Annotated in this window: 53 protein-coding genes and 2 pseudogenes (2 of these 55 running past the window's edge); 29 read left to right on the forward strand and 26 right to left on the reverse strand. The window is 68.8% G+C overall.

Annotated elements, in window-relative coordinates:
* Positions 1-603: the 5' portion of an NAD(P)-dependent oxidoreductase gene (locus FHR56_RS12995; protein WP_160945503.1), read on the reverse strand. Its footprint begins 381 nt before the window's first position; 603 of the gene's 984 nt are visible here — the first part of the coding sequence; the start codon lies at positions 601-603; its stop codon lies off the left edge, out of view.
* Positions 604-692: 89 nt separating this feature from the next.
* Between FHR56_RS12995 and FHR56_RS20650 the strand changes: the two are divergent.
* Positions 693-881, forward strand: a pseudogene (locus tag FHR56_RS20650) (response regulator); the annotation flags it as partial.
* A gap of 31 nt (positions 882-912) precedes the next feature.
* On the opposite strand, the gene FHR56_RS13000 reads toward FHR56_RS20650, so the two are convergent.
* Complete coding sequence (locus FHR56_RS13000; RefSeq protein WP_160945502.1) at positions 913-1314, reverse strand: helix-turn-helix domain-containing protein; 402 nt, start codon at positions 1312-1314, stop codon at positions 913-915.
* 97 nt (positions 1315-1411) lie between these two features.
* On the opposite strand from FHR56_RS13000, the gene FHR56_RS13005 reads away from it, so the two are divergent.
* On the forward strand, positions 1412-2521 hold the full coding sequence (locus FHR56_RS13005; RefSeq protein WP_160945501.1) for an alkene reductase: 1110 nt from the start codon (positions 1412-1414) through the stop codon (positions 2519-2521).
* Between the two features lie 199 nt (positions 2522-2720).
* Here FHR56_RS13005 and FHR56_RS13010 read toward each other — a convergent pair whose 3' ends face one another.
* The 6 genes from FHR56_RS13010 to FHR56_RS13035 all read right to left on the reverse strand — a co-directional run bounded on the left by FHR56_RS13010 (position 2721) and on the right by FHR56_RS13035 (position 6801).
* Positions 2721-3407, reverse strand: coding sequence for a YafY family protein (locus FHR56_RS13010; protein WP_202406800.1), 687 nt, complete (start codon positions 3405-3407; stop codon positions 2721-2723).
* Between the two features lie 20 nt (positions 3408-3427).
* Positions 3428-4360: an NAD(P)-dependent alcohol dehydrogenase gene (locus FHR56_RS13015; RefSeq protein WP_160945499.1), complete on the reverse strand. Its 933-nt coding sequence runs from the start codon at positions 4358-4360 to the stop codon at positions 3428-3430.
* Between the two features lie 293 nt (positions 4361-4653).
* Positions 4654-5067 (reverse strand): putative quinol monooxygenase, encoded by a 414-nt coding sequence (locus FHR56_RS13020; RefSeq protein ID WP_202406799.1) that lies wholly within the window; start codon positions 5065-5067, stop codon positions 4654-4656.
* Between the two features lie 12 nt (positions 5068-5079).
* Complete coding sequence (locus FHR56_RS13025; RefSeq protein WP_202406798.1) at positions 5080-5385, reverse strand: DUF1330 domain-containing protein; 306 nt, start codon at positions 5383-5385, stop codon at positions 5080-5082.
* A gap of 136 nt (positions 5386-5521) precedes the next feature.
* Entirely contained in the window at positions 5522-5905 is a 384-nt protein-coding gene (locus FHR56_RS13030; RefSeq protein WP_160945497.1) for a putative quinol monooxygenase, read from the reverse strand.
* 11 nt (positions 5906-5916) lie between these two features.
* Positions 5917-6801 (reverse strand): LysR family transcriptional regulator, encoded by an 885-nt coding sequence (locus FHR56_RS13035; RefSeq protein ID WP_343160735.1) that lies wholly within the window; start codon positions 6799-6801, stop codon positions 5917-5919.
* Positions 6802-7006: 205 nt separating this feature from the next.
* Between FHR56_RS13035 and FHR56_RS13040 the strand changes: the two genes are divergently transcribed.
* From FHR56_RS13040 to FHR56_RS13055, 4 genes are all read left to right on the forward strand, one after another.
* Positions 7007-7576: a flavodoxin family protein gene (locus FHR56_RS13040; protein ID WP_160945739.1), complete on the forward strand. Its 570-nt coding sequence runs from the start codon at positions 7007-7009 to the stop codon at positions 7574-7576.
* Positions 7577-7605: 29 nt separating this feature from the next.
* The gene (locus FHR56_RS13045; RefSeq protein WP_237473016.1) at positions 7606-7911 is read left to right on the forward strand and encodes a superoxide dismutase; all 306 of its coding nucleotides are present in this window, start codon (positions 7606-7608) and stop codon (positions 7909-7911) included.
* Positions 7912-8015: 104 nt separating this feature from the next.
* Positions 8016-9080, forward strand: a complete 1065-nt coding sequence (locus tag FHR56_RS13050) for an NAD(P)-dependent alcohol dehydrogenase (RefSeq protein WP_160945495.1) — start codon at positions 8016-8018, stop codon at positions 9078-9080.
* A complete protein-coding gene (locus FHR56_RS13055; protein WP_160945494.1) occupies positions 9077-9766 on the forward strand; it encodes a type 1 glutamine amidotransferase domain-containing protein in 690 nt (229 codons plus the stop codon). Before FHR56_RS13050 ends, FHR56_RS13055 begins: the two co-directional genes overlap by 4 nt.
* An 89-nt stretch (positions 9767-9855) precedes the next feature.
* Here FHR56_RS13055 and FHR56_RS13060 read toward each other — a convergent pair whose 3' ends face one another.
* Positions 9856-9996 (reverse strand): hypothetical protein, encoded by a 141-nt coding sequence (locus FHR56_RS13060; protein ID WP_202406796.1) that lies wholly within the window; start codon positions 9994-9996, stop codon positions 9856-9858.
* A gap of 107 nt (positions 9997-10103) precedes the next feature.
* On the opposite strand from FHR56_RS13060, the gene FHR56_RS20660 reads away from it, so the two are divergent.
* The 4 genes from FHR56_RS20660 (at position 10104) to FHR56_RS13080 (ending at position 13245) form a co-directional block, all read left to right on the forward strand.
* Positions 10104-10322 carry a DUF2255 family protein gene (locus FHR56_RS20660; protein ID WP_345776739.1) on the forward strand — a complete coding sequence of 73 codons (219 nt, stop codon included), beginning with the start codon at positions 10104-10106 and terminating at the stop codon, positions 10320-10322.
* On the forward strand, positions 10319-11302 hold the full coding sequence (locus FHR56_RS13070) for an aldo/keto reductase (RefSeq protein WP_160945492.1): 984 nt from the start codon (positions 10319-10321) through the stop codon (positions 11300-11302). The genes FHR56_RS20660 and FHR56_RS13070 overlap by 4 nt, the downstream gene beginning before the upstream one ends.
* A gap of 81 nt (positions 11303-11383) precedes the next feature.
* On the forward strand, positions 11384-12178 hold the full coding sequence (locus FHR56_RS13075) for a carboxymuconolactone decarboxylase family protein (RefSeq protein WP_160945491.1): 795 nt from the start codon (positions 11384-11386) through the stop codon (positions 12176-12178).
* 86 nt (positions 12179-12264) lie between these two features.
* Positions 12265-13245, forward strand: a complete 981-nt coding sequence (locus FHR56_RS13080; RefSeq protein ID WP_160945490.1) for an amidohydrolase family protein — start codon at positions 12265-12267, stop codon at positions 13243-13245.
* A gap of 244 nt (positions 13246-13489) precedes the next feature.
* Here FHR56_RS13080 and glgX read toward each other — a convergent pair whose 3' ends face one another.
* The 7 genes from glgX to glgA form a co-directional block, all read right to left on the reverse strand.
* Entirely contained in the window at positions 13490-15658 is a 2169-nt protein-coding gene (gene glgX / locus FHR56_RS13085) for a glycogen debranching protein GlgX (RefSeq protein ID WP_160945489.1), read from the reverse strand.
* Positions 15659-15667: 9 nt separating this feature from the next.
* Entirely contained in the window at positions 15668-15880 is a 213-nt protein-coding gene (locus FHR56_RS13090; RefSeq protein ID WP_160945488.1) for a DUF2934 domain-containing protein, read from the reverse strand.
* A 14-nt stretch (positions 15881-15894) separates the two neighbouring features.
* Positions 15895-18510 carry a malto-oligosyltrehalose synthase gene (gene treY / locus FHR56_RS13095; RefSeq protein WP_184502677.1) on the reverse strand — a complete coding sequence of 872 codons (2616 nt, stop codon included), beginning with the start codon at positions 18508-18510 and terminating at the stop codon, positions 15895-15897.
* Positions 18507-20474 (reverse strand): 4-alpha-glucanotransferase, encoded by a 1968-nt coding sequence (gene malQ, locus FHR56_RS13100; RefSeq protein WP_160945487.1) that lies wholly within the window; start codon positions 20472-20474, stop codon positions 18507-18509. The genes treY and malQ overlap by 4 nt, the downstream gene beginning before the upstream one ends.
* A 151-nt stretch (positions 20475-20625) precedes the next feature.
* Positions 20626-22413 (reverse strand): malto-oligosyltrehalose trehalohydrolase, encoded by a 1788-nt coding sequence (gene treZ / locus FHR56_RS13105; RefSeq protein WP_184502641.1) that lies wholly within the window; start codon positions 22411-22413, stop codon positions 20626-20628.
* Between the two features lie 2 nt (positions 22414-22415).
* Positions 22416-24641: a 1,4-alpha-glucan branching enzyme gene (locus FHR56_RS13110; protein ID WP_343160737.1), complete on the reverse strand. Its 2226-nt coding sequence runs from the start codon at positions 24639-24641 to the stop codon at positions 22416-22418.
* Between the two features lie 17 nt (positions 24642-24658).
* Positions 24659-26290 carry a glycogen synthase GlgA gene (glgA, locus tag FHR56_RS13115; protein ID WP_160945484.1) on the reverse strand — a complete coding sequence of 544 codons (1632 nt, stop codon included), beginning with the start codon at positions 26288-26290 and terminating at the stop codon, positions 24659-24661.
* Between the two features lie 175 nt (positions 26291-26465).
* Here glgA and FHR56_RS20665 point away from each other — a divergent pair, with 175 nt between their 5' ends.
* Positions 26466-26915 carry a hypothetical protein gene (locus tag FHR56_RS20665; RefSeq protein ID WP_237473015.1) on the forward strand — a complete coding sequence of 150 codons (450 nt, stop codon included), beginning with the start codon at positions 26466-26468 and terminating at the stop codon, positions 26913-26915.
* A gap of 62 nt (positions 26916-26977) precedes the next feature.
* Here the strand turns inward: FHR56_RS20665 and FHR56_RS13125 are convergent, their stop codons facing one another.
* Positions 26978-27352, reverse strand: coding sequence for a response regulator (locus FHR56_RS13125; protein WP_160945483.1), 375 nt, complete (start codon positions 27350-27352; stop codon positions 26978-26980).
* A 114-nt stretch (positions 27353-27466) separates the two neighbouring features.
* Here FHR56_RS13125 and FHR56_RS13130 point away from each other — a divergent pair, with 114 nt between their 5' ends.
* Complete coding sequence (locus FHR56_RS13130) at positions 27467-28762, forward strand: ATP-binding protein (protein ID WP_160945482.1); 1296 nt, start codon at positions 27467-27469, stop codon at positions 28760-28762.
* A 6-nt stretch (positions 28763-28768) separates the two neighbouring features.
* Here FHR56_RS13130 and FHR56_RS13135 read toward each other — a convergent pair whose 3' ends face one another.
* The gene (locus FHR56_RS13135) at positions 28769-29287 is read right to left on the reverse strand and encodes an isochorismatase family cysteine hydrolase (RefSeq protein WP_237473014.1); all 519 of its coding nucleotides are present in this window, start codon (positions 29285-29287) and stop codon (positions 28769-28771) included.
* Between the two features lie 417 nt (positions 29288-29704).
* On the opposite strand from FHR56_RS13135, the gene mdoH reads away from it, so the two are divergent.
* From mdoH to hemC, 4 genes are all read left to right on the forward strand, one after another.
* Entirely contained in the window at positions 29705-31654 is a 1950-nt protein-coding gene (mdoH, locus tag FHR56_RS13140; protein WP_160945481.1) for a glucans biosynthesis glucosyltransferase MdoH, read from the forward strand.
* A gap of 39 nt (positions 31655-31693) precedes the next feature.
* Positions 31694-32359 (forward strand): alpha/beta hydrolase, encoded by a 666-nt coding sequence (locus tag FHR56_RS13145; protein ID WP_160945480.1) that lies wholly within the window; start codon positions 31694-31696, stop codon positions 32357-32359.
* Positions 32360-32462: 103 nt separating this feature from the next.
* Positions 32463-33194 carry a LytTR family DNA-binding domain-containing protein gene (locus FHR56_RS13150; protein WP_160945479.1) on the forward strand — a complete coding sequence of 244 codons (732 nt, stop codon included), beginning with the start codon at positions 32463-32465 and terminating at the stop codon, positions 33192-33194.
* Positions 33195-33252: 58 nt separating this feature from the next.
* Entirely contained in the window at positions 33253-34176 is a 924-nt protein-coding gene (hemC, locus tag FHR56_RS13155; protein ID WP_160945478.1) for a hydroxymethylbilane synthase, read from the forward strand.
* Positions 34177-34407: 231 nt separating this feature from the next.
* Here hemC and FHR56_RS13160 read toward each other — a convergent pair whose 3' ends face one another.
* A complete protein-coding gene (locus FHR56_RS13160) occupies positions 34408-35202 on the reverse strand; it encodes a DUF481 domain-containing protein (RefSeq protein ID WP_160945477.1) in 795 nt (264 codons plus the stop codon).
* 182 nt (positions 35203-35384) lie between these two features.
* Between FHR56_RS13160 and FHR56_RS13165 the strand changes: the two genes are divergently transcribed.
* Positions 35385-36356, forward strand: coding sequence for a YafY family protein (locus tag FHR56_RS13165; RefSeq protein WP_010341069.1), 972 nt, complete (start codon positions 35385-35387; stop codon positions 36354-36356).
* Positions 36357-36585: 229 nt separating this feature from the next.
* Here FHR56_RS13165 and FHR56_RS13170 read toward each other — a convergent pair whose 3' ends face one another.
* Both FHR56_RS13170 and FHR56_RS13175 read right to left on the reverse strand, forming a co-directional pair.
* Positions 36586-37002: a helix-turn-helix domain-containing protein gene (locus FHR56_RS13170; protein WP_160945476.1), complete on the reverse strand. Its 417-nt coding sequence runs from the start codon at positions 37000-37002 to the stop codon at positions 36586-36588.
* Between the two features lie 234 nt (positions 37003-37236).
* Positions 37237-37782 (reverse strand): lipocalin family protein, encoded by a 546-nt coding sequence (locus tag FHR56_RS13175; protein WP_237473033.1) that lies wholly within the window; start codon positions 37780-37782, stop codon positions 37237-37239.
* Between the two features lie 168 nt (positions 37783-37950).
* Here FHR56_RS13175 and FHR56_RS13180 point away from each other — a divergent pair, with 168 nt between their 5' ends.
* Positions 37951-38250 carry a hypothetical protein gene (locus FHR56_RS13180; RefSeq protein WP_160945474.1) on the forward strand — a complete coding sequence of 100 codons (300 nt, stop codon included), beginning with the start codon at positions 37951-37953 and terminating at the stop codon, positions 38248-38250.
* A 67-nt stretch (positions 38251-38317) separates the two neighbouring features.
* The gene (locus FHR56_RS13185; RefSeq protein ID WP_160945473.1) at positions 38318-40423 is read left to right on the forward strand and encodes a prolyl oligopeptidase family serine peptidase; all 2106 of its coding nucleotides are present in this window, start codon (positions 38318-38320) and stop codon (positions 40421-40423) included.
* A gap of 159 nt (positions 40424-40582) precedes the next feature.
* Here the strand turns inward: FHR56_RS13185 and FHR56_RS13190 are convergent, their stop codons facing one another.
* Both FHR56_RS13190 and FHR56_RS13195 read right to left on the reverse strand, forming a co-directional pair.
* Complete coding sequence (locus FHR56_RS13190) at positions 40583-40999, reverse strand: GNAT family N-acetyltransferase (protein WP_237473013.1); 417 nt, start codon at positions 40997-40999, stop codon at positions 40583-40585.
* A gap of 107 nt (positions 41000-41106) precedes the next feature.
* Complete coding sequence (locus tag FHR56_RS13195) at positions 41107-42318, reverse strand: pyridoxal phosphate-dependent aminotransferase (protein WP_160945472.1); 1212 nt, start codon at positions 42316-42318, stop codon at positions 41107-41109.
* A 439-nt stretch (positions 42319-42757) separates the two neighbouring features.
* Between FHR56_RS13195 and FHR56_RS13200 the strand changes: the two genes are divergently transcribed.
* From FHR56_RS13200 to hslU, 9 genes and pseudogenes are all read left to right on the forward strand, one after another.
* A complete protein-coding gene (locus FHR56_RS13200; protein WP_184502642.1) occupies positions 42758-44848 on the forward strand; it encodes a S9 family peptidase in 2091 nt (696 codons plus the stop codon).
* 504 nt (positions 44849-45352) lie between these two features.
* Positions 45353-45733 carry a YbaN family protein gene (locus FHR56_RS13205; RefSeq protein WP_160945470.1) on the forward strand — a complete coding sequence of 127 codons (381 nt, stop codon included), beginning with the start codon at positions 45353-45355 and terminating at the stop codon, positions 45731-45733.
* Between the two features lie 61 nt (positions 45734-45794).
* Positions 45795-46046 carry a lipoprotein gene (locus tag FHR56_RS13210; protein ID WP_160945469.1) on the forward strand — a complete coding sequence of 84 codons (252 nt, stop codon included), beginning with the start codon at positions 45795-45797 and terminating at the stop codon, positions 46044-46046.
* Positions 46039-46896 carry a diaminopimelate epimerase gene (gene dapF / locus FHR56_RS13215; RefSeq protein WP_160945468.1) on the forward strand — a complete coding sequence of 286 codons (858 nt, stop codon included), beginning with the start codon at positions 46039-46041 and terminating at the stop codon, positions 46894-46896. Before FHR56_RS13210 ends, dapF begins: the two co-directional genes overlap by 8 nt.
* Positions 46893-47558 carry a DUF484 family protein gene (locus tag FHR56_RS13220; protein WP_152180725.1) on the forward strand — a complete coding sequence of 222 codons (666 nt, stop codon included), beginning with the start codon at positions 46893-46895 and terminating at the stop codon, positions 47556-47558. The genes dapF and FHR56_RS13220 overlap by 4 nt, the downstream gene beginning before the upstream one ends.
* Before the next feature lie 146 nt (positions 47559-47704).
* A pseudogene (gene xerC / locus FHR56_RS13225) lies at positions 47705-48565 on the forward strand (tyrosine recombinase XerC); the annotation flags it as partial.
* Between the two features lie 109 nt (positions 48566-48674).
* Positions 48675-48905, forward strand: a complete 231-nt coding sequence (locus FHR56_RS13230) for a DUF3079 domain-containing protein (RefSeq protein ID WP_160945467.1) — start codon at positions 48675-48677, stop codon at positions 48903-48905.
* Positions 48906-48953: 48 nt separating this feature from the next.
* Positions 48954-49505: an ATP-dependent protease subunit HslV gene (hslV, locus tag FHR56_RS13235; RefSeq protein ID WP_010341232.1), complete on the forward strand. Its 552-nt coding sequence runs from the start codon at positions 48954-48956 to the stop codon at positions 49503-49505.
* 99 nt (positions 49506-49604) lie between these two features.
* Positions 49605-50972, forward strand: a complete 1368-nt coding sequence (gene hslU, locus FHR56_RS13240) for an ATP-dependent protease ATPase subunit HslU (RefSeq protein WP_026144567.1) — start codon at positions 49605-49607, stop codon at positions 50970-50972.
* Positions 50973-51351: 379 nt separating this feature from the next.
* Here the strand turns inward: hslU and FHR56_RS13245 are convergent, their stop codons facing one another.
* The 3 genes from FHR56_RS13245 to FHR56_RS13255 all read right to left on the reverse strand — a co-directional run bounded on the left by FHR56_RS13245 (position 51352) and on the right by FHR56_RS13255 (position 54683).
* Positions 51352-52716: a DUF2252 family protein gene (locus FHR56_RS13245; protein ID WP_160945466.1), complete on the reverse strand. Its 1365-nt coding sequence runs from the start codon at positions 52714-52716 to the stop codon at positions 51352-51354.
* An 81-nt stretch (positions 52717-52797) separates the two neighbouring features.
* Entirely contained in the window at positions 52798-53985 is a 1188-nt protein-coding gene (locus FHR56_RS13250; protein WP_160945465.1) for a heparan-alpha-glucosaminide N-acetyltransferase domain-containing protein, read from the reverse strand.
* Between the two features lie 242 nt (positions 53986-54227).
* Positions 54228-54683 carry a nucleoside deaminase gene (locus FHR56_RS13255; RefSeq protein ID WP_010341927.1) on the reverse strand — a complete coding sequence of 152 codons (456 nt, stop codon included), beginning with the start codon at positions 54681-54683 and terminating at the stop codon, positions 54228-54230.
* Positions 54684-54796: 113 nt separating this feature from the next.
* Between FHR56_RS13255 and ubiE the strand changes: the two genes are divergently transcribed.
* Positions 54797-55437, forward strand: partial view of a bifunctional demethylmenaquinone methyltransferase/2-methoxy-6-polyprenyl-1,4-benzoquinol methylase UbiE gene (gene ubiE / locus FHR56_RS13260; protein ID WP_160945464.1) — the 5' portion only. 121 nt of this gene lie beyond the right edge of the window; 641 of the gene's 762 nt are visible here — the first part of the coding sequence; its start codon is at positions 54797-54799; the stop codon falls past the right edge of the window.

The following is a 55437-nucleotide window of genomic DNA, read 5'->3' on the forward strand; positions in this document are numbered from 1 at the left end:
CTGCTCGGCGGCGGCGTGCTGGCCGCTCTGCAGCAGCGTCTGCACCGGCCCCTCCAGCACCTGCTCGAACCAGCGCCGGCGCTGCGCCAGCTGCGGCAGGCGCGCGCGGATGTCGGCGCGGTGGCGTGCGAACAGTTGCGCCAGTTGGGCATAGGAATGGTCCAGTTCGGTTTCCCAGCGCTCGCGCAGGCGCCGCGCCAGCATCGGTGCCGCGCCGCTGGAGGAGATCGCGATCAGCAGCGGGTCGCGGTCGATGATCGCCGGCACCTGGAACGTCGACAGCGCGGCGTCGTCGACCACGTTGACCCACTTGCGCCGCGCGCCGGCCTGTTCGGCCAACTGCCGATTGAAGGCGTCGTCGTCGGTGGCCGCCACCACCAGCCAGGCCTCGTCCAGCCACTGCGGATCGAACGCGCCATCGACCCGCTGCAGCCGGCCCTGCGCCAGCCACTGCGCCACCGTGGCGTTGAGCGCATGCGCGTACACCTGCACCTGCGCGCCGGCATGCAGCAGCGCCTCGATCTTGCGCATCGCCACCTCGCCGCCGCCGACCACCAGCACGCGGCGCCCGCCCAGATCGGCGAACAAGGGATACAGCGGCATGCGGACTCCTACGGGGTGGGGACGGCGCGCGACGGACGCGTGTCGCATGGCGCCAGGCGGCTCGGCCAACTTCCGTCAGCCAGGCCCGCATGCGGCGCGTCCTGCAGGCCAACGATACCGAAAAGCCGGTCGGGCAGCTGCGCCAGGCGCTGCTCGATGCAGGCGACGAGGTGTTGGACGAGGTCGCGGCGACGCGGGCGCTGCTCGAGGCGGTATCCACTCAGCAGTCGGATGTGGTCATCTTCGCCGCCGCTTCGCCCTGGCGCGACGCACTCGAAATCTCGCGTGAGACCGTGTTGCAACCGCGGCCTATGGCGCCCTTTTTGCCTCTTCGTCCGTGGCGTCGAGGCCTGTTTCATGAGCGCGGCGCGACGCTTCTACTTCGTCCTGATGGGCATGCGACCAATGGATGAGGGACATGACCGGTTGCATCAGCGTCTGACCAAGCGGCGTCAGTGCGTACTCCACACGCGGTGGAATCGTCGGATACATCGTGCGTGAGACAAGCCCGTCCTTTTCCAGGCTCTTGAGGGTCAGCGTCAGCATGCGCTGGGATACCTGGCCGATCGTCCGCTTGAGCGTATTGAAGCGCATCGGCTCCGAAGCGAGGTGGGCCACGATCAGGATGCTCCATTTGTCCCCGACCCGACTCAGCAGTTCACGCGTGAAGTTGGTGCAGTTTGGTGCGCCGTCGATGTGACTTGGTTTCACAGATGTGCCTTCTTGCGGCTACTAACCCAGTACATAAACTAGCTCCGGTCACTTAAAAGCACCACGCCTCGTCAACCTCCACTCAAGAAGATTCGTGATGAAAGATAATCCGGCTGCGCTGTTCACTCCATACCGTCTCGGCCCAGTAGAGCTCAAGAACCGTATGGTGATGGCGCCGATGACCCGCAGTCGTGCGGTGAACGAGAACCTCTCTCACTCCCTGGCACCGATCTATTACGCCCAGCGAGCCAGTGCTGGGCTCATCATCTCGGAAGCGGCTCAAGTCAGTCGCCAGGGGGTCGGCTACATCCGGACTCCAGGACTCCATTCTGCGGAGCAGGTGTCGGCGTGGCGTCGTGTCACCGATGCGGTTCACGCTGCTGGCGGGGTCATCTTTGCTCAGCTCTGGCATGTCGGACGCGTCTCGCATCCCGAGTTTCATGGCGGAGCGTTGCCGGTGGCGCCGTCTGCGTTGAATGCCGACGCGGAAGTATTCATTTCCACCGGACGAGCCGCCACGCCGGTGCCGCGTGCACTCGACGGCGACGAGATTGCCGATGTCGTCTCCCAGTTCCGTAACGCCGCCCGGAACGCCGATGCCGCCGGGTTTGACGGCGTCGAGATCCATGGCAGCTCGGGCTATCTCCTCGACCAGTTCCTGCGCGATGGATCGAATGTGCGGACCGATCGCTATGGCGGCTCCATCGCAAATCGCGCCCGTTTTCCGCTGGAGGTGGCGGCCGCGGTCAGCGACGTTCTGGGCGGTGACCGTGTGGGCTATCGCGTCGGCCCAGCCATGTCGCTCCATGGCATGAGCGATTCGACGCCGGTTCAAACCTTTGCTTATCTCGCTGCCGGTCTACAGGACCTCGGGCTAGCGTACCTGCACGTGACCGAAGGCGTTGCCGGGCCGGATGCGCCGCCGCCAGGCGTCGAACGTATAGCCCCATATCTGCGCAAGGTATTTTCAGGCACTTTTGTACTAAATGGGGGCTATGACGCCCACACGGGAGCGGCTGCCATCGCACGTGGTGACGCAGACCTGATCGCTTATGGAGTTCCCTTCCTGGCAAACCCGGACCTTCCCGAGCGCTATCGCCGTGATGCTCCTTTGAATGATCCGGATTATTCTAGCTTCTACGAGCCAGGCGAGGACGATGCAGTGGGGTATATCGACTACCCTGTGCTTGAGCCGAATTCAATTTGACTCTCCCTGCCAAGGCGAGAGCGGGGCGAGCCCCGTCTGGATCGTGCAACTGCTCGACATTACCCGCTGCCGCGCACTGGAAGAAGGAAGTGGTGAAGCAACTTGAGCGTACGCTTGAGTCTTTTCCGCTTTCCGCTGGAGCAGAGGTGCAGGCAGGCGACATCCAAGGCTGTCGCAGGGTCAGTGCGGCAGTCCGGCGTCAGCAGACGGTCCCGCGGCTGTTGCATGGAAGCACATCCTTCCGGCGCCATTCTTTGACGAGCTGTCGCCGATTGCCAGGATAGACCTGTTCCAGGACCTCGGCGCTTGCGATGTCGTCCATGCCGATCACACGGAACTGGCTGTCCAGCTCGCACCAGGCCGCAATGGAGCGATCGCCGCCGATCAAGCCCAGCATGATCGGCCAGACCAACTGTTCGCCCTTCGGGGCATGTTCGATCGACAATGTGATGCACAACTTGCGCTGCTCGCGAAGCGCCCGGCGGATCTCGCTCAGGTTCAGGGACATTGGGAATTTCGACGGGGGGGCGACGTAGACAGTATCGTCATCGAGAACAGGGCGCTTGTCGGGTGGAAGCACGGCATTGATCTTGGCCAGCGCGTTCGTCACGGCCGCCGTGAGCTTGTCGTCCGTCTGGGCAGTGATCCATTGAGCGCCGATGGCCAGTGCCTGGATTTCTTCCTGGGTGAACGACAGCGGCGGCAGGAGCGACCCCGGGCGCAGCATGTAGCCTATGCCAGGCTCTCCCGCGATGTCTGCTCCCATTTCCTGCAGGGTGGCGACGTCGCGGCGGATGGTGCGCAGGGACACGCCCAGCTCGCTCGCAAGCGCGAGGCCGGACACCGTCCTGCGGTGCCGGCGAAGCGTTTGCATCAGGTCGAACAATCGATGGCTTCTGGCCATGCTCATTCCATCGCCACGAGGCCCTTACCACCGAGCTTGCGGCCTTGCTCAAGTTCGGTGATCAGTCGGATGGCGTCGTTCAACGCAACGGTTTCTCCAATCGGCAACTTTAACTTGTTCTCTTTCGCCGCGTTTGCGAGCGTTTCCAGGATATCGGTGCGTGGCGAGCACACGATAGGCTTGAGCCGCCGGTCGAAGACCGACCGCACGAATTTGCCTATGCCGGGGTTCAGGTCCAGGAAAACACCGCCTGGGCGCAGCATGGCCATGCCCATCGCCAACGTCATGCTGGCGGCGGTATCGTAGACCACGTCGAAGCGCGTGGTGAGCTTGGACAGGTCTGTCGCGCGGTAGTCGTAGACATTCTGCACGCCAAGCGATCGGACGCGCTCCATGTCCATGGCGCTGCAACTTCCGGTGACGGTAGCCCCGAACATCCGCGCGATCTGCACGGCGGCCTCGCCGACCGCGCCGGCGCAGCCGTTGATGAACACGTGCTGTCCGGCGCGCAGATTGGCCTTGTCGATCAGACCATTCCAGGCGGTGACGCCGGGGGTGCCTAGGCAGGCGGCCTCCTCAAAGGAAATCCCGCCAGGCTTCATCGCCAAGAACGTCTCCCTGGTGATCAGGCCCTGGCCTATCGCGCCGCATTCCTTGAAGCGTGCAAGACCGAAGACGGCATCGCCTGCCTTGAAACGCGTAACATCGGTGCCGACGGCGATGATCACGCCTGAAAAGTCCATACCCATCGCGCGGGGGAACATCTTGCCGGTGACGATCTTCATTTGTCCGTTGCGCAGTTTCCAGTCGATCGGGTTGATCGCGGCGAACTTGACATGCACTGCCACTTCGCCTTTGTTGGGCGTGGGCAGTTGAAAGTCTTCAAGGCGCATCACGTCCGGGCCGCCGTAGCGGTGGTATTGAATGCGTTTCATGATTACTTCGTCCGTGTCGCAAGCAAGCTGTGCGGCCGGTAACCCGGACAGTGCTGACGATGGCTCTGGGGCGGACGGGTCGATTGGTTCGAGCGAAGCATGGTGCGGTTCCTTTTCAAGGACAGGCGGGGGGGCGAGTGCGTCAAGGACGCCGTCGCTTGCGAGGCATCGTACGGAGCGTTGGTGCCAGTTTCTGTCACCATGCTTGCTGCCGCCGTCCCGCACGGGTCTCCGGGAGTCCGGCCACATATCGCAGGCTGAATTTCCCGGGCGCGCCTTGGCCGCGCGCTGATTCAGTCACCGGGCCAGAAGAAGGCTTTGGCCCCCAGAACCGCCGGTTGGGTTTCCGTCACCCGCCGCGAAATCACTTTTCCCTGGGTTGCCGCAAGAAAGATCTTGAAATGCGCGGATTCCACGTGCGCCTGATAGGCAGCTTGGTCGCGATAGACCTCCACGACGTACAGCTTGGTCGGGTCGTCCTTGTCGACGGCGCAATGCATCGAGAGCACACCGGGTTCGTCGCGCACCGATGCCGCGATATTTTCGCGGCCTGCCTCCAGAATCGAGTGCACGTCGTCGGCTGCAAGCACAAACTCGATGATGCGCATGATTGGGGCATGACGTTCAATGGCCATGGCGTCCTGGCTCGAGCTGATTGCGATCAGAAAAGTCGTTGCAAGCCAACGGATCCTGTTTCCTGGCGTCATGACATGGCTGTCCTACTGTGCATCGCCTTCGACGATGTAGGCATTGGTATGGCCAGACCGTTGCCGGAACGGCCGGATCCTGGCGTACTCCGGCGAGTTGTACCAGGCCTGGGCTTGCTCGAGACTGTCGAACTTGATGATCACCAGGCGGTGGCCCGGCGGGTCGCCCTCAAGGCGGTTCACGCTGGCGGTACGCACGATGTAGCGCCCGCTGTAGGGTTTGAAGGTCGCATCCACCCCAGCCCGATACGGCGCGATGCCCTCCGGATCGGTGAGTTCGAATTCGGCGATGTAGTAGGCCGGAGGCTTGCGGTGCATCGCAACCGGTGCCGATGGTGTCTGCGCTTGCGCCGCTGGCGCGGAAAATGCAAGTGTCGCCGTCGCGATGACGAGGATCCGGAGTGTCTGTTTAGGCTTCATTTCGGGGTGTCCAGTGTGGGGGAATCCGATACCGCTATCGCCCTTTGGCGCTGAGTTGGACGGGCACGGTTTCGATCAGCTTGCGCGACACGATCATCGGCTGGGTCAATGCCACGTATTTCTTGAAGTGCACGGACGCGATGTGCGCTCGGTAAGCCTGTTCGTTGGCGTAGATCTCGAAGAAGCGCAGGTTGTTGGGCTTGTCCTTTTCGGCGACGGAATAGATCGCCAACACGCCGGGTTCGACGCGGATGGATTCCTCCATTTCTTCCTTGACTGCCGCTGTGTAGGCCTCAAGTTGCGAGGGGTCTATCACTAGTTCGGCGATGCGCACGACAGTAGTGTCCGCTGGCTGCGCGTGCAGTGTGCCAGCGGCGGCGCTGCACAGCAGCGTGGCAGCGATCATCCAGGTTTTCATATGCTTTTCCTTCAGTTTTCTAGGCATTTCGGCAGTTCGGCGACCAGCAGATCGATTGCCAGGCGCGAGCGCAGCGGCAGGTATTGGGCGGCTGGCCAGACGGCATAGCCGTCGATGGCGGCGGTGGGTCTATGTCCCCAGATTTCCACGAGTTCGCCGCGCCGTAGCCGTTCCCGAATCAGCCAGTAAGGCAGCCAGGCAATGCCCATCCCTGCGACGGCAGAGTCGGCAATGAATTCCAGATCGTCAAAACGCAGGCGGGAGGTGGGCAGAACGCTCACCAACGCGTCGTCGGCGTCGGGAAGCTGCCACGCCAAGGCGTGCTCGTTGCGCCAATACGGCAGCAGATCGTACTCCGCGAGTTCGTCCAGCGTGCGCGGCTCGCGCCTGGCCGAGAGATACGCAGGGGAGGCGCAGAGAACCTTGCGTTGGCTGACCAGGCGGCGGGCCCGCAGGGTGGCGCGGTTGTCTGGCGCCCCATTGCGTACGGCCAGATCGAAGCCTTCGGCAATCAGATCGACCTGGCGGTCGCTGAAGTTCAATTCCAATTCGAGCCTGGAATGCTGTTGCGCATAGCTCCGCAGGATGGGCGCGATGCAATAGCGGCCGAACAGCACCGGCATCGTCACGCGCAGCTTGCCGACCACCTCGCGCCTGCCGTTCTCCAGCATGGTCTCGCCCGCGCGCAATTCTTCGATGGCGCGCAGGCAGCGCTCGTAATATTGCTGCCCGTCCTCGGTGAGATTCTGGGTTCGGGTCGTTCGTTGAAACAGCTGCACCCCCAGCCTTTCCTCCAGGCGCGCGATCGCCTTGCCAACGGCCGAGCGTGTCAATGACAGCCGTTCGCCGGCCTTTGCAAAACCGCCGGCCTCGACCACATCGACGAATAGTTGCACGCCATCGAACCTGTCACGCACGGGATCGCCTCCGAGTTAATTGTAGAATTTTTGGATACACATAAGGTAAATATATTCTCTTATGTCAATTTAAACTCTACTTTATAGTCTGGCGCAGGCCAAGTGATGGCAGCAGCGCGCAGCAACTTTTCACTCGCGCGCTTGGCGATCCAAGGCCATGTGCCGCCGGAAGGAGAAGGTGAAAGTGCTTGTTTCGATTGTCTATGACAGCGGCCATGGTCACACCGCACGCGTTGCCGAGGCCGTGGCACGAGGTGTTCTCGAATCGGGCGCTGCCGATGCGGTGCTGATGTCGGTAGGCGAGGGCGCGGTGGACTGGAAATTGCTCGAGGACAGCGAGGCGATCGTCTTCGGTTCGCCGACGTACAACGGCATGATCACCGCAAGGCTCAAGCAATTCTTCGAGGATTCCACCAAGGTGGCCTGGACGCCACAGACGTGGCGCAACAAGATCGCGGCAGGATTCACCAACTCCGGTGCACAGCATGGCGACAAGCTAAATGCGCTGGTCTCGATGGCGCTGTTCGCCGCCCAGCACGGGATGATCTGGGTCGGCCTGGACCTGATGCCCGGCAACAGCAGCAGCACCGGCAGTACGCAGGACCTCAATCGCCTCGGCAGCTGGCTCGGCGTGATGACGCAGGCGAACACGGACGAAGCGCCGGAGGCTGCGCCACCGAGCAGTGATCTCCTGACGGCACAGTATTTCGGCCGCCGCGTTGCCGAGACGGCCCGGCGTCTTCAACCCGTTTGATCTTCTGCATTACTTCAACGACCAAGGACATGACCATGAAACTCCTTTGCCTCGACGTGCCGCAGCCAGGCGCAACGATGGACAAATACGCGCCACACATGGCCGATGAAGCCCGCCATGCCTGGCAGATGTACAAGGGGGGAATCATTCGGGACATCTACTTCCGGCAGGACCGTCCCGGCGTGGCGATCATCGCCGAGGCCGAATCGGTCGCGGCCGCACACGCGGCATTGGCCGAATTTCCGCTTGCCAAGGCCGGGCTACTCGGTTGGGAAGTGATCCCGCTCGGGCCCTTCACCAACTGGGAAACGCTGTTCGCTGTCGTTGACGCCTGAGGCGGACCGCGCCCCTAGATCGCCGGCGTATCCGCTGCGTCCGCATGAGCGGCGCGGCTTGCTGCAGAAAGCCGATATGCCAGCACGAACCAAGGAATCCCATCATGAACGTAGTGGGCTTTGCCGCTCGGTCAGCCTCCGGCCCGCTGGAGCGTTTCGCTTTCGAGCGGCGCGTTCCGCGCGCCGACGATGTCGTCATCGACATCCTGTACTGCGGCGTCTGTCACACCGACCTGCACCTAGCACAGAACCACGGCGGCTTCACCATGTATCCGATCGTTCCCGGACACGAGATCATCGGTCGGGTGCGTGAGGTCGGCACGGGCGTCGCGCGCGTTAAGGTCGACGACATGGTCGGCGTCGGCTGCATGGTCGATTCCTGCCGGCACTGCCAACCGTGCCTGAAGGGCTGGGAGCAAGACTGCGTCGAAGGCGCCACGTTCACCTACAACAGCGTCGACCGGCACGATGGGAGCACCACCTATGGTGGCTATTCCGAATCCATCGTCGTGAGCGAAGCGTTCGTCCTGTCGCTGCCCGATGGACTCGATCCAGCGGGCGCAGCGCCGCTGCTGTGCGCCGGCATTACCACCTGGTCGCCGCTGCAGCGCTGGAATGTCGGCAAGGGCAGCAAGGTTGCGGTGATCGGCCTGGGCGGGCTGGGTCACATGGCGCTTAAGCTGGCCAAGGCGCTCGGTGCCGACGTGAGCCTGTTCACCCGTTCGCCTGGCAAGGAAAAGGATGCGTTCCGCTTGGGAGCGGACCATGTCGTGCTGTCGCGCGATGCGGCGCAGATGAAGGCCGTCGCCGGCCAGTTCGACGTGATTATCGACACCGTGCCCTACGACCACGACGTCAATCCCTACATGCCGACGCTCGCGCTCGAAGGCGTGCTTGTGCTGGTCGGCTACCTGGGGCCGCTCGGCACGCCGGTGAATGCGGGTGAAGTCGTGCGCGGACGCAGGGCTCTTTCCGGCTCCTTCATCGGCGGTGTGCCCGAAACTCAGCAGATGCTCGATTTCTGCGGACGCCACGGCATCGTATCGGATGTCGAGATCATTCCCATCCAGGGCATCGACGATGCCTATGCGCGCTTGGTGAAAAGCGATGTGAAGTATCGCTTCGTCATCGACATGGCCTCGCTCAAGTCCGAAGGAACAGCCTCGTGACCAACAGCATCAAACCGATCCTGTGCGTGGTGACCAGCCACCCGATCCGTGGCGACAGCGGCGAGCCGACCGGATTCGCGCTGGTCGAGTTGACTCATCCACTGGAAGTCTTCGAGAAGGCCGGTATTCCGGTCGAGATCGCCTCGATCCGGGGCGGCCATCCGCCGATCGATTTCTTCGACCTGTCCGATCCGGTCAACGCCCATTACTGGAAGGACAAGCAGTTCCGCGATGCGCTGGCGCATTCGCTGGTGCTGGACAAGCTCGACCCATCGCGCTACTCGGCGGTGTTCTTCGCTGGTGGCCACGGCACCATGTGGGACTTCGCCGACAGCGACGCGGTGCAGAGGGTCGTTCGCGAGATCTGGGAATCAAGTGGCATCGTGTCGGCGGTCTGCCACGGCCCGGCGGCGCTGGTGAACGCGACACTCTCGGACGGGAGCTATCTGGTTGACGGCAAGAAGCTCGCGGCCTTTACCGACGAGGAAGAGGCCGAAGTCAAGTACACCCACGTGGTGCCTTATTTGCTGGCCACCGCGCTCAAGCAGCGCGGCGGGTTGCATCAACCGGCCCCCAACTGGTCGGAGAACGTGGTGATCGATGGCCGCCTGGTGACCGGACAGAATCCCGTATCGGCCCACGGCGTGGGCGAGGCGGTCGTCGCGCAGTTGAAGGCGAACGCCTGACGGAGCATGCCTTGTTGTCGGTTGCAGTCCAGCCACGGCGTTTCAACAGCGCGGCCCCGTTGTTACGGGGCCGCCTGCATCGGTTTGGATCAGGTGGGAGGGTTCATGCGCTCGAACATCGCTTCGCCCAATTGGCGGGTGCGTGCGGAGGTGCCGACCAGCACCTCGTCCTTGCCTTCGGCGAGCTGCGCGAGCGTTTCGGCAGCGAAGTCTTCTGGAGTGACCATCATGCGATTGGCTGCACCGTCGCTGCGGGTTCCGCGGCGACCGGGCTACCATCCGGCCAGCGCTCTTTCGACGCGCTGTTTTTATCAAGGCAGGCGCTGGATCACAAGCGATTCCACTCCGCCAGAAGGCGGGACGCATCATCGCCGCCGGCATGACCCGCGAGGTCGCGTTCGCACCGGTCGAAGGCTCGTTCAACGACCGCGTCGACGCCGCATATCCGCCCGAGTATGGCGAGAGCCAGTACCTCGCGCCGATGATCGGCGTCCGGGCGCGCGCGGCCACCGTCCGCATCACACCACGAGCAACCACGAGGGAGACGAAACGATGATCAGACGCAAACTCGGCCAGGGGCTGGAGGTCTCGGCGCTGTCGCTCGGCGCCATGGGATACGGCAAGGCCCGCGACCTGCCCGACCGCGCCGACATGATCGCTCTCATCCGCACGGCGGTCGATCGCGGCATGGATTTCTTCGACACCGCCGAAGTCTATGGACCCTGGACCAACGAGGAAATGGTCGGCGAGGCGCTTGCGCCCGTGCGCGACAAGGTCACGCTTGCCACCAAGTTCGGCTGGGACATCGACCAGGAAACCGGCGAGCATCGGGGCGGAGTCAACAGCAAGCCTGCACAGATCCGGCGATCCATCGAGGGCAGTCTCAAGCGGCTGCGTACCGACCATATCGATCTCTACTACCAGCACCGGGTCGATCCCGAGGTGCCGATGGAGGAGGTCGCCGGTACAGTCAAGGATCTGATCGCGGAGGGCAAGGTCCGTTGGTTCGGCATGTCCGAAGCCAGTCCCGAGTCGATCCGCCGTGCGCACGTAGTGCAGCCGCTGGCGGCGCTGCAGAGCGAATATTCCCTGTGGACGCGCGAGCCCGAGGCCGAGGTCCTTCCGACCATCGAGGCGCTGGGCATCGGGCTGGTGCCGTACAGTCCGCTGGGCAAGGGCTTTCTGACCGGCAAGATCGACGCCAGCACGACGTTCGATGGTTCCGATATTCGCGCGCAGACGCCGCGCTTCGCCGAAGATGCCAGGATCGCCAACCAGAAGCTTGTCGATCTCATCCGCAGAATCGGTGAGAAGCACGGCGCAACGCCGGCCCAGGTGGCGCTGGCCTGGCTACTTGCGCAAAAGCCCTGGATCGTACCGTTGTTCGGCACGCGCAGGCTCGAACGCTTCGATGAAAACATCGGCGCACTGCAGGTGAAGCTCGACCAGGCCGATCTCGACGAGATCCAAGAGACCAAGATCGTCATCGAGGGCGCGCGTTATCCAGAAGCCATCATGCGGTTCTCGGGACGGTAACCCGCAGCGAGCTAAACGCCTTGGCTTCGAATCCAGGCCGCATGGCATCCGCGCCAGCGAACAGCCGAATGAGGAGATCGAATGAAGCACATCGTGATCGCGGCCGCCATCACGCTCGCCCTGGGCGAGCCTGTCTTTGCAAAAGAGAAAAGAGGAACCATCAGCATGCCGGAAAGCATATCGTTCCTGTCCGCGAAGGACATCGAATCCGTCTCCCCCGCCCTGGCTCGTTACGCCCGCGAAGACGTGCTCGCCGACCTGTGGCGACGCCCGCAACTGTCGGCACGCGACCGCAGCATCGTCACGCTTGCCATCCTCATCGCGCGCAACCAGCCCGCCGAGTTCAAGCATCAGGTGGGCGTGGCGCTCGACAACGGCGTCACCGCGGCCGAAGTCTCGGAAATCATTACGCATCTCGCTTTCTATGCGGGTTGGCCGAATGCCATGTCAGCTATCGCGGTCACCCGGGAGGTGTTCGCCGGCCGCGACATCGCCGCCAACCAACTGCCGCCGGCATCGCCGCCGTTGTTGCCGCTCAACGAGGAAGCAGAGCGCCAGCGCGCCGCGACGGTCGAGGCGAATGTCGGTTCGATCTCGCCCGGTTTGGTGAAGTTCACGGCCGATCCGCTGTTTCTGGACCTTTGGCAGCGCCCCGGGCTCACGCCACGCGATCGCAGCCTGGTCACGGTCAGTTCGCTGATCGCGTCCGGCCAGAGCGCCCAAGTCAGCTATCACCTGGGCCGCGCCATGGATAACGGCCTGACCGCAGAGGAGGCCGGCGAAGTGATCGCCCATGCTGCGTTCTATGCGGGCTGGCCGAACGCTTTCTCCGCGGTGCCCGTGGTGGGCGAGGTGCTGCGCGGACGCGCCAGGTAGCAGTGGCGCCTTGCGAGGCGGAGAACTGCGGCGCGCGTCCCACCTGCCAAGCGAGCATGCATCAACTAGGGCACCGGAGTTCAACCATGAAGATCGTGGCAATCGAAGAACACGTGCTTCCGGCCGACATCAAGCAAGCCTGGGAGACCATCCCCGGTGCGGACGATGGAACCCTGGCGCTCAATCCTTCCTTCATCGACGAGCGCCTTGCCGATCTGGCCGACAAACGGCTGGCCCTGATGGATGAAACCGGCGTGGATGTGCAGGTACTGTCGCTGACGACGCCGGGCCTGAACAATCTCGCCGAGCCTGGCGTCGAGCTGGCTTGCCGTGTCAACGAACTGATGGCGGCGACGATGCGCAGCAATCCCACGCGCTTCCAGTTCCTGGCCGCGTTGCCGTTCGCCCACGCCGATGCGGCCGCGAGCGAGCTACGCCGGTCCGTGGTGGAGCTAGGCGCCAAGGGCGGCATCCTGTACGGCCGTGTCGGCAACCGGCGTCTCGACGACGCACTGTTCGAACCGACCTACGCGTGCGCAGCCGATCTCGATGTCCCGTTGCTGATCCATCCGCAGATTCCGCAGGCGGCAGTGTGCGCTTCCTACTACAGCGGATTCACTCCTGCGATCGATCTGGCCCTGTCGACCTTCGGGCTCGGCTGGCACTACGAGGCAGGCATGGAGTTCGTGCGGATGGTGCTGGGCGGCGTCTTCGACCGCCATCCCAAGCTACAGGTCATTCTCGGGCATTGGGGGGAGGTAGTGATCTTCTACCTGGAGCGCCTGGTCATGCTGGACAGGGTGGCCAAGCTGCGCAAACCGTTCATGGCCTACGTGAAGGAGAATCTTTATCTGACCGCCAGTGGCATGTTCAGTGCGGACTACCTGCAGCGGGCGATGGACGCGGTCGGGCCGGACCGCATTCTGTTCTCGACCGACTACCCCTATCAGTATCGGCCTGGTGGCGATGCGCGACGCTTCGTCGCAGCACTTCCTCAGGATGAGGAGACTAAGCATAAGTTCGCGTACGCCAATTGGGAGCGACTGACCAGCCCCAGGGTTGGGTGACGCTGGAATCGCAGCGCGCGCGCCGCTTCACTTGGTGACAGAGCTCGACGATCGATACGGTGGCGACAAGGGGCTCCAACGCCGCTGCCACTCGTGACCTTCGCGAGTCGCACCGGAAAATCCGTCCAGTGGCTTAACCCTTGCAGGCTTCAGTCGCGGCTGAAGCCGCTCCTACATGAGCAGGCCTGTCTGTGCGGACAGCGGCCCAGTACTCGATCTGCGCCGCTGTCTGCCGCTGTTCGCGTTACGCCGCCGGTGGCGGCGCCGCGTTCTGGTGCTGGGCGGCGGCGGCCTTGCCGTCGCGCTCCGCTGCCAGCAGGGTCAGCGAGCGGCAGATGCCGTGCCATTGCGAGCCGCCGGGCAGGCCGCGTTCGTGGTCGCGTTCGGCGGTGTCGATCAGCACGCGCCAGTGCTCGCCCTCGACCATCGGCAAGGTGAAGGTCACGTCCTCGGTGGAGCCGTTGACGATCATCAGCAAGGTCACGTTCGACGCCGCCTGGCGCAGGCCGCTGGACGGGGCGCGGCCGTCCAGGCGCATCATCAGGGCGCGGGCGTGCGGGTCGTGCCAGGAGGCTTCGGTCATTTCCTCGCCGTCCGGGGCCAGCCAGGTCACGTCCTTGATGCCCAATTCCTCGTCGTAGGCGCCGTCGAAGAAGCGCGCGCGGTGCAGCAGCGGGTAGTGCGCGCGCAGGTGGGTCAGGCGCGACACGAAGGTGCTGAGCTGGTGCGCGCGCGGGCCGGTTTCCCAGTTCAGCCAGGTCAGTTCGTTGTCCTGGCAGTAGGTGTTGTTGTTGCCGCCCTTGCTGCGGCCGAACTCGTCGCCGGCCAGCAGCATCGGCGTGCCCTGCGACAGCAGCAGGGTGGCCAGCATGTTGCGCATCTGCCGCAGGCGCAGGGCGTTGATCTGCTCGTCGTCGGTCTCGCCTTCCACGCCGTAGTTGGCGGAAATGTTGTTGTCCGAGCCGTCGCGGTTGTGCTCGCCGTTGGCTTCGTTGTGCTTGTGGGAATAGCTGACCAGGTCGTGCAGGGTGAAGCCGTCGTGGGCGGTGACGAAGTTGACCGAGGCGGTCGGGCGGCGACCGCGGTGATGGAACAGGTCGGCCGAGCCGGTCAGGCGCGTGGCCAGTTCGGCCAGCTGGCCTTCGTCGCCGCGCCAGAACGCGCGCACGTTGTCGCGGAACTTGTCGTTCCACTCCGACCAGCCCGGCGGGAAGCCGCCGACCTGGTAGCCGCCGGGGCCGACGTCCCACGGTTCGGCGATCAGCTTGACCTGGCTCAGAAGCGGGTCCTGGCGGCAGGCGTCGAGAAAGCCGCCCTTGGGATCGAAGCCGTGGTGCTCGCGGCCGAGGATGGTGGCCAGGTCGAAGCGGAACCCGTCCACGTGCATCTCCGACACCCAGTAGCGCAGCGAGTCGTTGACCATGCGCAGCGCGCCGGCGTTGGTCAGGTCGAAGGTGTTCCCGGTGCCGGTGTCGTTGATGTAGAAGCGACGGTCCTCGGCCAGGCGGTAGTAGCTGGCGTTGTCGATGCCCTTGAACGACAGCGTCGGCCCCAGTTCGTTGCCTTCGGCGGTGTGGTTGTAGACCACGTCCAGGATCACTTCCAGCCCGGCGCTGTGCAGCCGCGCCACCATCTGTTTGAACTCGGACACCGTGCGCGTGGCCATGTAGCGCGGGTGCGGGGCGAAGAAGCCGATGGTGTTGTAGCCCCAGTAATTGCGCAGGCCCTGCTTGAGCAGGTATTCGTCGTCGACGAAGGTGTGCACCGGCAGCAGTTCCACCGCGGTCATGCCCAGGCGCTTGATGTGCTCGACCACCTCGTCCACCTTCAGCCCGGAGAAGGTGCCGCGCCAGGCCTCGGGAACCGAGGGATGGCGCATGGTGGTGCCGCGCAGGTGGGTCTCGTAGATCACCGTGCTGTCCCACGGCGTCTGCGGGCGCTGGTCCTTGCCCCAGGTGAAGGCCGGATCGATCACCGCGCACTTGGGCATGTAGGCGGCGCTGTCGCGGCGGTCGAAGCTCAGGTCGGCATCCTTGTGGCCGATGGTGTAGCCGAACAGCGCCGGCGCCCACTTCAGTTCGCCGACCAGTTGCTTGGCGTAGGGGTCGAGCAGCAGCTTGTTGGGGTTGAAGCGGTGCCCGGCGTCGGGCGCGTACGGGCCGTACACGCGGTAGCCGTAGAGCTGGCCCGGGCGCGCGTCGGGCAGGTAGCCGTGCCAGACCTCGTCGGTGTACTCGGGCAGCGCGATGCGCTCGATCTCGCGGCCGCGATCGTCGAACAGGCACAGCTCCACCTTGGTGGCGTGCGCCGAGTACAGGGCGAAGTTCACCCCCAGGCCATCCCAGGTGGCGCCCAGGGGGTAGGGCAGGCCTTCGCGAATACGCGAACGGCGGGTGAGCTTGCGCACGGGCATGGACAATCCTTACGAAGAGGCGGAGCCGTTGCCGGCGCTGCGGAGCGATTGCGGAGGCGGCAGTGCGTCGGCGTCGACGTGGGCTTCGGCGGCCGCTTCCGCGTCCGCCAGGCGTTCGGCCATGGCCCAGTGGCGGGCGGCATGGCCGTCGGGTCGCCCTTCGGCTTCCCAGATTTCGTGTGCGAGTTGGCGGATACGGCGTTGGCGTGTTTCTGCGTCCATGGCTTCTTGCGGGATCAGGGGGAGGCCACCAGCACGGCAACCGGGAATTCGGCGAACAGGGCCGACACCGGGACGGCCGACATGGCGTCGACGGTAGCACCGGCCAGCACCGGACGATACTGTGCCTGCGGTAGTGTCAGAACCGTGTCACGCCAATCCAGCTGCGCCCGCAGCGGCGCGTCCGGCCGCAACGCCTGCGCGGCGGCGCTCAGCCGCGGCACCGCTACCACCAGCGAGGCGCCCTCGTGTTCGCGCACGAAGCCCAGCACGTGCTGCGCCTGTGCGCCCTGCGCCTGCAGCGGCCGGTAGCTACCGCCTGCAAACAGCGCCGGATGCGCGCGCCGCAACTGCAGCAACTGTGCGGTCAGCCAGGCCTTGACGTGCCCGCTGTGCCAATCCTGCAGCAGGGCGTCCGGCGCGGTGGCGTCGCGCAGCCAGGCCTGGCGCAGCGCGTAGTCGACGGGGCGGCGGTTGTCCGGATCCACCAGCGACAGGTCCCAGCCTTCGCTGCCCTGGTACAGGTCGGGCACGCCGGGCACGGTCAGGCGCAGGGTGGTCTGCACCAGGCTGTTGAGCGCGCCGGCCGGGGCCAGCGCCGCGGCCGCCTGCGCCAGCGCCTCGCGCAGCGCGGCACCGGCCGGCTGCAGCAGCGCGGCGTCGAGCAGGGCGCGCGCATTGCGCTCGTAGTCCTCGTCCGGCCAGGTCCAGTGGGTGCGCAGCTTGGCTTCGCGCGCGGCCTTGAGCTGCCAGGCGCCAATGCGTTCGGCGTAGTCGTGCAGGCCGTCGGCGTCGTCCACCGCCAGTTCCAGCGGCCAGGCCGCCACCAGCATCTGCCACAACATCAGCAGGTCGCCGGGCAGCGGTGCGGCGCTGCCGGCCGGCAGCAGGTCGGCCGACAGCGCCTGGAAGCGCGTCACCTGCGCGTCCCACCACGGCGCCTGCGCGCTGAGCGCGGCCAGGCGCATGCGCACGTCTTCGCCGCGCTTGTGGTCGTGGGTGGCGGTGGCCAGCAGCGCACGCGGATAGCGTTGCGCGCGCACCGCGTTGGCCGCGTGGAATTCCTCCGGCGTCAGCGCGAACACGTCCGGCTCGCTGCCCACCTCGTTGCGCGAGAGCAGCACGCCGTGGCGGTAGAAGGAGGTGTCCTCCACCGACTTGGCGTTGAGCGGCGCCGACAGCTGCTCCAGGCGCCGGCGCACGATCCGCCGCAGCGCCACCTGCGCCTTGCCGGTACCGCGGCCGTCGCGGCTCCAGCGTTCGATCGCGTCGATCGCCGCGCAGACCCGCGGTTCGGCGCCGGCGCGCGCGCGCTGCGCGGCCTGGGCCAGGCGCGCCGCGTCGTCGTCGTCCAGGCCGTCGGGTCCGGCGTAGGTGCGGTACACCTCGAACTGCCGCAGCAAGGCCATCAGCCCGCGCGCCAGCATCTGCGGGCTGAACTCGCGGGTCAGCGGATCCAGGTGCGCGGCGGCGCCCAGCGCCTGCACGGTGCGCACGAACTCGGCCTGCAGCGAACCCTGCAGGATCTCGTCGCGCGCGGCGCGCTGTTCCTGGCCGAAGTCGCCGCTGCGCCCGCTCCAGCGCCGCCACAGGGCAGTCAGCGGCGCGGCGCCGGCCGGATCGTGCAGCACTGCGGCAACCTGGTCCATGAAGTCGTAGCCGGTGGTGCCGTCGCAGGGCCAGTCGCTGCGCAGCTGCTCATGCGGGGCCAGGATCTTTTCCAGGTACAGGGCGATGCCGCCGGCGGCGATGCCGCGACGGCGGCCGGCGCGGTCCAGTTGCGTGCGCAGCCGCTGCACGTAGCCGGTGGGATCGGCCAGGCCGTCGACGTGGTCGACCCGCACGCCATCGAGATGGCCCTCGGCGACCAGCCGCAGCGGCAACTCGTGGACCGCGGCGAACACGTCGTTTTGCTCCACCCGCAGCGCCGCCAGCGAGGTGATGTCGAAGAAGCGGCGGTAGTTGAGCATGTCATTGCCGACCCGCCACCAGGCCAGGCGATAGCACTGGCGTTCGATCAGCCGGTGCAGGGCGTCGTCGCCCAGCCGCGCGGCGTCGTTGAGCCGGGCCGCCCAGGCCGGGCGCGCGCTCGCCGGTTCCTGGGCGATGGCACCGTCCAGGCGGATCGGGAAGCGTTGGTCGTGGTGCAGCAGGACGACGCTGCCGTCCTCGGCCACCTGCAACTGCAGCGCGCCTTCGCTCAGCGCCTGCGCATAGGGGCGGTCCAGCACCGGCAGCCACAGCTTGCCCTCGCGTCCGGGCGCACGCCAATCGATGTCGAACCAGCCGGCATGGCGGCTGCGCCGGCCATGGGTGAGCACGTCCCACCACCACGGATTGCTCGGGTGGGTGGCCATGTGGTTGGGCACGATGTCCAGGATCAGGCCCATGCCGTGGCTGCGCGCGCGCTCGGACAGGTGCAGCAGCGCCGGCTCGCCGCCGAGCTCGGGATTGACCTGGCGCGGATCGGTGACGTCGTAGCCATGGGTGGAGCCGGGCACGGCGGTGCCGATCGGCGACAGGTACAGGTGGCTGATGCCCAGCCCGGCGTAGTACGGCACCTGCGCGGCGGCGTCGAGCAGGGTGAAACCGGCATGCAGTTGCAGGCGGGCGGTGGCCCGCAGGGGAATCATGCGCATGCGTCGGCTCCTTGCGCGGCGGTGGCGGTGGTCTGGCGGGTCTGGGCGAAGGCGTCCAGGCGCGTGGCGAGGGTGGCGGCGGATGCAGCCGCATCGGGCGCGGGCAGGCGCCGGCGCCAGTTCGGGTGGCCGTCGACGGTGCCGGGCAGGTTGGGTTGCTGGTCCAGGCTCAGCGCGTCCTCGGCCGGCAGCAGCGCCAGCGGCGACGGCGTAGCGGCGACGAAGCGCAGCGCGCCCAGTTCCGGGTCGGCGGCCTCGGCGGGCGGCAGCGCCGCGGCCACCGCCTGGTCCATGCGCGCGACGTCGTCGGTGCGTGCCTGGTGATCGGCACGTTGCTGCGTGGCGTCGCTCAGCTGCAGGCGCCGGCGCCAGTCGATGTCCTCGCCGCGGCGCCAGCCGCGCAGGGTCGGCAGGTCATGGGTAGTGGTGGTGGCGAGGGCGTCGAGGCGCCACTGCGCCGGCGGCAGGAACGCGCCATCGCGGTCGCGGGTGAACAGCAGCACGTCGATGCCCATCACCCCGCGGCGCGACAGCTCGGCACGGATGCCGTCCGGCACCACGCCCAGGTCTTCGCCGATCACGATCGCGCGGTGCCGCCAGGACTCCAGCGCCAGCAGGCGCAGCAGGTCGTGCAGCGGATAGCGCAGGTACACGCCGGTGGACGAGGGCGCGCCGCGCGGGATCACCCACAGCCGCAGCAGGCCGAGGATGTGGTCGATGCGCACGCCGCCGCGATCGCGCATCACCGCGCGCAGCAGCTCGATGAACGGCGCAAAGCCGCTCGCGCGCAGCGCGGTCGGTGCGTAGCCGCAGATGCCCCAGGCCTGGCCGTCGCCGTTGAACGCGTCCGGCGGCGCGCCCAGTTCCAGCCCCTGCAGCACCGCCTGCGGCCAGGCCGCGGCCTCGGCGCCCTGCGCGTCGAAGCCTACCGCCAGGTCGGCGATCAGGCCGATGCCCATGCCGTCGGCACGCGCCTGGCGTTGCACGTCGGCCCAACTGCGCGCGGCCAGCCACTGCGCGAACCGGTGCAGGCCCGGATCGGCATCGCCGAAGTCCTGCGCAGCGAATGCGGCATGCGCGTGCAGGGCGCTGCCGCCGTCGCGTTCGAACGCGGCCAGGTCGGCGTGCAGCGCCGCGTCGGCCTGGCCGAAGGCGGCGTGCAGCTGCCGCAGCCACTGCCACTTCAGGGCGGCCGAGGCCGGCCAGTCGATCAGCGGCCGCGCCTGCGCCTCGGCGAAGGCCTGCGCCAGCCCGGCCGCGTCCAGTGCGCGCTGCGCGGCGTCGGCGCCGAGCACGCGCGCCGGCGCCGCCTGCAGCGGATCGAGGAAACGGCGGTCGCTGGGCGAGTAGGGGCTGTAGTGCGCGCCGATCGGCCGCGCCGCATGCACCGGGCTCAGCGCGATGGCGTCGCCGCCGGCCGCGGCGATGCGCGTGGCCCAGGCAGCGGTGCCGTCGGCGTCGCCGATGCCGGCATCGTAGGCGCCCGGCGCCGAATACACCTGCAGCGACAGGCCCCAGCGCCGCGGCTGCGCCGCGCCCACCGCGTCGGCGACGCCGTAGCAGCGTGGCGGCGCCACCGCCAGGGTGGTGCGGCGGTCGCCGTGCTGCAAGGTCCAGTAGCCGGCGGCCTCCGGCGCGACGAGGCGGCCCTGCGCGTCGCAGTGGCCGTGCAGCGCGCGGCCATCTTCGCTGTCGAGCCGGTACGCCGCACCGGGTGCGGCGCCGACCTCGACCGGCGCGCCGGCGTCGGCGGTCAGCAGCGGCGGCAGCGCCGCGTCGGCCTGCAGCCGGCGCAGGCTGTCGCGGCAGGCGGCGGGGTCGCGCGCGTCCAGGCCCAGCGCGCCGAGCACGTGACGCAGGGTGTCGTCGCCGACGGTGCGCGGGGTGTCGCTGGCGTCGATCCAGTCGACCAGCAGGCCGGCGGCGTCGGCCAGGGTGTGCAAGGAAGTGTCGGTCATGGGCAGGGCGAACCGGGCTGCAAAGCGGAGGAAGTGGCGTCCGCCGCGCTCCCGCTCGCGCGCGCCGTCGGCGCGTGCGCGGCGGTGGGCAGCGAACGAGGCGGCCAGCGTGCCGGCTGCGCTGTCGCGATGGCGTCGCGACAGCGGGTGCTCATGCGGCGTTGCCGGGTCGGTAGCGCGCGACGAAGGCGTTGGGCGGCAACTGCGCGGCATCGCCGCCGGCGCTCTCCGCGTGCACGGTGCTGCCGGGCAGGTCCAGCGCCACCGGCGCGTCGCCGAAGTTGGCGGCCACGTGCCATTCGCCATCGCCCAGGCGCCAGCCCGCGGCGACCGCCCGCGGGCCGAGTACCCGCGCGCCCAGCGCACTGGCCTGGGTCAGCGCCGGCACCAGGTGCTCGCGGCGCAGCGCCAGCAGCGCCGCGAACCAGTCGCGCCAGCGCGCGCCCTCGCCATGGGTGGCATCGCTGATGTCGGCGATCGAGGCCTGGAAGGTGCTGGGCGCGTTGGGATCGGGGATGGTGGCGCGCTGCTCTGGATCGGCGAAGGCGGCGAAGTGCGCGAACTCGCGGCGCCGGCCCTCGCGCACCGCCTCGTCCAGCGGCGGCGCGAAATCGGTGAAGAACTGGAACGGGGCGCGGCTGCCCCACGGCTCGCCCATGAAGAACAGCGGGATCATCGGGGTCAGCGCGGTCAACGCCAGCGCCGCGCGCAGCGCTGGCTCGGTCACCTGGGTGATCAGCCGGTCGCCGCGGGCGCGGTTGCCGATCTGGTCGTGGTTCTGCGCGAAGATCACGAACTTGTGCGGCGGCAGGTGGCCGCTGGGCTCGCCGCGCGCGTGGCCGCGGTGGTCGGCCTGGCCCTGGAAGGCGAAGCCTTCGCCGAGTACCCGCGCCAGGTGCTGCGCCGGCGCATCGGCGAAGCCGGCGTAGTAGCCCTCGTGTTCGCCGGTCAGCAGCACGTGCAGGCTGTTGTGGAAGTCGTCGTCCCACTGCGCGCTGTAGCCGCGCTCGAGCACGCCGGCCTGGTTGGCCTCGTTCTCCAGCACCAGGTGCACGTGGCGCCCGTCGGCGACGCTGGCCATGATCGCCTCGCGCAAGGTGTCGAGGAAGGCGTTGGGCACGATCGCGTGCACCGCATCCAGGCGCAGGCCGTCGAAGCGATACTCGTGCAGCCACATCAGCGCGTTGTCGATGAAGTAGCGCTGCACCGGCGGCAAGCGGAAATCGATCGCCGCGCCCCACGGCGTCGGCGCATCCTCGCGGAAGAAGGTCGAGGCGTACTGGCCCAGGTAATTGCCATCCGGGCCGAAATGGTTGTAGACCACGTCCAGGAACACGCTCAGGCCCAGGCCGTGGGCCTCGTCGATCAGCGCCTTGAGCTCGTCGGGATGGCCATAGGCCGAGGCCGGCGCGTACGGCAGCACGCCGTCGTAGCCCCAGTTGTGGCGGCCGGGGAATTCGGCCAGCGGCATCAGCTCGATCGCGGTGACGCCGAGCGCGGCCAGCGTCGGCAACTGCGCGCGCAGCCCGGCATAGCCGCCGCAGGTGCCCACGTGCAGTTCGTAGAACACGGTCTCGGCCCAGGGCCGGCCACGCCAGTCGCCGTGGCGCCAGGCATAGCCGTCGGTGGCCAGCACCGCGCTTGGGCCATGGACGCCGTCGGGTTGCCAGCGCGAGGCCGGGTCCGGCACCGGCGTGCCTCCGTCGATGGCGTAGCGGTAGCGGGTGCCGGGCGCGCACGCCAGGGTGGCGGCGAAGTAGCCGTCGCCGATCGCCTCCAGCGGCTGCCGCCGATCGTCGCCGAACACCAGCTCCACGCGCTCGGCATCCGGCGCCCACAGCGCGAAGGCGACCTCGCCGTTGGCGCCGGGCCAGGCGCCGGGGCGCAGCGCCGCGCGCGGTGCGGCGGAGGAATCGGTCGATACAGCAGTCGTGGCCATGGTCAAAGGTCCGGTTGCAGCCAAAGGGTGGACAGCGGCGGCAGGGTCAGCGCCAGCGATTGCGCATGCCCATGCATCGGCTGCGGCAGGGTCGACAGCACGCCGCCGTTGCCCTGGTTGGAACCGCCGTAATAGCCGCTGTCGCTGTTGAGAAGCTCGCGCCAGCGTCCACTACGCGGCACCCCCACGCGGTAATCGTGGAGTACGTTCGGCGTGAAATTGCTCACCGCCAGCAGCGGCGGCGCGGCGCCGTCGCGGTCGTGGCGGACGAAGGCGAACACGCTGTTGCGGGAGTCGTCGGCGATGCTCCATTCGAAGCCGTCGCTGCTGCGGTCGCTGCGGTACAGCGCCGGCAACGCGCGCAACTGCCGGTTGAGGTCGGCGACCAGCCGGGCAACGCCGCGGTGCTCGGGCTGTTGCGCCTGCGTCCAGTCCAGCGGCCGGTCGTGGTCCCAGTCCTGCCACTGCCCGAACTCGCAGCCCATGAACAGCAACTTGCGCCCGGGATGCGCCCACATGAAGGCCAGGTAGGCGCGCAGGTTGGCGAAGCGCTGCCAGGCGTCGCCGGGCATGCGCGCCAGCAACGAGCCCTTGCCGCGGGCCACCTCGTCGTGCGACAGCGGCAGCACGAAGTGCTCGGAGAACGCATACACCAGGCCGAAGGTCATCTCGCTGTGGTGATGCTGCCGGTACAGCGGATCGCGCTGCAGGTAGCGCAGCGTGTCGTGCGCCCAGCCCATGTTCCACTTGTGGCTGAAGCCCAGCCCGCCCTGCTGCGTGGGCGCGGTGGCGCCCGGCCAGGCGGTGGATTCCTCGGCGATGGTGCGCACGCCGGGGAAGCGCTGCGCGATCTCGTCGTTGAGGCGGCGCAGGAAGGCGATCGCCTCCAGGTTCTCGCGGCCGCCGTGGGCGTTGGGGATCCACTCGCCGGCGTTGCGGCCGTAGTCGCGGTACAGCATCGCCGCCACCGCATCCACGCGCAGGCCGTCGACATGGAAGCGCTCGATCCACTCCAGCGCGCTGCCGATCAGGTAGGCCACCACTTCCGGGCGGCCGTAGTTGTAGACCAGCGTATTCCACTCGCGGTGCACGCCTTCGCGCGGGTCGGCGTGTTCGTACAGGGCGCTGCCGTCGAAGCGGTGCAGGCCGTGCGGGTCGTCGGGGAAGTGCGCGCCCACCCAGTCCAGCAGCACGCCGATACCGGCCTGGTGGCAGGCATCGACGAAGCGCGCGAAGCGGTCGGCGTCACCGTGGCGCGCGGTCGGCGCGTACAGCCCCAGTGGCTGGTAGCCCCAGGAGCCGCCGAACGGATACTCGGCGATCGGCAGCAGTTCGATGTGGGTGAAGCCGAGCCCGCGCACGTAGGGAATCAGCTCGGCGGCCAGCGCATCCCAGTGCAGCGGCTGGCCGTGGCGGTCGTGGCGCCAGGAGCCGGCGTGCAGTTCGTAGATGCTCAGCGGCTGCGCGCTGCCGGCCTGCGCCTCGCGCTGCGCCAGCCAGGCCGCGTCATTCCATGTATGGGTGTCGGCGGACGGCACCACCGAGGCGGTGGACGGCGCCAGCGCGCTGCAGCGCGCGACCGGATCGGCCTTGCGCGGCAGCACGCTGCCGTCGGCAGCCTGCAATTCGTAGTGATAGTGCTCGCCGCCGTGCAGCCCGGGCACGAACAGTTCCCATACCCCGGATTCCGCATGAAGGCGCAGCGGATGCCGGCGCGCGTCCCAGCCATTGAAGTCGCCGACCAGCGCCACGCGCCTGGCCTGCGGTGCCCACACCGCGAAGCGCACGCCCTCCACCTCGCCGACACGGATGTGGTGCGCCCCGAGCGCGGTGCGCAGCGCGGCGCCGTCGCCGGCGGCCAGGTCCTGTAGCCAGGCCGGATCGAGCGTCGGCCCGAACGCATAGGGGTCGTCGCACTCCTGCACTGCGTCCGGCCACACGATGCGCAGCCGGTAGCGCATGGGCTGCTTCAGCTCGCCCTCGAACACACCCGCCGCCTGCGCATGCGCGCGCATGCGTGCCACCAGCTTGCCCTGCGCATCGAGCAGGCCCAGCGCCTCGGCGCCCGGCGCCAGCACGCGGACCCGGACCGTGCCGTCGGCCTGCGGATGCGGGCCGAGCCAGGCGAACGCATCGCCGGCCTCGCCGCGCGCCAGCGCCTGCAGCGCAAGGCCGTCGCCGTCGTCCTCCGTGTCCGCCGCCGGGTCCCGGCCGGCGGCCGGGTCCACGACGTGTTCCCGATCGCTCATGCGGCAGCCGTGGCGCCCGCCGCGGCCGGCGGCGTGGCGCCGGCCATCGCCGACACATGGCCGCTCGCCGCCACCGGGCCGGCGGTGCGCTCGTACAGCGCCATGTACTTGCGCCCGGCCAGTTCCCAGCCGCTGGGCCGCAGCATCGCCGCGCGGCGCATCGCCTGCAGCAGGCCCGGCAGGCGGAAGGTACGGAACACCCGCTGCAGGCAGCGGCGCAGGCCGTCGGCCGAGGCTTCCTCGAACAGGAAGCCGGTGACGCCGTCGTCCACCGTGTCGATCAGGCCGCCGGTGGCGTGGGCGATCGGCAGGCTGCCGAAGCGCTGCGCGTACATCTGGCTCAACCCGCAGGGCTCGAAGCGCGAGGGCATCAGCAGGAAGTCGGAGCCGGCGAACATGCGCCGCGCCAGCCGCTCCTCGAAGCCGATGTGCGCGCCGACATGGCCCGGGTAGCGCCGCGCCAGCGCCGCCACCGCCTGCTCGATCTGCGGCTCGCCGCCGCCGATGATCACGATCTGGCCGCCGGCCGCGACGATCTGCGGCGCCACCTCGCAGATCAGGTCCAGGCCCTTCTGGTGCACCAGCCGCGAGACCACCGCGAACAGCGGGCCGTCGCTGTCGAGCAGGCCGAACGCCTGGCGCACCTGCGCCGCGTTCTCGCGCTTGCCCTGGATCTGGCCGATCCCGAAGTGGGCCGGCAGGTGCGCGTCGGTGCGCGGGTCCCAGCTGGCGTCGATGCCGTTGACGATGCCGCTCAGGCGGCCGCTGGCGGCGCGTCGCGCCAGCAGCGTGTCCAGGCCGCAGCCCTGGGCCGGGCCGGTGATCTGCGCGGCGTAGCTGACGCTGACCGTGTTGACGTGGTCGGCGTGGACGATGCCCGCGCGCAGGAACGACATCTGCCCGTAGAACTCCAGGTCCTGCAGGCCCTCGGCGGGGATGCCAAGGGCACCGGCCATCGCGTACGGGAACAGGCCCTGGTAGGCCAGGTTGTGGATGGTCAGCAGGCACGGCGTGCGCCCGCCGGACCAGCGCACGTAGGCGGCGGCCAGCGCGCACGGCCAGTCGTTGAGGTGCAGCAGCTCCGGGGTCCAGTCCAGCCCCGCGCGGCCGCCGGCGATCTGCGCGGCGGCATGGGACAGGGTGGCGAAGCGCAGTGCGTTGTCTTCCCAGTCGCGGCCTTCGCTGCTCACGTAAGGCGAGCCCTGCCGCTCGAACAGCTGCGGGCACAGCAGCACGTACACGCACAGGCCGTCCGGGCGCTCGGCCCGGCCCAGCGCGCAATCCGGCAACCCGGCGTGCGCGGCGATGTGGCCGACGATCTCCAGCGGCCCGGTCTTGCGCAGCACCGCCGGGTAGCCCGGGATCAGCACGCGAATGTCGCAGCTGCCGCGTAGCGCGCGCGGCAAGGCCGCGGCCACGTCCCCCAGGCCGCCGGCCTTGATGAAGTCGGCCATTTCCGAGGTCACGAACAGGCTGGTCCGGCGCGGCGCCGGGTTCAGCTTGACGGTCACCTCGGCATTGCGGACGAAGCGGCCGCGCGCGTCGCGGTAGCGGCGGCGCGGCGCATGCAGCACCGGATGGGTATCGCGTTGTCTATCGGTCAGGTCGGCGGGAGTGGGGGGCGACATGGCGGTTCCGTCTGGGAAGGGGGAGGACGGGGCACACGGAAAGCGACTGCCGCCGCGCGTCCTGGCGGGCGCGCGACGTGAAGCAAGGAAAGAGGCACAGCAGCGTCGAAACGGGACAGCGTTGTTGCAATGCGATAATGCAGGAGCAAAGTACGAATGGCGCGATAAAAGAGGCGTGAAGCGCGCGCTTGTCTACAGCGAAATTGCGAGAGCGGCGCATAGTGGATTCGCCGAACGTCAGGCGCCGCAGGCCTGCATCGCGGCCTGGGCGCCAATGAACCGTTTAGCTTTCATTGCCGCATGCGTGCCGCGCTTCGGTGCGACCGCGGCGGACACCTCCGTTGTGCGAGCTTCATGCGGTCTATGGTGCAGTGTGCTCATGACAGTCCTGAAACCGCAGATGCGTCGCGAATTGGACGGCTTCGTCCTCGACGGCTTGCTGCGCGCGTGCCCGGATGGCGTGCTCGAGCCGCAGATCCGGATCACCGGCGACGATGGCGTGGTGCGCGGTCGGCACGCATTCGACGGGGTGTACTTCCGTGATGCGCACGCCGGCGCGTACTTCGTCGCCGAGCGCCTGGCGGCGATCCGTTCGGCACGGTACGGCAAGCTGGTCTTCGCCTGACCCCCCATGTCGGGCATGCCGCGTGCGAGCGCCGCGGCAACGCATGCCGGCGCGTGCGCCACTCAGCGTCCGGTCTGCAGACGGTCCAGCGCCGCCAACAGGTCGGTGCGGCGGTATGGCTTGGGTAGGAAGCCGGTGCGTGCAGGCAGCATCCAGGGTTCTGGCGCATGCATGCCGGACGTGAGCAGGGCGGGGATGACGATGCCGCGGCGGCGCAATTGACGCACCATGCTCAGGCCGTCGCAGCGGGGCATCTGCACGTCGCTGAAGATCAACTCCACGTCCGGGTGCCGCTCCAGCACCTCCAGCGCTTCCTGTGCGGTCGCCGCCGACAGCACCCGGTATCCATCGGCGGCCAGCATGGCGGCGGCTAACTCCCGTATCGTCTGGTCGTCCTCCACCAAAAGAATGGCGGTGGAGACGGGTGTCGCGCGCATAATGCCGTTATCGCCCCGTGAGTGATCGTTGTCAGATTCACGATTCGGCAGTGAAGCCCTGGTGACGTTGTGTGAATCCCGATATTCTCGACCTTACTTACTGCGAGATGCAGCTTGACCACGCACGCCTACTATCGGCAGATCGTCGAGCTCTCACACGACTGCATCAAGGAAGTCGGCCGCGACGGCATCGTGCGCTCGATCAATCCCCACGGCCTTGCCCTGCTTGGCGTCTCCGATCCTGCCGATGTGGTCGGCCACCCCTGGGCCGAACTGTGGCCCGAGGACATGCGTTCGCTCACCCAGGCCGCCTTCGCCGCGGCGCTGGGCAATGAGCAGCGCGAATTCTGGGCGCAGCGCCCGTCGCTGGACGGACGGCAGCGCTGGTGGCACGTGATGGTCAGCCCGCTGGCCAATGCCGCGGCCCGGGTCGAAAGCGTGCTGGTGATCAGCCGCGACGTCACCCAGCAGCGCCAGGTCGAACAGGCCCTGCGCGCGCTCGGCCATCTTCCCCCGGTCGAGGGCGAGGGAAACGCGATCGAGGATGCCGATGCCGTCGCGCTGGGCCGCCGCTGGCAGGCCGAGCATTCGCAACTGCGCGGGCAACTGGACATCGCCCTGGCCGCGCAGCGCGTGGCCGAGCGCGCGATGACCCAGGCGCAGAAGGGCGAGGCGATCGGGCAGATGCTCGCCGGCGTGGTCCATGACTTCAACAACATGCTGCATACCGCCATGACCTCGGTGAGCATGGTCGCCGACCATCCGCAGCGCCTGCAGCCGGACCAGCGGCGGCTGCTCGGCATCGCCAACGAGGCCCTGCAGCACGGCGCGGGGATGACCCGGCGCCTGCTCGGCTTCGCCCGCGCGCATCCGGTCAAGCCGGCCTGGCTGGACCTGAACGCGTTGGTGACGCAGATGCAGCCGCTGCTGGCGCAGGCGCTGGGCGGCGAGATGCGCCTGCAACTCCTGCCCTGCGCCGAGGTGGCGACGACCTATGCCGACCGCAACGCGGTCGAGCAGGCGGTGATGAACCTGGCGCTGAACGCGCGCGACGCCAGCCGCCCCGGCGATGCGGTGACGATCCGCTGCAGCGCCCTGGAGGTGCCGCCCTCGCGCGCGGCGGCGATGCGCCAGCCCGGCCGCTATGTGACCCTGGCGGTCAGCGACCAGGGCGAGGGCATGTCCGACGAGGTGAAGTCGCGCCTGTTCGAGGCGTACTTCACCACCAAGCCCGAGGGCAAGGGCACCGGGCTGGGCCTGGCCCAGGTCTATGGCCTGGTACGCCAGGCGGGCGGCTTCGTCGACGTCGAATCGGAACTGGGATGCGGCACCACCATCACCCTGGCGTTTCCGTTCGTGCCGCGGCCGCTCGACGACGCGGGCGATGACTTGGTGCCGGCGGCGGAGTAGCCCCGCTCATCGACCCGCGCGCGCCGGCAGCCGCTCGCTGATGTGCACCGCGAACGCCTCGCGCAGCAGCCGCAGCGCCCGTTGCTGGCGCCCGGCGTCCAGCGCCGCGCAGCACGATGGCGGCACCTGCACCTGGAAGTCGCGCATGCGCGCGTCGATCGCGGTGGCCAGCACGCAGGCGTCGGTGGCGATGCCGGTGACCAGCAGGTGGGTGGTCTGCAGCCGCGCCAGCAGCAGGGCCAGGGCCGAGCCGAGGAAGGCGGAGTGCTTGGGCTTGAGGACGTAGTAGTCCTGCGGGCGCGGCGCCAGGCAGGCGGCGATGCGCGCGCCGCGCTGTTTCGGATCGGCGCACAGCGTCCACAGGCCTTCGAAATCGGTGCGCCAGTCGGCGAAGTTGTCGTTGGCGAACAGCACCGGCCAGCCACGGCGATGGAAGCGCGCGCGGACCTGGGCGATGCGCTCGGCCACCGGCAGCGCGGCGTTCGCCAGGCGCTCGCCGCCGGGGAAATCGAAACGGCTGATCATGTCCACGATCAGCAACGCCGGTTGGCCGGGCTGCGTCGGTGCCGCCGCGGCCCTCGATGGCCGTTGCTGGTCGTCAGGGGTGTCAGTGCGTCGCCGGGCCGGGTGCCGCATGCGCCGATCCTCCATTGCCGGACAGGGCTTCATGGTCGGCGCGCGCGGTGAAACCAGGGTGAGCGCGAGTGAAGGCGTGGCTGAACGGACGGGCGGGCAGCGCCGCCATGGCGCCGATGGCCGCCTTCGCGAAAGCTTACTATTTAAGGTTTACATTGACAGGCGTCTTTGCCCGTCGACAGGAGAGCACGTGGTAGCAACTGGCGTACATGACAAGACGCGCGTGGCCGCAGCGGCATCCGCCGCGCCGGCCGCCCGCGGCATTTCCCGATGGCGCTGCGGCGCCGGATGCGATCGGCGGATCGCATGAGCGCGGTCGCCCCCACACCGGCCGTGCCCGTCGATGCGCCCTTGGATGCCGGCCAGGCGGTCTTGCCACCCGAAGCGCCACTGGCCATGCCGCTGCAGTCGCTGCAGGAAGGCAAGCTGCGCAACAAGCGCCTGCCCAGCACCCCGGTCGGGATCGGCTGGCGGCGCTTCTACGTGTTCGGCACGACCGCGGCGATGACCGCCTATGCCAGCTGGCTGATCTGCAAGGTGCTGCTGATCGGCGGCGTGAGCGTGCTCGAAGCCTGCCTGATGGTGCTGTTCATCCCGTTGTTCGCCTGGATCGCGCTGTCCTTCGTCAGCGCCCTGGCCGGCTTCTTCACCCTGGTGTTCGGCAAGGGCCGCAAGCTCGGCATCGATCCGGACGCGCCGTTGCCGGTCGTGCGCAACCGCACCGCGCTGCTGATGCCCACCTACAACGAGGATCCGCACCGGCTGATGGCCGGCCTGCAGGCGATCTACGAGTCGGTGGAGGCCACCGGCCAGATCGAGCGCTTCGATTTCTTCATCCTCAGCGACACCACGCGCCCGGCGGTCGGCGCGGAAGAAGAAAAGGTATATGCCGAGCTGGTGGAGCGCGTCGGCGGCCACGGCCGGCTGTTCTACCGGCGCCGCGCCAGCAACGCCGGGCGCAAGGCCGGCAACATCGCCGACTGGGTGCGCCGCTTCGGTGGCGCCTATCCGCAGATGCTGATCCTGGACGCCGACAGCCTGATGACCGGCGACAGCATCGTGCGTTTGGCCGCCGGCATGGAGGCCAACCCCGACGTGGGCCTGATCCAGACCCTGCCGGAAGTGGTCAACGGCAATACCCTGTTCGCGCGCATGCAGCAGTTCGGCGGCCGCGTCTACGGCCCGGTGATCGCCTTCGGCGTGGCCTGGTGGCATGGTTCGGAAAGCAACTACTGGGGCCACAACGCGATGATCCGCACCGAGGCCTTCGCCGCGCAGGCCGGCCTGCCGTCGCTGCCCGGGCGCAAGCCGTTCTGCGGCCACGTGCTCAGCCACGACTTCGTCGAGGCGGCGCTGATGCGCCGTGGCGGCTGGGCCATGCACATGGTGCCGTACCTGCAGGGCAGCTACGAGGAAGGCCCGCCGACGCTGACCGACCTGCTGGTGCGCGACCGCCGCTGGTGCCAGGGCAACCTGCAGCACTCCAAGGTGGTGCGCGCGCGCGGCCTGCACTGGGTCAGCCGCATGCACATGCTGATCGGCATCGGCCATTACTTCACCGCGCCGATGTGGGGCATGCTGATGCTGATCGGCATCGCCATTCCGCTGCAGAACGGCGGGTTCGACCTGGTCGCCTCGGTGATCTCGCCGTTCTCGCCGGCGCGCTACTGGCACCAGCAGGATTCCACGCGGGTGGCCTGGGTGTTCGCGGTGACCATGTTCGTGCTGCTGGCGCCCAAGGTGATGGGCTACTTCGCGATGCTGCTCAAGCCCGGCGAACGCCGTGGCTGCGGCGGCGGGCTGCGCGCCTTCGTGAGCATGCTGCTGGAAACGCTGCTGGCCGCGCTGATGGCGCCGGTGGTGATGTACGTGCAGTCGCGCGGCGTCGCCGAAGTGCTGGCCGGCAAGGATTCGGGCTGGGATGCGCAGCAGCGCGACGACGGCCGCATTTCGTGGTCGGCGCTGTTGCGCAGCTACGGCGGACTCAGCGCGTTCGGCCTGCTGATGGGCGGCATGGCCTATGCCGTGTCGCCGTCGCTGGCGGCGTGGATGGCGCCGGTGGTGATCGGCATGGCGCTGGCGGTGCCGGTGGTGGCGATCAGTTCCTCGCGGGCCGCCGGCCTGTGGCTGCGCAAGTTGCGCATCCTCGCCATTCCCGAGGAATCGCAGCCGCCGGCGGTGCTGCTGCGCGCCGCCGAACTGCGCCGCGAGGCCGCTGCGCGCCGTGCCGAGGCCGAGGCGCAGGCCCAGGGCTGACGCGGGCATACTAGCCGGCCTCCTCCATCGGGAACCGACATGCTGGAAACAGTGGAACACGAGACCGGCGCTGCGCCGGCCTGGACCGTCCTGTGGCTGCACGGCCTGGGCGCCGACGGCAACGATTTCGCGCCGCTGGTGCCGGAACTGCTGCGGCCGCACTGGCCGGCCATGCGTTTCGTGTTCCCGCACGCGCCGGTGCGGGCGGTGACGATCAACAATGGCGTGCGTATGCGCGCCTGGTACGACATCGTCAGCATGGATTTCTCCAATCGCGCCGACAGCGCCGGTGTCGCCGAATCGGTGGCCCAGGTCGAGGAACTGATCGCGCGCGAGGACGCGCGTGGGGTGCCGGCCGAGCGCCTGCTGCTGGCCGGCTTTTCCCAGGGCGGCGCGATCACCCTGGCCACCGGCCTGCGCCGCGAACGGCCGCTGGCCGGCCTGATCGGCCTGTCCACCTATCTGCCCGAACTGGAGAGCGTCGCCCGCTGGCACGCGCCGGCGGCCCTGCGGCAACCGCTGTTCATGGCCCATGGGCAGGGCGACCCGGTGATCCCGCAGACGTACGCCGAGCGCACCGCGCAGACCCTGCAGGCGCTGGGAATGCCGGTGCAGTGGCGGCGCTACCCGATGGCGCACCAGGTCTGCGCCGAGGAAATCGCCGACCTGGGCGACTGGATGGATGCCTGCCTCGCCGGCACCTGAGCCTGGTGGCCGCCTGGCGGCCTGATGCGATACCCGTGGCGGGCGCCCGGAACCGGGGCTAGTATCGGCCGCAGCGCACGCCAGCCGAGCGAGGGAGACCTGGGTGAAGGTGCTGATCGCCGACGACGAACCCCTGGCGCGCGAACGCCTGCGCACGCTGCTGGCCGCGCATGCCGGCGTGGAAGTGGTGGCCGAAGCCGACAACGGCATGGACGCGCTGCACGCCTGCGCCGCCGCGCAGCCGGACCTGGTGCTGCTGGACATCGCCATGCCCGGCCTCGACGGGCTGGAGGCCGCGCGCCACCTGGCCACGTTCGAGCCGCGCCCGGCGGTGGTGTTCTGCACCGCCTACGACGCGCATGCGCTGTCCGCGTTCGAGGCGGCGGCGATCGACTACCTGATGAAACCGGTGCGGGCCGAGCGCCTGGCCGCGGCCCTGCAGCGCGCCCGCACCTTCATGGCCGGCCGCGTCAACGGCGATGCCGCCGCGCCGGCGCCGCAGCGGCGCACCCACCTGTGCGCGCGCCTGCGCGGCAGCCTGCGGCTGATCCCGGTCGACGACATCCACTATCTGCAGGCCGAGGAAAAGTACGTGGTGGTGCACCACGCCCGCGGCGAGGACCTGATCGAGGAATCGTTGCGCGCGCTGGAGGATGAGTTCGCCGAGCGCTTCGTGCGCATTCACCGCAACTGTCTGGTCGCGCGCCACGAACTGGTGGAGCTGCGCCGGCTCGGCGAGGGCCAGGTGCAGGCGGTGCTGCGCCATGGCAAGCAGCCGCTGGAGGTCAGTCGGCGCTGCGTGGCGCAGCTGCGCAAGGAGATCCACCAGCGTTGACGCCGGCCAGTTCGCACGGCGGCAGCGGCAGGCAGCGGCTTTCCGCGATAATGCGCGCATGAAGATCCTGCGCATCGCTACCCGCAAGAGTCCGCTCGCCCTGTGGCAGAGTGAGCATGTCGCCGCCTGCCTGCGCCGCGCGCACCCGCACCTGGACGTGGTGCTGGTGCCGATGAGCACCCGCGGCGACGAAGTCCTGGACCGCTCGCTGGCGGCGATCGGCGGCAAGGGCCTGTTCCTGAAGGAGCTGGAGCTGGCGATGCTGCGCGGCGAGGCCGATTGCGCGGTGCATTCGCTCAAGGACGTGCCGATGGAGCTGGACCGGCCGTTCGTGCTGCCGGCGATCCTGCCGCGCGCCGATCCGGCCGATGCGCTGATCTCCAACCTCTACGCCTCGCTGGACGCGCTGCCGCTCGGCGCGCGCGTCGGCACCTCCTCGCTGCGGCGGCAGGCGCAACTGCGCGCGCGGCGCCCGGACCTGGAACTGCTGGATCTGCGCGGCAACGTCAACACGCGCCTGGCCAAGCTCGACAACGGCGGCTACGACGGCATCGTGCTGGCCTGCGCCGGCCTGCAGCGGCTGGGCCTGGAGGCGCGCATCACCCAGCGCCTGCAGGCGCCGGACTGGCTGCCGGCCCCGGCGCAGGGCGCGATCGCGGTGGAATGCCGCGAGGACGCCAGCGCCGCGCTGGCGCTGTTCGCCGCGCTCGACGACGCGCCGACCCGTCGTTGCGTGGAGGCGGAGCGGGCGATGAACCGCGCCCTGCACGGCAGCTGCCACGTGCCGGTGGCCGCCTTCGCGCAATGGCGCGGCGACGACCTGCTGCTGCAGGGCCTGGTCGGCGGCGTCGCCGACGGACGCCTGGTGCGCGCGGAGCTGCAGCGCAGCGCCCGGGACCCGGACGCCCTGGGCCAGGCCGTGGCCGAGGCCTTGCTGGGCGCCGGCGCGCGCGAATTGCTGGATGTCGACCTGCCGGTCTGATGGCGTGCGCGGTGCCGCGCCAGCGACTGGTAGAAGCGGCTTCAGGGCGCCTCTGACAACGACGAAAGGCCATTCGCAGGAGTGGCCTTGGCCGCGACGGCCGTACCGGAAATGCCCGTCGCGGCTGAAGCCGCTCCTACGACGAGAGGCGGATCAACGGGTCGGCTCTGCGGCGCGGCAGCTCGCCGCACCCCCCGTGACTAATCCCGAATCCCCACTCCCAATTCCCGCTCACTTGAACTTGTAGACCAGGTTCATGGTGGTCAAGGTATCGGTCTTCTTCTTGTCGTCGCTGACGTCGCTGTTGTAGCGCGCCTGCCAGCCGGCCTTCAGCGCCAGGCGCTCGTTCATGCTCACCGAGATGCCCAGGTCGTTCTGCGCGAAGGTGTTGTATGCGCCGGATTCGACCAGCAGGGTGTTGCCCAGTTCGGTGTTGCTGGTCAGGCCGTACTTGAAGTCGACCAGGCCGCGGCCGATCAGGCCGGTCTCGGTGCGGTCCTCGACCACGTCGTGGGCGCGGCGCACGCCGGGACCGATCTGCACGTCGATGCTGCGGCGGTCGCCGTCCATGATCCGGGTGCCGTAGCCGATGCCGATCGTGGCCAGGCGGTCGTAGGTGGCGAAGTCGTCGCGCTCGTAGCGCAGCGAGGCGGTCAGCTGGCGGTGTTCGCCGAGCTGCAGCGCGCTGCCGGCGCTGCCGGTGTAGCGGTTGGAGGTGGTCTGGCGCTTGCGCGTGGTGGTGCCGTCCGGATTGGTGTCGGTGTACTCGGCGCTGGCGTGCAGGGCAAGCAGGTCCAGGCTGTGGATCCAGTCGCCGTCCACGTACTGGCCCTTGAGCCGGCCGTTGAGGCTTTCGTTGGTGCTGTTGCCGTGCGAGGAGGCGAAGCCGAGTTCGCCCGATCCGCTCCACGGCGAACTGGCCGGGTCCGTGGTTGCCGACGAGGTGGCGACGTCGGCGGCCCAGGCCGGGGACGTGCTCAGCAGCAACGAGGCGATGGCGGATACGAGGGTGGCGCGGCGGGACATGGCTTCTCTCCGGGGGTGAGGACGCAGCCTTCGGCTAACGAAATGGAAACGATTTCATCATACCGGATCCACATGACACCCTGGCCGGCCCCGGGCGCCGGCTTCATCGACGGTTCGGGCGCGCTGCCGGCCGCCGCGCCGGGCAGGCGTTTTCCGCCCGCGACTCAGACATAATCGAGGCCATGGACCGCTACGAACGCATCAACGCACTGCACCGCCTGCTCAAGTCCGCGCGCTACCCGGTGACGGTGGCGCGGCTGCAGGACGAACTGGGCTGCTCCCGCGCCACCGTCTACCGCGATCTGGCCTTCCTGCGCGATGCGCTGATGGCGCCGGTGGAGGGCGACGGCGAGGCCGGCTTCCGCTACGAATCCGGCGAGAGCGACCGTTTCGAGCTGCCGGGGCTGTGGCTGAGTTCGGAGGAACTGCATGCGCTGCTGGCCTCGCAGCAGTTGCTGGCGCGTACCGGCGGCGGGGTGCTGTCCTCGGTGCTGGCGCCGCTGCAGCAGCGCATCGAGAGCCTGCTCGCGGCCCAGGCCGGGGCGACCCATTGGCCGGTGGAGCGGGTGCGGGTGATCCCGCACCGCGGCCGCAAGCTCGACGAAGCCAGTTTCCGCACCGTCGCCTCGGCGGTGCTGGAGCGCAAGCGCCTGTCCTTCGACTACCGCGCCCGCTCCACCGACGAATCGACCAAGCGCACGGTGTCGCCGCAGCGCATCACCCACTACCGCGACAACTGGTACCTGGACGCCTGGGACCATGGCCGCGACGCGGTGCGCAGCTTCGCGGTGGACCGCATCAACCATGCGCGCCTGCTCGACCAGCCGGCGCAGGACGTGGCCGACGCCGAGCTGGATTCGCAGCTGGCGGCCAGCTACGGCATCTTCTCCGGCGCGCCCAAGGGCTGGGCCACCATCGTGTTCAGCCCCAAGGCGGCGCGCTGGGTCGCCGACGAGCACTGGCATTCCAAGCAGCAGGGCCGGTTCCTGGCCGACGGCCGCTACGAACTGAAGGTGCCCTACAGTGTCTCGCGCGAACTGCTGATGGACGTGCTGCACTACGGCTCGGATGCGGAGATCGTCGAGCCGCGGTCGCTGCGCGAACAGGCCAAGGCGCTGCTGTCGCTGGCGCTGAGCAACTACAGCGACGATTGAGGCGCCGCTGCGCGCTCTGCGATTTCCGTAGGAGCGGCTTCAGCCGCGACATGACGGAAAGCGTCGCGGCTGAAGCCGCTCCTACCTGGGAACTGGCGTGCCGCGGCGGCGTGCGCCGTAGCGTGCGGGATGCAGTCGTCTCCTGGCGACGCAGCGGCCGTCGTAGGAGCGGCTTCAGCCGCGACCGGGGCATTCCCGACGCTGACCGCTGCAGCCTGGAGATGGACGCCTAGGCCGCGTCCAGTGGCGCGCCGCCACCCAGGATCACGCCGATATTGCGCTCGATCCAGTCCACCAGCGCGTGCACGTGCGCCGCGGCTTCCTCGCCGAGCGGGGTCAGGTCGTACTCCACGTGCGGCGGCACCACCGGGTAGGCGGTGCGCTGCACCAGGCCGTCCGCCTCCAGCGCCTGCAGGGTCTGCGACAGCATCTTCTCGCTGACGCCTTCCAGGCTGCGGCGCAGGTCGCCGAAACGGTGGGTGCCCTTGCGCAGGGCGACCAGGACGAGCACGCCCCAGCGGCTGGTGACATGGCTGAGCACGGCGCGGGACGGGCAGTTCTGTGCGAACACCTGGCCGCGCAGCAGGGTGGCGTCCGCGCAGCCGCGGGGCGCTTCGTCGAGGGGTTCGGAAAGGACGCTGGCCAAGCGATGCACCTGTCTGTGGGGGAGGGCGCCCCGATCATACGGGCCGCGCCGGGCGCTTCGCTGAGCGGCGGGTGATCGTGGCGTCGCTCCCATGCCGGGCGTGCGATGGCGTGGCGGCGGCGAGCGTTGGCAGCCGTGGGACGCTGCGGACCGAACGGCTTGTGGGCGGCACCCGGTGCGCCGGCGGCGCGGGCCGGGTCGTTCGTCGCGACCGGCCTGGCCCAGGGTGTTGCCTTAGGGCTTGTTCGGCACTTCGAAGCCGAGCTTGCCGACCTGGTCGCGGCGTTGCGGCACGCGCTTGAGCTTGTCGATGTTGACCCCGTACTGGTGGTCCAGCTTGTCGACCAGTTCGCGGTATTGCTTGTGGCTCATGTTCGGCGAGCGTGCGAATACCCAGGCCAGGTCGCGGCCGGGGTAGTCGATCAGCGCCCAGGAATAGTCCGGCGCCACCTCCAGGATGCGGTACTTGGTGGGCACCATCCTGAAGAACCAGGTGGTCCAGCGGCGGTTGCCGGTGCCTTCCTTGACCGTGGCGCGGGAGTTGAGCTCCTTGACCGGTTCGTCGAAGCCGTTGCGGTACTCGTAGCGCACCGCGATCTTGCCGTCGTCCTTGAGGGTGTACTCGTCGCTGCTGGCGACGTGGCCGCGCTCGGCGAAGTACGGCACATGGGCGATCACGTACCAGCGGCCCATGAAGCGTTGCAGGTCGATCGGCGGCTGTGCCGGCTCCTGTTCCGGGTCCGGCGACTTGGCGCGGGCCGTCGGCAAGGGGACGGCCATGCCCAGCAGCAGCACGGAAGCGAACAGGGAAAGCAGGCGCATAGGAGGGTTCCGGGGCGAAGGGCGAATGCCGGTGAAGTATGCGCGTGCGCCATGTCAATGATGCGTCGCAGCCTCTGAGATGTCGCAGCGGCAACCTGCGCGCCTCGACTTCCAGGAACTGCCGCCATGCCGATCGTCTCGTCGTCCCCGCGCCACCACGTCCCGCACCCCGGCCTGCGTCGCCTGCTGCGCCAGGCGATCCTCGCCGGACTGGCCCTGGTCCTGGTGTGGCCGGCCGCGCGCGGCCACAGCGAATGGCTGGGTTGGCGGCCGCTGTGGCTGCTGGGCATGCCGCTGAGCGCCTGGTGGGCCCTGCATCGCTTCCCGCTGCCGCCGCTGCGCCGGCTGTGGGGGCAATGGCGGGCCCGGCCGCGGGCGCAGGCGCGGCGGCGCCGGCCGGCGCTGCGGAGCGCGCGCCCAGCCTGACCTTCGGCAGGGGAGGGCGGCGAGGCCGCATGCTACGGTGCGGCGCTGTCCTTCCCGGATCCGAACCATGTCCTCACTCGCACACGCCTGCCTGATCGCCGGCCTGCTCGCCGCCGGCACCGCCGCGGCCAAGGAAACCGCGATGCCCCAAGACCCCTATGCCTGGCTCGAAGACGTCACCGGCGCCAAGGCGCTGGACTGGGTCAAGGCGCAGAACGCCAAGACCGAGGCGCGTCTGGCCGACACCCCCGCCTTCAAGGCCCGCGAGGCCGGCATCCGCGAGGTGCTGGATTCCGACGCCAAGATCCCGGCCGTGCAGAAGATCGGCCCGTACTACTACAACCTGTGGAAGGACCGCGCGCACGAGCGCGGCCTGTGGCGCCGCACCACCCTGGACGAGTACCGCAAGCCCGAGCCGAAGTGGGAGACGGTGCTGGACCTGGATGCGCTGAACAAGGCCGAGGGCGAGAACTGGGTGTGGCATGGCGCCAACTGCCTGCGCCCGGAGTACCGCCGCTGCCTGATCGCGCTGTCGCGCGGCGGCGCCGACGCCGACGTCACCCGCGAGTTCGACCTGAGCAGCAAGCAGTGGATCAAGGACGGCTTCTTCCGTCCCGAGGCCAAGGGCGGGCTGAGCTGGATCGATGCCGACACCGTCTATCTGTACACCGACTTCGGCCCCGGCTCGCTGACCAGCTCCGGCTACCCGCGCGTCGTCAAGCAGTGGAAGCGCGGCACCCCGATGAGCAGCGCCACGCTGGTCTACGAGGGCAAGCCGGACGACATGTACATCGCGGCGATGCACGACGACACGCCCGGCTACGAGCGCGATTTCGTCAGCCGCACGCTGGCCTTCTACAACGATGAGATGTACCTGCGCGGCACCGATGGCCGCCTGACCAAGATCGACGTGCCCAATTCGGCCAACAAGGGCGTGCACCGCCAGTGGCTGACCCTGGAGCTGCGCGATCCGTGGACGGTGGGCGGCACGACCTACCCGGCCGGTGCGCTGCTGGCGACCAAGTTCGACGACTTCATGGCCGGCAAGCGCAACTTCCAGGTGCTGTTCACGCCGACCGAGACCGCGTCGCTGGCGTCCTTCGCCTGGACCAAGTCGCGGCTGGTGCTGAACGTGCTCGACGACGTCAAGAGCCGGCTGTGGGTGCTGACCCCGGGCGAGGGCGAGTGGGCGCGCACGGCGTTTCCGGTCGGCGACCTGGCCTTCGGCAGCACCAGCGTCGATGCGGTCGATGCCGACGAGAACGACCAGGTGTGGCTAACCTCCACCGACTTCCTGACCCCGACCACGCTGATGCTGGCCGACGTGCAGCGCGGGCCGCAGAGCATCGAGACGCTGAAGGCGATGCCGAGCTTCTTCGACGCGTCCAAGGACGAAATCGAGCAGCACTTCGCCGTGTCCAAGGACGGCACCAAGGTCCCGTACTTCCTGGTCCGGCCCAAGCAGCTCAAGGCCGACGGCAGCGCGCCGACCCTGCTGTACGCCTACGGCGGTTTCGAGATCTCGATGACCCCGTTCTACTCCGGCAGCCTGGGCCGCGCCTGGCTCGACCAGGGTGGCGTGTACGCGCTGGCCAACATCCGCGGCGGCGGCGAGTACGGCCCGCGCTGGCACCAGGCGGCGCTGAAGCAGAACCGGCACAAGGCCTACGAGGACATGGCGGCGGTGGCGCAGGATCTGGTCGCGCGCAAGATCACCTCGGCCAAGCACCTGGGCGTGCAGGGCGGCAGCAACGGCGGGTTGATGGCCGGCAACATGCTGATGCAGTACCCGCAGCTGTTCGGCGCGGTGGTGGTGCAGGTGCCGCTGCTGGACATGAAGCGCTACAGCCACCTGCTGGCCGGCGCCTCGTGGATGGCCGAGTACGGCAACCCGGACACCGACGACTGGAAGTTCATCCAGACCTTCTCGCCGTACCACCTGTTCGACCCGAAGAAGACCTATCCGCCGGTGATCTTCCTGACCTCCACCCGCGACGACCGCGTGCATCCGGGTCATGCGCGGAAGATGGCGGCGAAGATGATCGACGCCGGCAAGAACGTGACCTACTACGAGAACATCGAAGGCGGCCATGGCGGCGCGGCCAACAACGCGCAGGCGGCGCACATGCAGGCGCTGGCGTACAGCTTCCTGTGGGAGCAGCTGTCCAAGTGACTGGTGCGGTCCGCGTCCCGGTCGGGGCGCGGACCATTGCCTGGCCTGGCGCCTGCGAGCCAGTGAACGCGCGAGCCCACGCGCAGCGCGTCGCGTCGCGATCGCGTCGACGCCATGCCTGCTCTCTGCTCGATTTCAGGTCGCCGCCGCAGCGGGTGCTCAGGCGCCGCCGGCCAAAGGCTTGACCAAGGTCAGCGAACGGACCTCATAACCCAGTTCTTCGTACACGTGCAGCGCGTGCGTGTTGAAGGCCCAGACGTTCAGGCGCATTTCGACACCGCCACGCAGTGCCACCCAGTCGTGCGCACGCTGCATCAGCGCCGGGCCGATGCCCTGGCCCCGATGGCGGCCGGTGATGCCTATGCTGCCTACCCGGCCGAAGCGCATGGGCTGCAGCAGCGAGTGCGATTCCGTCACCATGCCGACCGTGACGAAGCCGACGAGAACGCCCTGTGTTTCGGCGACGAAGGTGGTGGCATCGTCCCGGCCAATGCTGCTGTTCCAGTGCGCCGCATCGCGGTCCGCATCGCCGGCGCCGGCGAAGACGTGGGGAAAATGCCTCATGGTGCAGCGCATTGACTTCTTCGCCGAGTGCGCAGATCGCACGCAGATCCGATTCCATGGCTTCGCGGTAGATGAGCATGCCCGGCTCCAGTCGCTGTCCCGTGCCGTTGTTGGTCGCCTCAGCGCGCCCAGCGCGTCAGTCCACGCGCAATCCGCTCCACCGCCTGTTCCAGCCGCGGCAGGCTCTGGGTGTAGGCGATGCGCACGTGCTGGCGGGCGCGGTGACGACCGAAATCCACGCCCGGGGTGAACGCGACGTGCTCGGTTTCCAGGAAGTGCGCGCAGAACGCCTGCGCATCGTCGGTGAAAGCGGACACGTCGGCGTACAGGTAGAACGCGCCCTCCGGCTCGACGTCGATGCGGAAGCCGAGCGCGCGCAGCGCCGGCAGCAGGTAGTCGCGGCGCTGCGCGAACTCGGCGCGGCGCGCTTCCAGGATCTGCAGCGTTTCCGGCAGGAAGCAGGCCAGCGCGGCGTGCTGGGCGATGCTGGGCGCGCTGATGTACAGGTTCTGCGCCAGCTTCTCCAGCGACGGCACCGCCGCGCGCGGCGCCACCAGCCAGCCCAGGCGCCAGCCGGTCATGCCGAAATATTTGGAGAAGCTGTTGAGCACATAGGCGTCGTCGTCGACCTCCAGCACGCTGGGCGCGTCGATGCCGTAGCTCAGGCCATGGTAGATCTCGTCCACCACCAGGTGCCCGCCGCGGGCGCGCAGCGTCTGCGACAGCGCGGCCAGTTCGGCGCGCGACAGGACGGTACCGGTGGGATTGGCCGGCGAGGCCACCAGCGCGCCGACGCTGTCCGCGTTCCAGTGCCGCTGCACCAAATCGGGGGTCAGTTGGTAACGGCTGTCCGGGCCGACCGGCACCAGCTGCGCGGCGCCTTCGACCAGGCGCAGGAAATGGCGGTTGCACGGGTAGCCGGGGTCGGCCATCAGCCAGGTGCGGCCGGGATCGACCAGTAGCGCGCTGGCCAGCAGCAGCGCGCCGGAGCCGCCGGGCGTGATCAGGATGCGTGCCGGGTCCAGGTCGACGTCGTGGCACTGCCGGTAGAAGTCCGCCAGCGCCTGGCGCAGGGCCGGGAGGCCGCGCGCGGCGGTGTAGCGGGTATGGCCGGCGCCCAGCGCGGCCTGGCCGGCGGCGACGATCGGTGCGGCGGTGGTGAAGTCCGGTTCGCCGATCTCCAGGTGGATCACGTCGTGGCCGGCCTGCTCCAGTTCGTTGGCGCGGGCCAGCAGGGCCATCACGTGGAAGGGTTCGATCTCGCGGCTGCGCTGGCTGTAGCCGGGCGCGGCGGACGAGGCACTGAGGGTGTCGCCGGGAAGGGAAGCCATGTCGCCGATGATAGAGGAGGGTGCTGTCGCGCGTGTTAGCGATGTCGAGAGGACTGCGAAGCGCGGTGCCGTGCCAGGCGCCGAGTGCGCTGCACCCAGGCGGAACGCTCGTGCAGCGCGGTGCATGCGCCGGTCGGTGTGTCAGGCGTCGCGTTCCCCGCGAACAAGCGGTCGCGGCATGCGCCACTGGCGCACGGGTCGGCATGCCGTAGCGCCATCGCGGCGCCGCGGGTCGCCGAGCGACCGAATTCCACGCCGTCCCGAACGCGCGGCCTCGGCACGCTTGCCACGGCGCGGCGTTGCAGGGAGACTCGGCCGGCACTGCGCGGCGCCCGCCCGCTGCCGCCGCCCGGCCGGGGCGGCGCGTCCCGTTGCGTTACCGCCGCCGGAGCCCCATTAGATGCCCCACCGCCCCTTGCTAGCGAGCCTTGTCCTGCTCATGACCGCCTCCTTCGCTTCCTCCGCCTCCGCCGCCGCGGCCACTCCGCCGCATCCGGCCAAGCAGCCGCACGCGGTCAAGGCGCCGTTCGGCGCCGTTCGCCAGGACGCCTACTACTGGCTGCGCGACGACACGCGCAAGAACCCGCAGATGTTGGCCTATCTCAACGCCGAGAACGCCTACGCCGACCAGGTGCTGAAGCCGCTCAAGCCGCTGGAAGACCGGCTGTACGAAGAAATCGTCGGCCGCATCAAGCAGGACGACAGCAGCGTGCCGTATCGCGAGCGCGGCTACTGGTATTACACCCGCTACGAGAGCGGCAAGGACTACCCGATCCAGGCACGCCGCAAGGGCAGCATGGAGGCGCCGGAAGAGATCCTGCTCGACGTCAACATCATGGCCGCCGGCAAGGGCTATTTCAGCGTCGGCGATGCGGCGGTCAGCCAGGACAACCGCATTCTGGCCTGGACCGAGGACGAGGTGGGCCGCCGCCAGTACGTGGTGCGCTTCAAGAACCTGGACACCGGCGAGGTCTACGCCGATCGCATTCCCGGCGTGTCGCCGGACGTGGTCTGGGCCGACGACAACAAGACCCTGTTCTACGTCGAGAACGACCCGGAGACGCTGCTGACGGTGCGGGTCAAGAAGCACGTGCTGGGCACCCCGGCGGCGCAGGACGTGCTGGTGTACGAGGAAAAGGACGACAGCTTCTACATGGGCGTGGGCCGCACCCGCGACGACAAGTACATCGTCATCGGCGTGGAAAGCACCGTGTCCTCCGAGCAGCGCTACGCGCCGGCCGCCGATCCGCAGCGCTTCACCGTGCTGGCGCCGCGCGAGCGCGACGTCGAGTACCACGCCGACCACTTCGACGGCCGCTGGGTGATCCGCACCAACTGGAAGGCCAAGAACTACGCGCTGATGACCGCGCCCGACGGCGCCACGGCGCGCAGCCAGTGGCAGAGCTGGTTGCCCTACGACGAGAAGGTGTTCATCGACGGCTTCGAACTGTTCGACGGCTTCACCGCCATCGCCGAGCGCTCCGACGGCCTGGAGCGGATCCGTCTGCACTTCGCCGACGGCAAGGAGGAGTACGTCAAGGCCGACGAGCCGGCGTATTCGATGGGCCTGTCGATCAACGCCGAGCCGGACACGCCGTGGCTACGCTACAGCTACACCTCGCTGACCACCCCGGCCACCACCTACGAACTCAACACCCGCACCGGCGAGCGCAAGCTGCTCAAGCAGCAGCCGGTGATCGGCTACGACGCCAGCAAGTACCAGACCGAACGCGTCTGGGTGACCGCGCGCGACGGGGTCAAGGTGCCGGTGTCGCTGGTCTACAAGAAGGGCTTCAAGAAGGACGGCAGCGCCGCGCTGTACCAGTACGCCTACGGCAGCTACGGCATGTCCACCGACCCGGCGTTCAACCTGCCGGTGGTCAGCCTGCTCGACCGCGGCGTGGTCTATGCCATCGCGCACATCCGCGGCGGCCAGGAAATGGGCCGCGACTGGTACGACCAGGGCAAGCTGCTGCACAAGAAGAACACCTTCACCGACTTCATCGACGTCACCCGCGGGCTGGTGCAACAGGGCTACGCCGCGCCTGACCGCGTGGCCGCGGCCGGCGGCAGTGCCGGCGGCCTGCTGATGGGCGCGGTGGCCAACATGGCGCCCAAGGACTACCGCGTGCTGGTGGCGCAGGTGCCGTTCGTGGACGTGGTCACCACCATGCTCGACCCGAGCATCCCGCTGACCACCAACGAGTACGACGAGTGGGGCAATCCCGAGCAGAAGGCGTACTACGACTACATGCTCAGCTACTCCCCCTACGACAACGTCACCCGCCAGGCCTACCCGGCGATGTACGTCGGCACCGGCCTGTGGGACTCGCAGGTGCAGTACTGGGAGCCGGCCAAGTGGGTGGCCAAGCTGCGCGAGAACGACACCGGCAGCCAGCCGATCGTGTTCCGCGTCAACATGGAAGCCGGCCACGGCGGCAAGTCCGGCCGCTTCCGTCGTTACCGCGAAATGGCCGAGTCCTACGCCTTCATGCTGGACCAGCTGGGCGTGGAGCAGCCGGCCAAGTGAGCGTGGCGCGCGTCGGCTGACCTGCGGGGCAGCCGATGTGCCGATCCTTTGGGCGCGGTGCCGGGTTAGCCTGCGCTGAGGTCTGAAGGGACGTTGGCGTCGTTCGTCGCCATGACGGAACTCCCAAGGAGCGGCCTGGCGCACTCGGAAGAGCGGCATCAGCTGACCGATCGCCTTCCTCTTTTGCGGTCTGGCAGGAAGCGCCGTCGCCGCGTAGGAGCGGCTTCAGCCGCGACGGGCATTCCCGGTAACGCGGGTCGCGGCTGAAGCCGCTCCTACGAAGGGCGGATCGCGTGTGTCTCGCGCGAGGGCCGGCCGTGGTGCTGATGGTCTGGTCACTCCCTGTGGGAGGGACTTCAGTCCCGACTGCAATGAGTCGGACACGCCAATGGCTGCGCTCGTCGCGGCTGAAGCGGCTCCCACAGCCGCTGCCGCACGGCCACCGCGGTCGCCTCGGCAGGCGGTCGATGCCTGCCCACGCCGGCGCGGGCTTATCATGGCCCGATGCGTCCGAACTCCCGTTTCCGCTGGGCCTGGTGGCTGCTGGCCTATGCCAGCCTGGCGACCGGCATCGTCGGCATCTTCGTGCCGGGCTTGCCGACCACGGTGTTCGTGCTGATCGCCGCCTATGCCGCTGCGCGCGGTTCGCCGCGGCTGCGCCGGCGCCTGCTGCGCGATCCGCGTTTCGGCCGCAGCATCCGCGACTGGGAACGGCATGGCGCAGTCAGCCGCCGCGGCAAGTGGATGGCGACGCTGACCATGGCCGCGTGCGCGCTGGTGCTGCTGCTGTTCGTGCACCGGCCTTGGGTGCAGACGCTGGCGATCGGCTGCATGAGCGTGGTGGCGCTGTGGTTGTGGTGGCGGCCGGAACCGCCGCGCGAATGAGCGCGGCGCGGCCTGCGACCGCGGCACGGCCGGTTCATGCCGGTGTGGCTATACTCGGCGCATGAGCACATCGTCTTCTTCTTCGATCCGTCTCGTCCTCCCCGCCGTTGCGCTGCTGGCCCTGGCCGGCTGCGGCAACAAGGGGCCGCTGGTGATGCCGCAGAAGCCGGTGCCGGTGGAAGCCGCGCCCGCCACGCCCGCGCCCGACGCGACGCCGCCGGCGACCACCGATCCTGCCGGGCAGGCGCAACCGGTGGACGGGCAGCGCCCGCCGTCCAACGACACCACCATGCCCACCAATGGGAATGAGTGAGGCCCGCCGCGACGCGCGCCTGCGTTTCAGCAAGATGCAGGGCGCGGGCAACGATTTCGTGGTGCTCGACCTGCGCGACGGCACCCCGCCGCCGGACGCCGCACTGGCCATGCGTCTGGCCGACCGCCACTTCGGCGTCGGCTGCGACCAGATCCTGACCATCGAAGCCCCGCACGCCGCCGACGCGGTGGCCAGCTACCGCATCTGGAACACCGACGGCAGTGCCGCCGGGCAGTGCGGCAACGGCGCGCGCTGTATCGCCGCCTGGCTGGTGCGCGACGGCAGCGCGCCGGCCGCGGACGATTTCGTCATCGAAAGCCCTGCCGGCAGTCACCACATCACCCGCGGCGCCGACGGCGCGTTCGCGGTGGCGATGGGCGTGCCGCGCTTCGCGCCGGAGGACGTGCCGCTGGTCGGCTTCCCGCGCGCGCGCGAGGAGTACGTGCTGCCGCTGCAGGGCGGCAGCGTGCGCTTCGGCGCGGTGTCGATGGGCAACCCGCACGCGGTGCTGGAAGTGGGCCTGGTCGATGCGGCGCCGGTGGACCGCCTGGGCCCGTTGCTGCAGCAGCACGCCTCGTTCCCGGATTCGGTGAACGTCGGCTTCGTGCAGGTGATCGACCGCGGCCACCTGCGTCTGCGCGTGTACGAGCGCGGGGTCGGCGAGACCCTGGCCTGCGGCAGCGGCGCCTGCGCGGCGGCCGCAGTGATGATGCAGCGCGGCCGGGTGGAGCGCGACGTGCGCGTCAGTCTGCCCGGCGGCGAGCTGCGCGTGCAGTGGCCGGACGACACCGCACCGGTGGTGATGTCCGGGCCGGCGACCTTCGTCTTCGATGGAGAGTGGATCCGATGAGCGACAGCCAGGACAAGCTCGGTGCGCACGAGGTGGCCGCGTGGCTGCGGCGCCATCCCGGCTTCCTCAAGCAGTTTCCCGATCTGGCGCTGACCCTGGTGGTGCCGCGCGACGACGGCCCCACCGCGTCGCTGGCCAGCTACCAGCTGGAAGTGCTGCGCGACAAGAACCGCGAACTGTCGCGGCGGCTGGCCGATCTGGCCGCCAACGCGCAGGTCAACGAACGGCTGGCGGTGCGCACCCACCAGTTGACCCTGGCGCTGATGCGCCAGCGCAGCGCCGCCGACAGCGTGCGCGCCATGGCCGCCTCGCTGCAGGAGGATTTCCAGGGCGACCTGGTCAGCATCGTGCTGCTGCAGCCCTTGCCCGGCCTGGAGCAGGCGCCGTGGCTGCAGGTGCTGGCGGCGGACGATCCGCGGCTGGCGCCGTTCCGCGATTGCCTGAAGGACGGCGAGCCGATCTGCGGCCGCCTGCAACCGGAAAAGCAGGCGCTGCTGTACGGCGAGCGCGTGGACGAGGTGCAATCCACCGCGCTGCTGCCGCTGCCCGGCCTGGGCCTGATCGCGGTCGGCAGCCGCGACCCGAACCGTTTCTATCCCGGCATGGGCACCTTGTTCCTGCGCATGATGGGCGAGGCGCTGGCGGTGGCGTTGCAGCGATGAGTGGGGCCGGGACTCGGGATCCGGGACCCGGGACTCGGGGAAAAGCCACGACCGGGACCGCCGTCCATGAGGCGGGGAAGGAGACTGCAGGCGCTGCGCACGCTGCCGCTTCTCCCGGGTCCCGGGTCCCGGGTCCCGAGTCCCGGTTCCTCGCCTACCTGCAGGTCGAGCGGCGCATGTCCGCGCATACCCTGGACGCGTATCGGCGCGACCTGGCGGCGCTGGCGGCGTGGGCGGCAGCCAATCTGCTGGGCGAGCCGGCCGCGCTCGATGCCGCGCAACTGCGCAACTTCATTGCCGCCGAGCACCGCCGCGGGCTGTCGCCCAAGAGCCTGCAACGGCGTCTGTCGGCGTGCCGCAGCTTCTACGCCTGGCTGCTCAAGCACGGTCACATTGCCACCAGCCCGGCCGCGGCATTGCGCGCGCCGAAGGCGCCGCGCAAGCTGCCGCAGGTGCTCGACGCGGACGAGGCGGTGCGCCTGGTCGAAGTGCCGACCGATGCGCCGCTGGGCCTGCGCGACCGCGCGCTGCTGGAGCTGTTCTATTCCTCGGGCCTGCGCCTGAGCGAGCTGTGCGCGCTGCGCTGGCGCGATCTGGATTTCGTCGCCGGCATGGTCAGTGTGCTGGGCAAGGGCAACAAGCAGCGGCTGGTGCCCGTCGGTTCGCATGCGCGAAAGGCCTTGCTGGAATGGCGCGAGGAAAGCCGGGGCGAAGCCGCCGCGCCGGTGTTCCCTGGGCGCGGCGGGGCGCCGATCGGCGCGCGCGCGGTGCAGATCCGGATCAAGCAACTGGCCGGGCGCCAGGGCCTGTTCAAGCACGTGCACCCGCACATGCTGCGGCACAGTTTCGCCAGCCACATCCTGGAATCCTCCGGCGATTTGCGCGGCGTGCAGGAACTGCTCGGCCATGCCGACATCGCCACCACGCAGATCTACACCCACCTGGATTTCCAGCACCTGGCCAAGGTCTACGACGCGGCGCACCCGCGGGCCAAGCGCAAGTCCTGAGCGCCGCATCGCGGACGCACGGTTGCTAGCGCACCCGCGCTTGTTCTGGATCAAGGCGAGTCGGCAAAGGCGGGACGACACTGCCCTCCCACGTTGCGAGGGCTCACCGATGGCCAAACCCTTTCCGCTGGCGCCGCGCCATCCCGAACGGTTGTGCTGGGGCTGCGACCGCTATTGCGCCGCGCATGATCTGGCCTGCGGGAACGGCGCCGGACGCACCCTGCACCCGATCGAGACCGAGGGCAAGGATTGGCATCTTGCCTGGGGCATCTCTGCCGATCCGGCCCGGCCGGCGCACGCCCGGCTTGGCGACCACCGGTCTGCGACCGACGACGCTTGAACCGCGCGTCGCCAGCCCCCACACCTGAGTCATCGCTCCGGAGGCCGCATGGATCCCAGTCAGAACCCCAATGTTTTCCACGCCACCACGATCCTGTCGGTGCGCCGCGATGGCCGCGTCGCCGTAGCCGGCGACGGCCAGGTGACCCTGGGCCACACCGTGATGAAGGGCAATGCGCGCAAGGTGCGCCGGCTCGGCCGCGAGGGCCAGGTGCTGGCGGGGTTCGCCGGCGCCGCCGCCGATGCGTTCACCCTGTTCGAGCTGTTCGAGGCCAAGCTGGAGAAGCACGGCCAGCTGACCCGCGCCGCCGTGGAACTGGCCAAGGATTGGCGTACCGAACGCCGCCTCGGCAAGCTCGAGGCACTGCTGGCGGTGGCCGACAAGGAGACCTCGCTGATCATCAGCGGCACCGGCGATGTGATCGAGCCGGAGGACGGCATCATCGCCATCGGCTCCGGCGGCTCCTACGCCCTGTCGGCGGCGCGTGCATTGCTCGGCCACACCACGCTGGACGCGCGCACCATCGCCGTCGAAGCGCTGAACATCGCCGGCGACATCTGCATCTACACCAATCGCAATGTGGTGGTCGAAGAGCTGTGATTCGGGAGTCGGGATCGGGGATTCGCAAAAGCGCTCCTCTCCCTGCACCGGACCTGCATCGATCGTTCCTCCTCCGCTCTTACGAATCCCGAATCCCCAATGCCAAATCCCGATACCTCCACCATGACCCCGCGTGAGATCGTGCAGGAGCTGGACCGTCACATCGTCGGCCAGCACGAGGCCAAGCGCGCGGTGGCGATCGCGCTGCGCAACCGCTGGCGGCGCATGCAGTTGCCCGACGCCTTGCGCAACGAGGTGATGCCGAAGAACATCCTGATGATCGGCCCCACCGGCGTCGGCAAGACCGAGATCGCGCGGCGCCTGGCGACGCTGGCCAATGCGCCCTTCGTCAAGGTCGAGGCGACCCGCTTCACCGAGGTCGGCTATGTCGGCAAGGACGTGGAGCAGATCGTGCGCGATCTGGCCGACACTGCGGTCAAGCTGTACCGCGAGCAGGCCAAGACCCGCGTGCGCACCCAGGCCGAAGAGCGTGCCGAGGACCGTATCCTCGATGCGCTGCTGCCGCGGCGCAGCGCCGGCATCGGTTTCGATCCGGAAGCCGCGCGCAACGAGCCGTCGGCGCAGGACAGCGACACCCGCAGCAAGTTCCGGCGCATGCTGCGCGCCGGCGAACTGGACGAGCGCGAGATCGAGCTGGACGTGGCGGTCAACGTCAGCATGGACATCATGACCCCGCCGGGCATGGAGGAAATGGGCCAGCAGTTGCGGCAGATGTTCTCCAACCTGGGCGGCGGCAAGTCGCAGTCGCGCAAGCTGACCATCAAGGCGGCGCGGCCGCTGCTGATCGAGGAAGAGGCCGGCAAGCTGGTCAACGAGGACGACGTGCGCGCCGCGGCGATCGAGGCCTGCGAACAGCACGGCATCGTGTTCATCGACGAGATCGACAAGGTGGCCAAGCGCAGCGAGGCCGGCGCCACCGGCGGCGACGTCTCCCGCGAGGGCGTGCAGCGCGATCTGCTGCCGCTGGTGGAAGGCTCCAACGTCAGCACCAAGTACGGCACGGTCAAGACCGACCACATCCTGTTCATCGCCTCCGGCGCGTTCCACCTGGCCAAGCCCAGCGACCTGATCCCTGAACTGCAGGGCCGCTTCCCGATCCGGGTGGAGCTGTCGGCGCTGTCGAAGGACGACTTCATCCGCATCCTCACCGAGCCGAAGGCGGCGCTGACCAAGCAGTACGAAGCGCTGTTGCTGACCGAGGGCGTGAGCCTGCGCTTCACCGACGACGCCATCGCGCGCCTGGCGGAGATCGCGTTCCTGGTCAACGAGCGCCAGGAGAACATTGGTGCGCGGCGCCTGCACACCGTGCTCGAGCGCCTGCTCGACACGCTGAGCTACGAGGCCCCGGACCGCGACGGGCAGAGCGTCACCGTCGACGCGGCCTACGTCGATGCGCACCTGGGCGAGCTGGTGCAGGATCCGGACCTGAGCCGTTACATCCTGTAAGGTCCGGCGCGATCCACAGCGGCAGGCGCGTTGCCCGCGCCTGCCGCTGTGCACCTGAAAACGTATGTCGTGCCTGCGTCGCGCGCGTCGTAGGAGCGGCTTCAGCCGCGACCGGGTCTCCCGGTAACGCCCCGTCGCGGCTGAGCCGCTCCTACAAGAGTTACGTGCCGCAGCCATTGCGCTTGCGGGCCCGCCTAGTCGATGCATGGATACGCGCGCCGAAGATGGTATTGCTGTCGTAGGAGCGGCTTCAGCCGCGACCAGGCCTTCCCGGTGACGCCTCGTCGCGGCTGAAGCCGCTCCTACAACAGGCGGCTCCGCCGTGGGCACGCCGCAAAAACCGCACAGCGTGCGTCACCCGCCCGCACCCGGCGCGAACTCAATACAGCGGCGTGCCCGCCTTGTACGCGGCCACGAACGACTGCCAGTCCAGTTGCACCTGCGCGGCGTAGTCGAACGCGAACTGGCGCAGTTCCGATTTCAGGCCGCTCTTGCTGGTGACCGCCTGGTCGATCTGCTTGTCGATGCTGTAGGGCACCACGTTCGGGTCGTAGTCCTGGTCGGACAGCGCGTGCGCCGAGGCCAGGGCCTGGCCCAGGTAGGTCGCGGCGGTGGCGAGCTTGCCGGCGCTGTCCAGCGTGGTCGGGTCCAGGTCCTGCTGGAACGGCGACTTCTCATGCACGTAGAACGGGGTGCCGTTGATGCTGGCGTAGCCGACCAGCACGTCGGCGTCGATGGTCTGCGCCTTGGCGGTGCGCGCGACCCGCGCGCCCTCGTTGTTGTCGTAGCTGGAGGCCGGCATCTGCGACGGCGCCGCCACCGCCACCACGCTGGCCGCTTCCTGCTTCCATTCCAGGATCACGTCGTCGCTGGTCGACGCACTCGGGCCTTCGATCAGCACGTACAGGCGCAGCCGGCCGAGGCTGCCGGTGCCAGAGCCCAGCTTCTGGTGCACGTCCTTGATGGTGTAGTAGCTGGACGCATAGCGCTTGGACGCAGCGATCGAGCCGAGGTAGCCGTTCATCGCCGCGGCCACCGCCGAGGCGGTGTTGGCGTCCACCGCGACCAGGTTGTCCAGGTCCTGGAACTGACGCTTGCCGCCGTTGACCACGGTGTACTTGGACAGCAGGCTGCTGCGACTCTTGCCGTCGGCGCTGTCGATGATCTTGGCTACCGCACCGCTGGTGTTGCGCTTGCTCAGCTGGAAGCTCGCTTCGGCGTCGCTGCCGCGGAAATCGGCGATCTTGTCCAGGTAGGCGCCGACCATGGTGTCGATGGCGTCGCCGATGTCGCTGTCGGACAGGCCGTTGTCGCGGCCGGCCAGGACCATGCTCGCGGCCAGCCGGCGCAGGTCCCACACGTACTGGCCGAGGTGGCCCTCGTCGAAGTCGGCGACCTTGAACACCGCCTTGCCGCTGCTGTCGCGCGCCGCATCGAAGTTGCCGAGGTGGGTGTCGCCGCCGAGCCAGGTGTAGCCGGTCTGCGGCGAGGTCCACAGCGAGCCCGGCAGGGTTTTCATGTCCTGGTAGAAGATGTGGTCGGTGCCGCGGTAGAAGGCGTAGGCGCTCGTGGCCATGGTCGCCATCTTGGTGTCCAGCTCGGTCTGCTGCGCGGCGTAGGGATGGTTGTAGTCGTGGATCTGCTGCACCACCCAGGCGTCGCGCTTGCTCGCCGCCGTCGCGCATCCGGCGCATGCGGCAAGGGTCAGACCGATCAGCAGCAACGGCGGCAGGCGGGTGGACATCGCAGGTCTCCAGGCGCGGACGAAGGAAGCGGCAGTCGAGCACGCCGGCATTGCACGCAGATGAACCACCCCGGCCCGTCGCTAGAAGTAGCGCAGCCAGGCCAGGTCGCGGCGCCGCGCCTTCAGCCGCGCGAACGCGGCGGTGGGCCAGTACAGGGCCAGGCCCAGCAAGGCGGCGATCGCCCACAAGGCGGCCACGCTGTCCACGCCGAACAGATCGCCCTGGTTGGCGCCCCACAGCGCCACCGCGGCCAGGTAGGCGAGCTTCAATACGTACAGGTGCAGCAGGTAAAAAAACATCGGCGCCGCGCCGATCGCCGCCAGCGGCGCCAGCGCGCGGGCCACGGTGGGGTGTTCGTACAGGCGCAGCAACAGCAGGCCCACGCCCAGGGTCAGCAGCAGGAACTGCAGCGACGGTGGGTACTTGGTGACGTTGAAGAAGCTCATCGCGGTATGCGCGAGGTCGTCCTGCACCTGCCACGGCGCATCGCCGTAACCGTTGTGCCAGCGCAGCAAGTGGAACCCGGCCAGTGCGCCGAGTCCGCAGGCCAGCAGGCGCTGCTGGCGTTGCGTCGGATCGGTGGCGGCGCCGTACCAGGGGCCGGCGGCGTAGCCGAGCGCGATCACCCCGATCCACGGCAGCACCGGATAGGAGGTGCGCAGGCGCAGGTCACCCAGCTCCAGCCAGCGCCGGTCGTGCAGCACCGCCCAGACGGCGGCCAGCGGGCCGTCGCCCTGGACCTGCACCTCGTCCAGCAGGTGGTGACCGGCGACCAGCGCCGCGCCCAGCAGCGCCAGCGCCGGTCGCGGCAGCCACAGCAGCGCGGCCAGCGCGAGCATGCTCAGGCCGATCGCCCAGATCACCTGCAGGTACAGCGCCTGCGGCGGAAAGGCGCCGCTCCAGGCCAGGTTGACCAGGGTCAGCTCCAGCACGATCAGGAACAGGCCGCGCTTGAGCAGGAAGCTGGCGGCCGCCGCGCGGCCGTCGGCCTGCCGCGCCGCGTACAGCCAGGCCGACAGGCCGGTCAGGAACACGAAGACCGGCGCGCACAGGTGCGCCAGGGTGCGCGCGACGAACAGCGCCGGCGCCGTGCCCTCCACCTCCATCGGGTCGCCGACCGGGTGATGCAGGTAGAAGGTCTCGCGCACGTGGTCGAGCAGCATCAGCAGCATCACCGTGCCGCGCAGCAGATCGATCGAGGCCAGCCGCGCGGCGGGCGTTGCGGGGACGGCGAGGGAGGTAGGTGAGGCGAGGGCAACAGACGGCATGCAGTGCGATCGGTATTGATTTTGAAACAATATAACACTCGAGTGGCAAGGCCACTCCCAGACGGCTGGCGCGGGGGCTCAGGCCATGGCGGCGCAGGGTTGCCGGCGCTGCGGCGGCAAGGTTCGGCGGGGCAAGTCGGCGCGCCGGATTGGCGTCGGTCGGCGTTGCCCGGTTTGGGCTGGTTGGTGCGGCGGCTGGCGACTTGCCTGGTGTGCCGAGCCCGACGCCCGCGGCGGGCCGCTCAGTCCTCGCCGATATCCTCGTTCCACACGTCCGGGTGGGCGGCGATGAAGCCGCCGAGCAGGTCGATGCACTCCTGGCTGTGCAGGTCGATGACCTCCACGCCGCTCTCGCGCAGCCAGTCGATGCCGCCCTGGAAGGTCACCGATTCGCCGACCACCACCGTGCCGATGTTGAACTGCCGCACCAGGCCGCTGCAGTACCAGCACGGCGCCAGAGTGGTGACCATGATGGTGTCCTTGTAGCGGCGCTGGCGTCCGGCCTTGCGGAAGGCGTCGGTCTCGCCGTGCACGGACGGGTCGCCCTCCTGCACGCGGCGGTTGTGGCCGCAGCCGAGCAGGCGGCCGTCGCGGTGGTACAGGGCGGCGCCGATCGGGATGCCGCCCTCGGCCAGGCCCTGGCGGGCTTCGGCGATGGCGGTGTCGAGCAGGGCGCGGTAGTCGGGCGTGGTCAGCATGGAATGGCCTGGGGAACGGGAGTCTGCCGGCAGTCTGGCCCAGGCGGCCGGCGGCTGTCATCCCGTGCGGCGCTTCACCGGCACGCAGCGGCCGGCAGTGCGATAATCCCGGCATGAGCGAATCTCCCTACAAGACCGGTACCACCCATTTCGGCTTCCGCGACGTCGCCGCCAAGGACAAGCAGAAGCTGGTCGGCGAGGTCTTCACCTCGGTCGCCGGCAACTACGACCTGATGAACGACCTGATGAGCATGGGCATCCATCGGGTCTGGAAGCGCTATTTCGTCGCCACCGCGCAGGTCAAGCCGGGCGACCGCGTGCTCGACCTGGCCGGCGGCACCGGCGACATCGCCGCGCTGCTGAAGGACCGGGTCGGCGCCGACGGCGAGATCGTGCTGGGCGACATCAACGCCGGCATGCTCTCGGTGGGCCGCGACCGCCTCACCAATCGCGGCCTGGTCGCGGGCCTGGACTACGTGCAATGCAATGCCGAGGCGCTGCCGTTCCCGGACCAGAGCTTCGACCTGGTGACCATCGCCTTCGGCCTGCGCAACGTCACCGACAAGGACGCGGCGCTGCGCGAGATGTACCGCGTGCTCAAGGTCGGCGGCCAGGCGCGGGTGCTGGAGTTCTCCGAAGTCACCGCCGACTGGTTCAAGCCGCTGTACGACTTCCATTCGTTCAAGGTGCTGCCGCGCCTGGGCAAGCTGTTCGCCAAGGACGCCGACAGCTACCAGTACCTGGCCGAGAGCAT

This window comes from Xanthomonas sp. F10, from assembly GCF_014206815.1.
Lineage (GTDB): Bacteria > Pseudomonadota > Gammaproteobacteria > Xanthomonadales > Xanthomonadaceae > Xanthomonas_A > Xanthomonas_A indica.

Bases quoted from the DNA above. Each gene is read 5' to 3' on its own strand.
- FHR56_RS13005 (WP_160945501.1), top strand. From the start codon at position 1,412: ATGAAAGATAATCCGGCTGCGCTGTTCACTCCATACCGTCTCGGCCCA.
- FHR56_RS13015 (WP_160945499.1), bottom strand. From the start codon at position 4,360: ATGAAACGCATTCAATACCACCGCTACGGCGGCCCGGACGTGATGCGC.
- FHR56_RS13020 (WP_202406799.1), bottom strand. From the start codon at position 5,067: ATGACGCCAGGAAACAGGATCCGTTGGCTTGCAACGACTTTTCTGATC.
- FHR56_RS13025 (WP_202406798.1), bottom strand. From the start codon at position 5,385: ATGCACCGCAAGCCTCCGGCCTACTACATCGCCGAATTCGAACTCACC.
- FHR56_RS13030 (WP_160945497.1), bottom strand. From the start codon at position 5,905: ATGAAAACCTGGATGATCGCTGCCACGCTGCTGTGCAGCGCCGCCGCT.
- FHR56_RS13045 (WP_237473016.1), top strand. From the start codon at position 7,606: ATGACCATGAAACTCCTTTGCCTCGACGTGCCGCAGCCAGGCGCAACG.
- FHR56_RS13050 (WP_160945495.1), top strand. From the start codon at position 8,016: ATGAACGTAGTGGGCTTTGCCGCTCGGTCAGCCTCCGGCCCGCTGGAG.
- FHR56_RS13060 (WP_202406796.1), bottom strand. From the start codon at position 9,996: ATGATGGTCACTCCAGAAGACTTCGCTGCCGAAACGCTCGCGCAGCTC.
- FHR56_RS13070 (WP_160945492.1), top strand. From the start codon at position 10,319: ATGATCAGACGCAAACTCGGCCAGGGGCTGGAGGTCTCGGCGCTGTCG.
- FHR56_RS13075 (WP_160945491.1), top strand. From the start codon at position 11,384: ATGAAGCACATCGTGATCGCGGCCGCCATCACGCTCGCCCTGGGCGAG.
- FHR56_RS13080 (WP_160945490.1), top strand. From the start codon at position 12,265: ATGAAGATCGTGGCAATCGAAGAACACGTGCTTCCGGCCGACATCAAG.
- glgX (WP_160945489.1), bottom strand. From the start codon at position 15,658: ATGCCCGTGCGCAAGCTCACCCGCCGTTCGCGTATTCGCGAAGGCCTG.
- FHR56_RS13090 (WP_160945488.1), bottom strand. From the start codon at position 15,880: ATGGACGCAGAAACACGCCAACGCCGTATCCGCCAACTCGCACACGAA.
- treY (WP_184502677.1), bottom strand. From the start codon at position 18,510: ATGATTCCCCTGCGGGCCACCGCCCGCCTGCAACTGCATGCCGGTTTC.
- malQ (WP_160945487.1), bottom strand. From the start codon at position 20,474: ATGACCGACACTTCCTTGCACACCCTGGCCGACGCCGCCGGCCTGCTG.
- treZ (WP_184502641.1), bottom strand. From the start codon at position 22,413: ATGGCCACGACTGCTGTATCGACCGATTCCTCCGCCGCACCGCGCGCG.
- glgA (WP_160945484.1), bottom strand. From the start codon at position 26,290: ATGTCGCCCCCCACTCCCGCCGACCTGACCGATAGACAACGCGATACC.
- FHR56_RS13125 (WP_160945483.1), bottom strand. From the start codon at position 27,352: ATGCGCGCGACACCCGTCTCCACCGCCATTCTTTTGGTGGAGGACGAC.
- FHR56_RS13135 (WP_237473014.1), bottom strand. From the start codon at position 29,287: ATGATCAGCCGTTTCGATTTCCCCGGCGGCGAGCGCCTGGCGAACGCC.
- mdoH (WP_160945481.1), top strand. From the start codon at position 29,705: ATGAGCGCGGTCGCCCCCACACCGGCCGTGCCCGTCGATGCGCCCTTG.
- FHR56_RS13145 (WP_160945480.1), top strand. From the start codon at position 31,694: ATGCTGGAAACAGTGGAACACGAGACCGGCGCTGCGCCGGCCTGGACC.
- hemC (WP_160945478.1), top strand. From the start codon at position 33,253: ATGAAGATCCTGCGCATCGCTACCCGCAAGAGTCCGCTCGCCCTGTGG.
- FHR56_RS13160 (WP_160945477.1), bottom strand. From the start codon at position 35,202: ATGTCCCGCCGCGCCACCCTCGTATCCGCCATCGCCTCGTTGCTGCTG.
- FHR56_RS13165 (WP_010341069.1), top strand. From the start codon at position 35,385: ATGGACCGCTACGAACGCATCAACGCACTGCACCGCCTGCTCAAGTCC.
- FHR56_RS13175 (WP_237473033.1), bottom strand. From the start codon at position 37,782: ATGGCCGTCCCCTTGCCGACGGCCCGCGCCAAGTCGCCGGACCCGGAA.
- FHR56_RS13180 (WP_160945474.1), top strand. From the start codon at position 37,951: ATGCCGATCGTCTCGTCGTCCCCGCGCCACCACGTCCCGCACCCCGGC.
- FHR56_RS13185 (WP_160945473.1), top strand. From the start codon at position 38,318: ATGTCCTCACTCGCACACGCCTGCCTGATCGCCGGCCTGCTCGCCGCC.
- FHR56_RS13190 (WP_237473013.1), bottom strand. From the start codon at position 40,999: ATGCGCTGCACCATGAGGCATTTTCCCCACGTCTTCGCCGGCGCCGGC.
- FHR56_RS13195 (WP_160945472.1), bottom strand. From the start codon at position 42,318: ATGGCTTCCCTTCCCGGCGACACCCTCAGTGCCTCGTCCGCCGCGCCC.
- FHR56_RS13200 (WP_184502642.1), top strand. From the start codon at position 42,758: ATGACCGCCTCCTTCGCTTCCTCCGCCTCCGCCGCCGCGGCCACTCCG.
- FHR56_RS13205 (WP_160945470.1), top strand. From the start codon at position 45,353: ATGCGTCCGAACTCCCGTTTCCGCTGGGCCTGGTGGCTGCTGGCCTAT.
- FHR56_RS13210 (WP_160945469.1), top strand. From the start codon at position 45,795: ATGAGCACATCGTCTTCTTCTTCGATCCGTCTCGTCCTCCCCGCCGTT.
- dapF (WP_160945468.1), top strand. From the start codon at position 46,039: ATGAGTGAGGCCCGCCGCGACGCGCGCCTGCGTTTCAGCAAGATGCAG.
- FHR56_RS13220 (WP_152180725.1), top strand. From the start codon at position 46,893: ATGAGCGACAGCCAGGACAAGCTCGGTGCGCACGAGGTGGCCGCGTGG.
- FHR56_RS13230 (WP_160945467.1), top strand. From the start codon at position 48,675: ATGGCCAAACCCTTTCCGCTGGCGCCGCGCCATCCCGAACGGTTGTGC.
- hslV (WP_010341232.1), top strand. From the start codon at position 48,954: ATGGATCCCAGTCAGAACCCCAATGTTTTCCACGCCACCACGATCCTG.
- hslU (WP_026144567.1), top strand. From the start codon at position 49,605: ATGCCAAATCCCGATACCTCCACCATGACCCCGCGTGAGATCGTGCAG.
- FHR56_RS13245 (WP_160945466.1), bottom strand. From the start codon at position 52,716: ATGTCCACCCGCCTGCCGCCGTTGCTGCTGATCGGTCTGACCCTTGCC.
- FHR56_RS13250 (WP_160945465.1), bottom strand. From the start codon at position 53,985: ATGCCGTCTGTTGCCCTCGCCTCACCTACCTCCCTCGCCGTCCCCGCA.
- FHR56_RS13255 (WP_010341927.1), bottom strand. From the start codon at position 54,683: ATGCTGACCACGCCCGACTACCGCGCCCTGCTCGACACCGCCATCGCC.